This is a genomic window from Nocardioides sp. (genome assembly GCF_024509035.1).
GTDB lineage: Bacteria > Actinomycetota > Actinomycetes > Propionibacteriales > Nocardioidaceae > Nocardioides.
In genome coordinates this window covers 1-51,122 of the sequence record NZ_JANINT010000054.1, presented here as the reverse complement: position 1 = coordinate 51,122, position 51,122 = coordinate 1, and the positions used below count along the sequence as shown (strand labels likewise).

Below are 51,122 nucleotides of genomic sequence, written 5' to 3'. Positions count from 1 at the left end.
TGGCGTCCTCCGACGAGATCCCCTCCTTGAGCGCGATCGAGATCTTGCTCTGCTGACCGGACTGGCGCGGCTCGGAGGCGTCGAGGATCTTCAGGCTCTGCTGGCGCTTGATGAGCTTGTCCTTGAACACGTCGAGGACGGCGTTGGCCCGGTCGTCGGCGGACGCGGAGATCTCGATCGCGTGCTCGCCCTGCCACTCGATGGTGGCGCCGGTGCCCTTGAAGTCGAACCGCGTCGCGATCTCGCGGGCCGCCTGGCCCAGCGCGTTGTCGACCTCCTGGCGGTCGATCTTGCTGACGATGTCGAACGACGAGTCGGCCATCTTCACTCCTGACGTCTGCGGCACCCGGGGAGTGGGTGCGGGGGTTTTCGTCTGCCTCGAGGGCTGCGCTATTGTTTCGCCTTGTCGCCGCCCAGCCAAACGGGGCGACGCACGACCCCGGCAGGTTGCCCGAGCGGCCAATGGGAGCGGACTGTAAATCCGTCGGCTTTGCCTACGAAGGTTCGAATCCTTCACCTGCCACAGGGGACTGAGGCCCCGCACGGTTCACCGTGCGGGGCCTCTGCCGTCATGCTCGCCGTCCGGGCCGGGCTGCTCGACCTGCTCGGCGAGCCAGGCGGCCAGGACGGCGTTGATGCGCAGCCCGAGATCCACCTGGGCCGCGAACGGCTCGCCGGGCTCGAGCACGGACTGCAGGGCGCGCAGCTGCTCGGTCTGCTCCTCGATGTAGTCGAGGTCGCGCTCGAAGACGGCCTGCCGGTCACCGGGGTCGAGCAGCTGTCCGAGGAACAGGCGCAGCGCGCCCTCGTTGCGCTGTGACCGGTCGGGAGTCTCCTCGACCAGCCACCGGCGCAGCTCGTCGCGTCCGCTCTCGGTGAGCGCGTACGTCTTGCTCTGGCGCGCGCCCCGGGCGACCACCTCGACGAGACCGGCGGCCTCCAGCTTGGAGAGCTCGGGATAGATCTGGCTGTGGCTGGCGTGCCAGGCGGTGGCCAGGGAGAGGTCGAACCTCCGGGCCAGCTCGTAGCCCGTCGAGGGCTGCCGCTCGAGCAGGCCCAGGATCGCGTGCCGCAGCGACATGCCGTGACGGTACCACTCACCTATCTGGATTGACGTGTCGAGATCAACATGTCAATCTCGACATATGTCGACCTCTCCTCGCCCTCGACGGCCCGCGCTGCTGTGGTTCGCCGTGGTGTCCGGCCTGCTGCTCGCGATGCTCGACCAGACGATCGTCGGCACCGCGCTGCCGCGGATCGTGGGTGAGCTGGGCGACCCGCACTGGTACGTGTGGGCCTTCACCGCCTACCTCGTGCCGGCGACGGTGCTCCTCCCGGTCGCGGCCCGGCTCTCGGACCGTCACGGCCGCCAGCGTGTGCTGCTGGCCGGCATGGCGCTCTTCCTCGCCGGCTCCCTCCTGTGTGCGGCGGCCACGTCCATGGCCGTGCTCACCGCTGGTCGCGCGATCCAGGGCGCGGGCGCAGCCGCGCTCGAGGCGCTCAGCTTCCTCGTCGTGAACGAGCTGTCGCGCAGCGGCCGCAGCGGCGGGGGACAGGCGGCGATCAGCGGGGTCATGGGCTTCAGCTTCCTCGTCGGCCCCCTGCTGGGCGGCCTGATCACCGACCATGCCGGCTGGCGCTGGGCGTTCCTGGTCAACGTCCCGGTCGGGCTGCTCGCGATGGCGGCCCTGGTCGTGGCGCTGCCGGCGTCGTTCGGGCGGACCGAGGCACGGGAGACGCCGCTCGACCTCGGGGGGATCGCCACCCTCAGCGCCTCGGTCGGCATCCTGCTGGTCGGCATCAACCGGCACCAGGAGCTGGGCTCGTGGGCCGAACCGAGCACCGGCGGGGCGGTCGCGGCGGGTGTGCTCGGGCTCGGGCTGTTCCTCCGGGTCGAGCGCGCGGCCACGGCCCCGGTGATCCCGCTGCGGATCCTCAGCGGACGTCCGAGCGGGATGCTGCTCCTGGGCGGCGCCTTCGCGACCACGGGCATGTACGCCTGCGTCCTGCTGGTGCCGCGGTGGTACCAGCTCGATCAGGGGGTCAGCGCAACCGGCTCGGGCGTGCGCATCTACCCCCTGCTGATCGGGCTGTTGCTGGCGGTGAACCTCGGTGCGGTCGCCGTCGCCCGGCGCGGGGAGGTCCGCGGGCCGCTGCTGGTCAGCGGCGCGGTGGTCCTGCTCGGAGCGGTCCTGTTCGGGCTGCTCGACGCCGGCTCCCCGGGATGGCTGCCGCTGGTGGCCATGGCGGTGCTCGGCATCGGCATGGGCCCGGCGCTCTCGGGGCTGCAGGTCGCGATCGGTCGCGCCGTGCCGCCCGCCGACCTCGGCGCCGCCATGGGCACCCTGCTCCTGGGGCGCCAGGTGATCGGGGTCGTCGCGCTGGCCGTCGGACAGGCGCTGTACGACGGGCGCGTCGATGGCCACGGACCCGCGGCCGCGACCGGGTGGGCGGTGGCCTGGGTCGCCGGCGCGGGCGCTGCCGTGGCCGCGCTCGGGATCGCCGGGGTGCGCCACCGGCTCCCCGACCCGGGGGCGACCGGAGGCGACGCTGCCGCCGCGCAGCCGAGCCTTCCCGCCCGGACCGGGAGCTGACCGCAACGGGCTGTGCCAGGATCGAGTCGGTCCTCGAGCGGCGGAGGCGAGATGGCGAAGGGCCCGGTGGAACAGCACCTCGAGGTCGAGCGGAAGTACGACGTCGACGCCGTGGTCGCCGTGCCCGACCTCTCCGGCCTGCCCGGGGTGGCGCGGGTCGTTCCCACCGAGCGGCTCGACCAGCTCGCGACGTACGTCGACACCGCGGACCTCTCCCTGCTCGGCGCTCGCGTGACCCTGCGGCGGCGGGTCGGCGGCGTGGACGACGGCTGGCACCTCAAGCTGCCGGCCGGCGAGGCGCGCACCGAGCTGCACCACCCGATCGCGGATCCCGGCGACGCGGACGAGCCGGTCCCCGCGCCGCTGCGCGACCGGGTGCGCGCGATCGTCGGCGACCGGCGCCTGATGGTCTCGGCCCAGCTGCGCACGCTGCGCGCCGTGAACCGGCTGCTGGACGTCGACGGTCGGGTGCTGGCCGAGCTGTGTGACGACCGCGTGGAGGCGCGCACGGGCCCAGGCTCGGTCGAGCGGTGGCGTGAGTGGGAGCTGGAGCTGGTCGATGGACCGCCAGAGCTCCTGGACCTCGCCGAGCCGGTGCTCCGCGCCGCCGGGGCCCGCCCGTCGGCGAGCGCCTCGAAGCTGGCGCGGGCGCTCGCCGGGCGACTCGGTCCGGACGCGACCACGGCCGCCGTCCTGCGCGCCTACCTCACCGCGCACCTGCAGCGGCTGCAGGCCGAGGACGGTCGACTGCGCAGCGGTGACCAGGAGGGGGTGCACCAGATGCGGATCGCGGCACGCCGGATGCGCTCGGCCCTGGCGTCGTACGCGCCCGTCCTCGAGGACCACGCCGACCGGGAGCTGCGCGAGGAGCTGCGGTGGCTGGGGGAGGTGCTGGCGCCGGCGCGCGACGCCCAGGTGATCCGCCAGCGGCTGCTCGACCAGGTCGGGGCGCAACCCGATGTCCTGGTGCTCGGCCCGGTCTCACGACGCATCGACGACGAGCTCGGGGCTGCGCTGAGAGCAGGGCGGACGTCGGCCGTCGAGGAGCTCGACGGGGAGCGCTACCACCGGCTGCTGGGCCGGCTCGAGTCCCTCGTTGGCGACGTCCCGGCCCGCGAGACGGGCCGCCGGCGGGCGGCGGAGATGCTGCCCCGACTGCTGCGCCGCGACCTGCGCCGGGTGCGGCGCCGGCACCGTGCCTACCTCGGCACCGCGGGGGCCGAGGAGCGGGACCGCGCGCTGCACGAGGTGCGCAAGGCCGCGAAGCGGCTGCGCTACGCGGCCGAGTCCGCCACGCCGGTCCTCGGCGACCGAGCGGCGACGCTGTCGGCCGCGGCCAAGGCGGTCCAGGACGTGCTCGGCGAGCACCAGGACACCGTGGTCGCCCGCCGTGTCCTGCGCGACCTCGCCCTCCACGCCGACGCTGAGGGCGAGAACGGCTTCACGTTCGGGCGCCTGCACGCGCTCGAGGAGAGGCGCGCCGCCGAGCTCGCCGCCCGCTACCCGCAGACGTACGACGACCTGCCGACCGCCCGGGGCCTGCGCTCCTGGCTGCGCGGCTGAGGCCTGCGCCCGCCGCGTCAGTGGCGCACGAGCACGTCGCGGCCGAGCTCGGCGATCGAGGCGTAGCCGTTGAGCCCCATGGTCAGGTCGGCCTCGGCGAGCAGGCAGGAGAGCACGAACTCGACGCCCGCCGTGCCGCCCAGCACCGCGCCGTACCCGTACGGCCGGCCGATGCCCACGGCGGTGGCGCCCAGGGCCAGAGCCTTCACGATGTCGGCGCCGGACCGCACGCCGGAGTCGAAGAGCACCGGCATGCCGTCGGCGGCGTCGACGACCGCGGGCAGCAGGTCGAGAGCGGGCGCGCTGGCCGCCTGGCGACCGCCGTGGTTGGAGCAGTAGATGCCGTCGACGCCGCCGTCCTTGGCGCGGCGCACGTCGTCGGGGTGGCAGATGCCCTTGAGCAGCATCGGCAGGTCGGTGAGATCGCGCAACCACGCCAGGTCCTCCCAGCTGAGCGTCGGGTTGCCGAAGCTCATCGCCCAGTGCAGCGTCGCCGCGCCGGGGTCCTCCTCGGGCGGCGCCGCGAGGCGCGAGCGGAAGACGGGGTCGGAGAAGTAGTTGGCCAGGCACGCTCCGCGCAGCTGGGGGAACGTCGCGTGCTGGAGGTCGCGGGGGCGGTAGCCCAGCGTCCAGGTGTCGAGCGTGACCACGATCCCGCGGTAGCCCGCCGCCTCGGCCCGGCGGACCAGGCTCTCGGCCACCTCGCGGTCGTTGGGCGTGTAGAGCTGGAAGAACCCGGGTGTGTCGCCGAGGGCCGCGGCGACGTCCTCCATGGGGTCCTGCATCAACGTCGAGGCGACCATCGGCACGCCCGAGCTCGCGGCCGCGGCGGCCGCCGCGAGGTCGCCGTGCTCGTCGTCGGTCATCACCCCGAGCACACCGATCGGGGCGAGGAAGACCGGTGCCGGCCAGCGGTGGCCGAACAGCTCGACGGAGAGGTCGCGCTCGGCGGCGCCGGACAGCATCCGCGGGAGGATGCCCCACCGCTCGAACGCCTCGACGTTGTGCCGCTGGGTGTGCTCGTCACCCGCTCCGCCGGCGACGTAGTCGAAGAGCCGGTGCTCCATCTTCTCCGCCGCGGCCGCCTCGAGCCCCGCGAACGTCAACGGGTACGGCGGCAGCTGGCCGCCCAGGCCCGCGAAGTAGAGGCCGATCTGGAAGTCCGCGTAGTTCGCCACCGGCCCAACGTAGACGAGGTCGACAGGTCTCGCTCAGACGCGGCCGGGCAGGTCGATGCCGCCGGTGTAGAGCGGTGAGTCCTTGCGTGAGAGCAGTTCTCGCCGTTCCTCGGGGGTCAGTGCCTCGACCTGCGCCCGCACGTCGGACGGGAAGCCGCTCACCTCGGGAGCGTCGGCGACCGGCACGATCGTGTGCACGACGCGGTCGGCGTAGACGTGCACCATCGTGACGGCCTGGTGGCCGTCGACACCGGACACGAAGCGCTCCACCGGTGCCGGGTCGGAGGTGTAGCAGGTCGCCGATGCGACCGAGACCGGGATGCCGGCGAACGTGGAGTACGTCGAGTAGTGCAGGTGCCCCCCGAGGATGCAGCGCACGTCGGTGCCGACGAGGACGTCGGCGAGCCGCTGCTGGTCGAGCAGCTCGATCACGTCGGCGGCCGGCATCAGCGGGACCGGGATCGGGGGGTGGTGCAGCGCCAGCAGGGTGCCGTGGGGCGCGGGTGTCGCGAGGACCCCGGAGAGCCAGTCGAGCTGCGCGTCGGTCAGCTCACCGTGGTGGTAGCCCGGGACGCTCGTGTCGAGCGAGACGATCCGCAGCCCCGCGATGTCGTGGACGCGGTCCTGAGGACCGTCGTCGTCGAGGTCGAACAGCCCGCGCGCGTACGCCGCCGGCTCGTCGTGGTTGCCCATCACCCAGACGACCTCGGCGCCGATGTCCGCGGCCGCGGGCTCGACGATCTCGCGCAGCCGCGCGTACGCCGCCGGCTCGGCCTTGTCGGCGAGGTCGCCGGTGAACACCAGCGCCTGCGGCGGTGACTCGAGCCGCGAGAGCCGGGCCAGCGCGAGCCGGAGCCCGGCCTCGGTGTCGACGACGCCGTAGAGGCGCGCGCCATCGGCCAGCAGGTGGGGGTCGCTGATGTGCGCGACCACGTGGTCGGGGGAGGGGTACTGACCGAACTGCACCTGTCCCACGCTAGTGGCGCGTGAGCAGGAAGACCGGGATCACCCGGTCGGTGCGCTCCTCGTACTTCGCGAAGTTGGGCCAGGTCTGCAGCATCACCTGCCACAGGCGGGCGCGCTCCTCCCCCTCGACCTCGCGCGCGACCACCGGCACCCGCTCGCGCTTCCAGGTGATCTCGGCCTCGCCGGCAGCGCGGAGGTTGTGCACCCACACGGGCATGTCCGGGCCGCCGAAGTAGGACCCGGCGATCAGCCACCCGCCGTCGTGCGGCACGCACAGCAGCGGGGTGCTGCGAGGGATCCCGCTCTTGCGGCCCACGACGGTGAGCGTGAGGTTGGGCAGGCCGGCGACGTCGAGGATGCTGACCCGTCCGCCCGACACCCGCTGGAGACGGCGGTCGGTCCACACGACCTGCGGGAGCAGCTTCGGCATCCATGAGATCGCACCGATGCGGATCGCGAGCGGAGTGAGCAGGCCCATGCGCGCAGACCCTAACCCAGGAGCCCGCGCACCGCGCCCGTCACGCCGCCACGTCCCACGACCGCGGCGACGTGTGCGTCGGGCCGGACCACCCACACCTCGTCCGCCCGCAGGCCGAGCTCGTCGGCCGCACCGCCGGGCACGGTCACGGCCGTGCACGGCACGTCGAGGGGTGGGGCGACGACCGGGCCACGCGAGAGGAGCAGCAACCCCCGGCGCGCGAGCTCGCGCAGCCGCCTGCCCTCGACCGCGAGGTCGGGGAGGAGTGCACCGACCGCCGGGTGGGGGTCGGCGCCGTAGCGGTGCGGCGCGTACAGGCGTCCGGAGTCGATCTCGGTCCGGGCGGCAGGGTCGGTCACCGCACGCTCCAGGACGTCGCGCCGGTGGGCCCAGCCCTGGTCGGTCTGCGGCACGAGGAAGTCCATCGTGCGGGTGGTGATCTCCAGGTTCTCCCGGGCGGCGGCCCGGCGCTCGTCGTCGTACGTCGCCACCACCGACGGCGCCGCCCAGCCGTGCAGCGCGAACGCGATCCGCCAGGCGGCGTTCTCGGCGTCGGCGACGCCGGAGTTGAGGCCGCGCGCCCCGAACGGCGCCACCAGGTGCGCGGCATCGCCGGCCAGCAGCACCCGGCCCAGCGCCATCCGAGGGGCCAGCCGGGAGTGGAAGCGGTAGACGGTGCACCAGGCGACCTCGAACGGCCGGTCGCCGACGACCTGCCGGACCCGCTCCTCGAGCGCACCGGAGCGGCGCTCGGCGTCGAGGTCGACGTCGGGCGGGACCTGCCAGTCGATGCGGAAGACCGAGTCCGGGCACGGGTGGATGAGCACCTGCCGCCCGGGGTTCCAGACCGGGTCGAAGTGGAAGCGCCGCTCGAGCTGCCGGTCCGGCAGGTCGCAGCGCACGTCGCAGATCAGGAACCGGTCCTCGAAGGAGCGACCTTCGAAGCCGCCGCCGACCGCGTCGCGGACCACCCGGCCGTGCGCGCCCGCGCAGCCCACGACGTACGGCGTCTCCACCGGGCCCGCGTCGGTCTGCACGGTCACGCCGGCCCCGTGGTCGTCGATGCCGGTGACGGTGGTGCCCCACCGGACCTCGACGGCGGGCGTCCGGTCGATCTGCTCGTCGAGCAGCTGCTCCACCCGGCTCTGGGCGATGTTCACCCAGGGTGGGAACGGGCTGCTGCCGCTGTCGGCGAACTCGACGTGGAACAGCTCGTGCTCGCGGAGGAACGTGCGGGCCACGCGCCAGGTGACCCCCTCCTCGGCGATCCGGCGGCCGACGCCGACGGAGTCCCACACGTCGAGGACGTCGCGCTGCTGGCAGATCGACCGCGACCCGGCCGGCAGCCGCCGGGGCGCGGCCTCCAGCACGAGCGCAGGCACACCCCAGCGCGCCAGGAGCAGCGCGGTCGTCTGGCCGACCGGTCCGCACCCGACGACCACGACCGGCGGGCCGCCGTACATGGAGGCACCGTAGACCCGCGATCGGCTGCTCGTCCGGCGTACGCCGCGGGGTCTCTCGCCGTTCGCCTCCCCGTCGGGCCGGCTCCCTACCGTGCATCGCGTGCTGACTCGTGGCTTCGCGGGCGGGGTGCTCGTCCTGGTGGGCGGGCTCGTCGTGTCGACGCTGCCGGGGTCGACCTGGCTGATGGGCCTGGCCCCCCTCGCCGACCTGCGCGGCGCGGAGGCCGGTCGGATGGCCGGCTTGTCCGTCGTCCTGCTGGGCCTGGGCCTGGTCGCCGCCTCCTGGCTCTCGCTGTGCCGCCACGTGGCCGTGGCCCAGGGCGAGGACCGCGAGGACGCGCTGTCGCTGGTGCGGTACGCCGCGGCCGTGTGGAGCGCGCCGCTGGTGCTGGCGCCGCCGCTGTTCTCCCGCGACGGCTGGTCCTACGCCGCGCAGGGGATGCTGGCGCACCTGGGGCTCTCGCCGTACGAGTACGGCCCCGGGGCGATCGCCGGGCTGCCCGTGGCCGAGGCGGTCGACCCGCGCTGGATGCTCACGGTGACGCCGTACGGGCCGGTGCCCGTGGCGTTCGGCGAGGCCGCCGCCGGCCTCACCGGCAACCCGTGGGTGCTGGTCGTCGGTCACCGCCTGCTCGCGCTGGTCGGTCTGGTGCTGCTCGCCTGGGCGGTGCCGCGGCTCGCGGAGTGGAGCGGGGTCGACCCGGCGCTGGCCTCGGCCGTCGTGCTGGTGTCGCCGTTGATGCTCGCCAACGGCGTCGGCGGACTGCACAACGACCTGCTCATGGTCGGGCTGATGGCGGCCGCCCTGGTGGTGGCGGTGGAGCGCGGCTGGGTGGCCGGTGCCGTGCTCGGAGGACTCGCGGCCGCGGTGAAGCTCCCCGGCGGACTGGTCTGTGTCGGCGTCGCGCTGGTGACGCTGCCCGTGGCGGCCGCCTGGGGCGATCGCGTGCGCCGGCTCGGCGGCGTGGGCCTGGTGTCGGTCGGCGTGCTGCTCGGGCTCGGCGTCCTCACCGGCCTGGGCAGCGGATGGGCGCACGCGCTGGGCGTCCCCGGCACGGTCAGCACCCCGCTCTCGGCCACGACGCTGGTCGGTGGGCTGCTCGACTGGATCTCCGCAGCACTCGGCCTCGGCACGTCGCCGGCGACGTTCCTGGGGATCGTGCGCCAGGTGGGCACCGTCGCCACCGTGGGCACCGTCGTCGTCACCGCCCTGCGCTGGCGCACCGGCGACCGGGCTCGTGCGCTGGAGGCCGTGGCGCTGGTCGTCGGCGTCACGGTGCTGCTCGGCCCGGTCGTGCACCTGTGGTACCTGCTGTGGGTGGTGCCGTTCCTCGCCGCGATCCGGCTGCCCCGCGTCGCCGCCGCGGGCCTGCTCGCGGTGTCGACGGTCTTCGGCCTGGTCGCGCCGATGGACTCATCGCTCCACGACGCCTACTACGCGATCGTGCTCGGCAGCATGATCGTCGCCATGCTCGTGCCGTTGCTGCTGCTCACCCGACGGTCGCGGACCCGCATCGAGCGGATCGTCGGCGCGGAGTGGATCCCCGTGCAGCGGCCCGACCCCCCGGTGCTGATCGAGCCTCAGGTGGAGGTCGGCGTGATGACGCCGCCGACCTCGCCCAGCGTGATCCGCCCGCCCCACGTGCCCGGCGCCGTGTAACGCAGCACCACCTCGTCGCCGTCGTCGAGGAACGCGTCGTCGGCGCCCCAGCCCAGCTCGAGCAGCGAGCCGCGCTGGTCGGGCTCGGGGCCGCTGATCGTGCCGGACGCGAACAGGTCGCCGGTGCGCAGGCTCGCGCCGTTGACCGTGAGATGGGCGAGCATCTGGGCCGGCGACCAGTACATCGTGCGGTACGGCGGGCGGCTGACGACCTCGCCGTTCACCTCGATCTCGACGTCGATGTCCAACCCCCGGGTGGCGCCGGGGCCGAGGTACGGCAGCGGCTCGGGATCCTGCCCGGGCAGCTCGACCCACGCGGCGTCGAGCGCGGCGAGCGGGGTCACCCACGGGGAGATCGACGTCGCGAAGGACTTGCCGAGGAACGGGCCGAGGGGCACGTACTCCCAGGCTTGGATGTCGCGCGCGGACCAGTCGTTGAGCCCGACCACGCCGAAGACGTGCTCGGCGAAGGCGTCGTACGACACGCGTGATCCGAGCTCGGAGCCCACCCCCACGACGAAGCCGAGCTCGGCCTCGATGTCCAGGCGGGTCGAGGGGCCGTACGTCGGCGTCGGGTCGCCACGGCGCTGCCCGGAGGGCCGCACGATCGGGGTGCCCGAGGCGACGACCGTGCCGGCGCGGCCGTGGTAGCCGACCGGCAGGTGCTTCCAGTTGGGCAGCAGCGCCTCGCCGTCGGGGCGGAAGATCCGGCCGACGTTGGTCGCGTGGTGCTCGCTGGCGTAGAAGTCGACGTAGTCGGCGACCTCGATCGGCAGGTGCAGCGCCACGTCCGCGAGGGGTACGGCGTGCCGCAGCGCCTCGGCTTCCGCCGCGGCCTGCTCCCGGGTCTCGCGCCAGGTGTCGGGCCCCAGCGCCATGAACGCGTTCAGCGAGGGTGCCTCGAGCTCGGGGCGGCCGGTGGCCGCGAACAGGTCGACGACCCAGGACTCATCGCCGTCGTCGATGCGCACGCCGACCCGGCGCGGGCCGCCGGCGACGGAGAACACGCCGTACGGCAGGTGGTCGAGACCGAAGCCGTTCATCACATCAGCCCCAGTCGCACGAGGTCGTCCCGCGGCTCGTCGACCGAGCAGGACCCGAAGGAGGTGAACCAGCGCCGGGCGCCGCCGAGGTCGAGCTCACGCGCCTCGGCGGCGAGCGCCCGATCGTCGCGGCGCTCGAGCAGCTCGGTGGTCTCGGCCGTCGTCGCCCCGTCGAACGCGCGGCTGGTGGCGAGGAGGAGGTTGAGGAAGCCGTGGTGCTCGAAGCCGCCGGACTCCGGAGGGCCCGTGTGCCGCACGGCGCGGTGCAGCCCGGCGGTGCACTTGAACGGCGTCTCGCGGTCGAGCGCGGCATCGATCCACCCGGCGAGGGTCGGTGCGGACGGGAACGTGGTCGCCTCGAGCCCGCCGGTGCGGAGCTTGAGCCGGAACTCCTGCGCGGCGACCTCGTCGGCCGCCGCGAGCCAGGAGCCCGGTGTGCAGTCGGCCGGGATCTCGACGTGGACCGGCACGTGGTCGTCGAGCTGCCCCTCGGCGCGGACGGCGTCGACGGCCGCGCTCACCCGCCGAGCCGCGCCGACCGGGTCGCCGGGATCGCGGAGCGCGATCTCGACGCCCTCGACGGCGATGTGCAGCTTGCGCGCCAGCGACGCGACGCCCGCGATGGCGCCCGCGCCGCCGGTCACGACGACCGAGAGGGCCAGGGGCGTGGCCTTGAGCGCCGGCAGGTCGGTGTCCTTGACGACGAACGTGCCGACGAGGTCGGCGTACGGCTGCGAGCGGCGCGCGAGGTGGGCGGCTGCCGCGTCGGCCAGCGGGGCGTCGCCCGGCGGGAAGATCGCGGCGTCGTCGACCAGGCCGCGCCAGGCCAGGGGGAGGGGTTCCGTTGACACGGTCGCTACTCTAGCGAGCAGGCACATAGCGGACGAGTGTGTTCGATTATCGGTGTCATGGTCTCGCGGAGAGGATCGACAGGGCGATGGCTCACTACCGGTGCCTCGGCGAGGTGCCGCCGAAGCGACACACGCAGGCACGAGACCCTGAGGGCCGCCTCTACTACGAGGAGCTGATGGGCGAGGAGGGCTTCTCCTCCGACTCCTCGCTGCTCTACCACCGCGGGGTGCCGTCGGCGCTGGTCGGCTCGGAGGTCTGGGAGCTGCCCGACCAGTCGCGCACACCCAACCACCCGCTCAAGGCCCGGCACCTGAAGCTCCACGACCTCGACACCGGGCGGGACCCCGTCACCGACCGTCGCCTCGTGCTCGCCAACAACGACGTGCGGATCTCCTACGTCGTCGCCGGGACCGACCCGTCGCCGTACTACCGCAACGCGATCGGCGACGAGTGCGTGTACGTCGAGTCCGGGTCGGGCGTGGTCGAGACCGTGTTCGGCGTGATCTCCTACCGCGCCGGCGACTACGTGGTGGTCCCGCGGGCGACCACGCACCGGTGGGTGCCAGCGGAGCGCAGCTGCCTCTACGCCATCGAGGCGAACAGCCACATCGCGCCCCCGAAGCGCTACCTGTCGCGCTACGGCCAGCTGCTCGAGCACGCGCCGTACTGCGAGCGCGACCTGCACGGGCCGACCGCGCCGTTCACGGCGGAGGGCACCGACGTCGAGGTGCTGGTCAAGCACCGCACCAGCGCGGGCGTCGTCGGGACCCGGATGACGTACGCGACCCACCCGTTCGACGTGGTCGGCTGGGACGGCTGCCTGTACCCCTACACGTTCAACATCGAGGACTTCATGCCGATCACCGGCAAGGTGCACCAGCCGCCGCCGGTGCACCAGGTCTTCGAGGGCCACAACTTCGTGATCTGCAACTTCCTGCCGCGCAAGGTCGACTACCACCCGCTGGCCGTCCCGGTGCCCTACTACCACTCCAACGTCGACAGCGACGAGGTCATGTTCTACGTCGGTGGCGACTACGAGGCGCGCAAGGGCTCGGGCATCGGCCTGGGCTCGATCTCGCTGCACCCCGGCGGCTACGCCCACGGGCCGCAGCCCGCGGCGATCGAGGCCTCGCTGGGCGTGGAGTACTTCGAGGAGTCGGCGGTCATGGTCGACACGTTCGCCCCGCTCGAGCTCGGCGAGGGCGGGCTGGCGGTCGAGGACCCGGCGTACGCCTGGACGTGGGCGGGGCGTGGGCCGGACGGCGGAAACCCGGCGGTGTTCTCCAACTCCTGAGGTGCATAGTGGAGTCGTGGAGACGCGCAGGCTCGGCAGGTTGGAACATCGCAGCTCGGTCCTGATCTACGGCGCCGCCGCCCTGAGCGAGGTGACGCAGGACGTCGCGGACCGCTCGATCCAGGAGGCTCTCGACGGGGGCATCAACCACGTCGACGTGGCGGCCAGCTACGGCGATGCGGAGCTGCGGCTCGGGCCGTGGATGCCGCGGATCCGGGACCGGGTCTTCCTGGCCTCCAAGACGGGTGAGCGCGACCGCGAGTCGGCCTGGCGCGAGATCAACGCCTCGCTCGAGCGGCTGCAGACCGACCACCTCGACCTGCTCCAGCTGCACGCCGTCGGCGACCTGGCCGACCTCGACCGGGCGACCGGTCCCGGCGGCGCCCTCCAGGCCGCGCTGCAGGCCCAGGAGCAGGGCATGGTCGGCGCGGTCGGCATCACCGGCCACGGCGACCAAGCGCCCGCCACCCACCTCGAGGCACTGCGTCGGCACCCGTTCGCGACGGTGCTCACCCCGCTCAACCCGGTGCTGTGGCGCGACGAGTCCTACCGCGCCGACTACGAGGCCCTGGTCGCGGAGGTGCGACGGCAGGACGCCGGCCTGATGACGATCAAGACCGTGTCGCGCCGCAACTGGCCCGAGGGTGATGCCCAGCGGTACACCACCTGGTACGAGCCGTACGACGACCAGGCCCGCATCACCGCCGCGGTGTCCTGGGCTCTGTCGCACGACGAGATCACCGGCATCCCCACCGCCGGCGACGTCCACCTGCTCCCCATGCTGCTCGAGGCCGAGCGGCACCGGATCCCGGTCGCCGACGCCGAGGCCCAGCTCGCAGGCGACCCGGCGTACTCCTCGCCGTTCGTGTCGATGCCCTGGTGAGCTGAGGCGGCTAGGCCGGCACCAGCGCCCCGTCGGAGACGGCCGCGTGCACGTCGAGCATCCGGTCGACGGTCGTCTGCCACGGGAACCGCTCGGCTCGCAGCCGCGCGGCGCGCCGTCGTAAGTCGGGGGGCCGGGCGGCCACCCGCAGCACCGCGTCCGCGAGGGACACCGGGTCGGGCTCGCCCCAGGCTCCCGAGTGCCCGTCGACCAGCTCGCGGGCGCCCCCACGGCCGGCCGTGACGACCGGCGTCCCGCTGGCCAACGCCTCGAGAACAGCCAGCCCGAACGTCTCGCCGGGGCAGACCGAGAGCGCCACGTCTGCCTGCGCGATCCTGCGGCTGAGGTCCTCGCGTCCCTCGACGAACCCGTGGAACCTCACCGGGGCGTCGCCCGCGACCTCGACCAGCTCGTCGAGGTGCGGGCCGTCGCCGTACACGTCCATCCGCACCGGCACGCCCCGACGATGCAGCTCGACGGCCGTCGCGACCGCGAGATGGGGGGACTTCTCCCGCGACAGCCGGCCCACGTGGGCCAGGCGCAGCACGGGCGAGACCGGCGCGGGATGCGGCCGGAACGTCTCCAGGTCGACGCCCAGGGGGACGCGCGTCATGGGGCAGCCCGCCGCGTCGGCCACGGCCTGGAACTCGCGCTGGGCATAGCGCGAGGTCACGACCACGGTGTCGAAGCTGCGCACCAGCACCCGGTTGAGCAGCGCGATCGAGACCTTCGAGGTCGTCTCGAGACCGCTGCGCATCGCGAACATGTCGTCGAGACGCTCGTGGGAGAACAGCACCGAGCCGACGTCGCGCCGTCGTGCCCACCGCGCCACCGGGAGCAGCGTGAGCTTGTCGCTGAGCTCGACCGACGTGGGCGCGAAGCGCTCCAGCACGTCGATGACCCGCCACGGCTCGACGATCAGGCGGTAGCCACCACCCACCCGGGGCGCCCGCACCTGCACGACGTCGCCGTGCTCGGTGGTGCGGGCCGCGTCGACCGGCCCGGGCACGACGAGCAGCCGCTCGGCCCCGGCGGCGGCGTACCCGGCGCCCAGGGCAGCGACCGCGGTCTTCATGCCCCCGGAGGCGGGTCCGATGAAGTTGGCCAGCTGGGCGATGCGCACGTCCCGACGGTCCCGTGTCGGCGTGAACGCCCGGCGAGGTCGCGGTGGATGTCCGGTGTCGGCGTGATGGTGCAGCCTGGAGGCATGAGCGGGTGGGCGTGCGAGTTCGAGGCAGAGCTGTGGGAGTGGTCGTCCTCTCCCGCCGGCACCTCGTGGGTGTTCGCGACGGTGCCGGCCGACGAGACCGAGGAGATCCAGCTGCGCTCCGGCCCGCCGCGCGGGTTCGGGTCGGTGCGGGTGGAGGTCACGCTGGGCGGCTCGACCTGGCGCACCTCGGTGTTCCCCGACAAGGAGCGGGGCTACGTGCTGCCGGTCAAGAAGGCCGTGCGCCGCGCCGAGTCCCTCCAGGTCGGGGACCCGGCGCGGCTGCGGCTCGAGCTGGTCTGACGCCCTACGGAGCGACCGGCTCGCGGTTGAGCGTCTTGTAGGTGTAGGCCGTGCCGAGCAGCACCACTGGCACGCTGACCAGGGCGCCGACGACGCAGACGAGGAAGCCGGCCGCGGCGACCAGGCCGCCGACGATGTACCAGACGATCGTGTTCGCGAGGTTGTCCTTCACGAACATCACGCTGGCCTTGATGGCGTCGATCGGCGCCATGTCCTTGTCGATGATGAAGTACAGCGTGTACGACGTCGCGAAGCCGACCACCAGGCCGGGCAGGTAGCACAGGATCGTGCCGATGAACGTCGCGATCGCGATCAGCACGCTGGCGACCACGACCGAGCCGATCTTGTCGGCCTTGACGACGTCGGAGAACAGGAACGGCTTGCCCTCGGTGACGTTGAGCGAGGCCCGGACCAGGCCGGCGCCGATGACCCAGGCAACCACCAGCAGCACGGCGGACAGCAGCGACTGGAGGATCAGGCGCCCGAAGAACCCGGTGCCTTCGTCGCAGTTCAGCACGCCGTTGTCCACCGAGCAGGACGCGTCGCTGGTCATCGCGTTCATGACGAGCGTGCCCAGGACGGCCACGACGCCGAGACCGACCACCAGGACGACCGCGGAGACGATGATCTGGCCCGTGTTGGCCTGGAACTTCGCCCAGCCGTAGGACAGCGCGTTGCCGAGGCTGTAGCCGGTGTTGTCACCGCCGCCGTACGACGGCGCCGGAGGAGGTGGCGGCGGCGGGGTCTGGCCGTAGCCGCCCGGAGGGGGCGGGGGGACGTTGCCGGGAGGGGGTTCGTGCGTGGACATGCGTGTGCTCCTGATCGGTACCGATGGGCAGGCAGTCGCAACGTAGCGCCGTCCTCACCCGTTCGGACAGGCTCATTCGGGCTATTGGCAGGCATCCGGTCGGCTGCTCCGGGTACCGCCACCCCAGGGTTCCCGGGACTTGCCCGGCCGGACAGGATGGTCGTCATGAGACGCAGGTCACGCCAGCACGAGATCGAGGAGGCCGACGTCCACGTCGGCGCGCCGAAGAGCTCCGCCGCCGGGGTCCCGGCGGTCGCGGTCGCGATGAAGCGCGCTGTCGAGCACATGGGCGTGGTGCGCTCCTCCCGCACGCTGCGCAAGCTCAACCAGGTCGACGGCTTCGACTGTCAGGGCTGCGCCTGGCCCGACCCCGCCGCCGGGCACCGCCACCCGGCGGAGTTCTGCGAGAACGGCGTGAAGGCCGTCTCCGACGAGGCGACCCGCGAGCGGCTCGACCGCGACTTCTTCGCCCGCCACAGCGTCGCCGAGCTCGCCGAGCACACCGACTACTGGCTCAACCGCCAGGGGCGCATCACCGAGCCGATGGTGCTGCGAGCCGGCGCGACCCACTACGAGCCGATCACGTGGGACGACGCGTTCGCCACCATCGGTCGCCACCTGAACGCGATCTCGCCCGACCAGGCGGTGTTCTACACCTCGGGCAAGACCTCCAACGAGGCTGCGTTCCTCTACCAGCTCTTCGCCCGTGCCTACGGCACCAACAACCTGCCCGACTGCTCGAACATGTGCCACGAGTCCACGTCGGTGGGGCTCGCGGAGGTGATCGGCATCGGCAAGGGATCGGTGACGCTCGACGACATCCACCACGCCGAGCTGATCGTGATCATGGGTCAGAACCCGGGCACCAACCACCCGCGCATGCTGACCGCTCTCGAGGAGGCCAAGGGCAACGGCGCCAGGATCATCGCGGTCAACCCGCTCAAGGAGACCGGGCTGGTCCGGTTCAAGAACCCGCAGAAGGTGCGCGGCGTCCTCGGTCGCGGCACCGGCCTCGCCGACCTCTACCTGCAGATCCGCACCAACGGCGACCTGGCGCTGCTGCAGGCCCTCGGCCACCTGCTGCTGGCGTGGGGCGCGGTCGACAGCGACTTCATCGACCAGCACACCACCGGCTTCGACGAGTACGCCGCCGCCGCGACCCTGCTCGACTGGGACGCCGTGCTCGCCTCGACCGGCCTGTCCCGCGACGAGATCGAGCAGGCAGCCCGGATGCTGCAGTCCTCGGAGCGCACGGTCTTCTGCTGGGCGATGGGCATCACCCAGCATCGCAACGCGGTCGCGACGGTCAAGGAGATCGCCAACCTCGCGTTCCTGCAGGGCAACATCGGCAAGCCCGGGGCGGGCCTGTGCCCGGTCCGTGGCCACTCGAACGTGCAGGGTGACCGGACCATGGGCATCTGGGAGCGCGCCCCCGAGCACTTCCTCGACGCGCTGCGCGACGAGTTCGGCTTCGAACCACCCCGCGAGCACGGCTTCGACAGCGTCGCGGCGATCAAGGCGCTGCGCGACGGCGACGCCAAGGTGTTCATGGGGATGGGCGGCAACTTCGTCTCCGCGGCTCCGGACACCTCGGTCACCGAGGAGGCACTGCGCTCCGCCGAGCTGACCGTGCACGTCTCGACCAAGCTCAACCGCTCCCACGTGGTCCACGGCCGCGAGGCGCTGATCCTGCCCGTGCTCGGCCGCAGCGAGCGTGACCTCACCGGCGGCCGGCGTCAGCGGGTGACGGTCGAGGACTCGATGTCGGCCGTCCACGCCTCGCACGGTCCGCTCGAGCCGGCCTCGCCCCACCTGCGCTCCGAGGTCGACATCGTCTGCTCGATCGCCGAGGCGACGCTCCCGGACGGGCGCGGCATCCCGTGGGCGGACTTCCGCGCCGACTACACCGAGGTCCGCCGCCGGATCGCGCGCGTCGTGCCGGGCTGCGCCGCCTACGAGGAGAAGGTCGACCAGCCCGGCGGCTTCACGCTGCCGCACCCGCCGCGCGACACCCGCTCCTTCCCCACCGAGAAGGACAAGGCGATCTTCACCGTGAGCCCGATCGAGGTGCTGCACGTCCCCGACGGCCGCCTGCTGCTGCAGACGATCCGCTCGCACGACCAGTTCAACACCACGATCTACGGCCTCAGCGACCGCTACCGCGGCATCGAGGGCGGCCGCCGGGTGGTGTTCCTGCACCGCGACGACATCGCGGCGCTCGGGTTCGCCGAGGGCGACCACGTCGACATCATCAGCGAGTGGGCCGACGGGACCGAGCGGCAGGTGCCGACGTTCCGGGTGGTCGCCTACGACCAGCCGCGCGGCTGCGCGGCGGCGTACTACCCCGAGACCAACCCGCTCGTGCCGCTCGAGCACACCGCCGAGGGCAGCAACCAGCCCGCCTACAAGTCGGTCATCGTGCGTCTCGAGCCGGCGAACGGCGGCCCGACCGGGGTCACGCAGGCCAGCGACGCCAACAAGATGATCCCGGCCGGACGGGGCGACGAGACGAAGCGCGCTGTGCAGCCGCACCACCTCAGCTGACCACGATGCTGGCCGGACCCGGCACACTGGACGCGTGAGCAACCTCGAGGACCGGCCCGACGAGGTCACCTGCGCGGGCGCGGTCACGCCGGGCGTGGAGATCATGACGCCGCGGGACGTCCCGCTCGGCGGGCCACGGGCCATGCGGGTGCGCCGGACGCTCCCGCAGCGACAGCGCTCGCTGATCGGCGCCTGGTGCTTCGTCGACCACTACGGACCCGACCTGGTCGCCGACACCGGAGGCATGGTGGTCCCGCCGCACCCGCACACCGGGCTGCAGACCGTGAGCTGGCTCTTCACCGGCGAGGTCGAGCACCGCGACAGTGCGGGCCACCACGCGATGGTGCGCCCCGGCGAGGTCAACCTGATGACCGCCGGCCGCGGGATCAGCCACTCCGAGGTCTCGCCGCCCTCGACCACGACGCTGCACGGCGCCCAGTTGTGGGTGGCGCTGCCGGACGCCGACCGGTTCGTCGACCCCGGCTTCGCCCACCACGCCCCGACGCCGGTGACCGGCCCCGGGTGGGAGGCCCGGGTCTTCCTCGGCTCGCTGCTCGGTGACGCCTCGCCGGTCCCGACGTACACCCCGCTGCTCGGCGCCGAGCTGCTGCTCGACCCCGGCGCGACGCTGGCGCTCGAGGTGGACGAGACGTTCGAGCACGGCGTGCTCGCGGACACGGGGGTGCTGTCCGTCGAGGGTGTCGAGACGAAGAAGGACGATCTCGCCTACGTCCCGCCCGGCCGCTCGACCCTGACGCTGACGGCGCACGACGAGGCGGTCCGCGTGCTGCTGCTCGGTGGGCCCCCGTTCGGCGAGAGCATCGTGATGTGGTGGAACATCGTGGCGCGCACCCACGAGGAGGTCGTCGCCTGGCGCGAGGAGTGGCAGGCGCAGATCACCGACGCCGGTCTGGTCGACGGGCACTTCGGCGTCCCGGTGGGTGACGAGCGTCCGCCGATCCCCGCCCCGCCCCTCCCCAACGCCCGGTTGCGCCCACGCACCTGACGTATCTGCTCCTGTTGCGGCCGATCGGCAGCAGTTCTGCCAGGTGCGTGGGGGACCAGCGGGGATCAGCGGCGCAGGGTGCCCTGGATGGCGCCGGCCGGGTAGGTAGCGTTGTGGACGTTGACGTAGAAGCGCCCCGGGTGCCGCAGGATCGTGGTGATCGTCCGGGACGGAACGCCCGTCGCGCAGTGCGAGCCCCCGGTCACCGAGCGGCCCAGGTCGACGACGATGCTGCCGTCCGAGGCGCGGTGGATGTGAGCCGAGTCGGGGGTGGCGATGTCCTGCCAGGTGATGTTCGCGCAGACGCGGCCGCGCGCCTTGGCGAGGGTCAGGTGCGCCTCGCCCGACCCGTCCGGGTCGCCGCTGGGCCGGAGCGTCGCCTCGAGTCGTTGGACGGCGGCGCGGTGAGCGGGCGCGGCCTGGGTGGGCGTGCCCGCGAGCGTGCCGGCGGCGGCCAGGGCGAACGCGCCGAGGGCCACGATGGTGCGAGAAGTGCGGATCGACATGGTGCCTCCCGTGATGGGTCCTGCTGGAGACACGTCGGCCGGGCGAGGATGGTTCAAGGACTGTCGGTGCCGTGCGCTTGGATGTGCGCCATGGGACCGGTGATCGGAGAGGACGACGTCGCGCGCTGCCCGTGGGCCGGCGGGCCGGGCGTCATGCGCGACTACCACGACACCGAGTGGGGGGAGCGGGTCCACGGCGAGTCGGCGTACTTCGAACGGCTCACCCTCGAGGCGTTCCAGTCCGGCCTGTCCTGGGCGACGATCCTCACCAAGCGCCCGGCGTTCCGAGAGGTCTTCCACGACTTCGATGCCGACGCGATCGCGGCGTTCGACGAGGGCGACGTCGAGCGGCTGATGCAGGAGCCGCGCATCGTGCGCAACCGGCTGAAGATCGAGGCCACGCTCACCAATGCCCGGGCGACGGTCGCGCTGCGCGACGCGGAGGGGCTCGAGGACTTCGTGCTCTCCTTCGCCCCCGACGAGCCGACCCAGTGGCACGACACCTCCGAGATGGTCTCGATCTCGCCGGAGTCGGTCGCGCTCTCCAAGGCCCTCAAGAAGCGCGGCTTCGCCTTCGTGGGCCCGACCACGATGTACGCCCTGATGCAGGCGCTCGGCCTCTTCGACCCCCACCTGGTCGGCTGCTTCCGCCACGGGGCGCACGCCTGACCACGACGTCGGTTGGTCGAGCTCGTCACCCCGCCGTGGTCGGGCTCGGCGCAGATGCGGGTGTCCTGCTGCCGCAGAAAGGCCCTGGCTTCCTCGACGCGGCTCCACCTCTTCCTGAAGCGCTGGCCCGCGCCACGGGAGAGGCCCTGCCTGACTACATACATGTGTATTAAGTCGGCGAGGCGGCGCCCGCGCACGTGGCTCGACCCGGGCATCTGTCGCGCCGACCGTGACCGCCTCAGCGCAGGGCGGCGGCCTCAGCGGCGAGGCGGGTGACCCGGTCCCAGTCGCCGGCGGCGAGCGCGTCGGCGGGGGTGATCCACGAGCCGCCGACGCACCCGACGTTCGTCAGGGCGAGGTACGTCGGAGCGGACGCGATCGTGATGCCACCCGTCGGGCAGAAGCGGGCGGCCGGGACCGGTGAGGCGACGGACTGGAGGAACGTCGCCCCACCGGACGCTTCGGCGGGGAAGAACTTGAGCTCGGTGCACCCGGCCTCGAGGGCGGCGAGCACCTCAGACACGGTCGCCGTGCCCGGCAGGAAGGGCAGGCCCGTGTCGCGCATCGCGGTCAGCAGCGACGGCGTCGCGCCGGGTGAGACCAGGAACGACGCACCGGCGTCGGCGGCCTGCTGGGCCTGGGCGGGCGTCACGATCGTGCCGGCGCCGACCAGGATCTCCGGGACCTCGGCGGCGATCGCCTTGATCGCGTCGAGGGCGACGGGCGTGCGGAGCGTCAGCTCGATCGCGGGCAGTCCGCCGGCGACCAAGGCACGGGCGACGGGCACCGCGTGGTCGAGCGAGTCGATCACGACGACCGGCAGCACCGGTACGACGTCGAGGATCGAGCCGGGGAGGGACTCAGGCAGGCTGGGCAACGGGGGTCTCCTGGGATCGCGGAGCGGGCGGGGCGGTGACGCCGGGGAACACGCTGGCGCCGGTGTCGGCGGATCCGACAGTGGAGCGGAACGCCGCGAACAGCTCGCGGCCGGTGCCCGCCCAGTCGGCGCCCTGCGGGGCGCCACCGGTGATCGGCCGGGCCGCGAGCTCCTCGCGGTCGACGTGCAGGTCGAGCACGCCGGCGTCCGGGTCGACCGTGACCAGGTCGCCGTCACGCACCCGCGCGAGCGGTCCGCCGAGTGCCGCCTCGGGGGTGACGTGGATGGCTGCCGGGACCTTGCCGGACGCGCCGGACATGCGGCCGTCGGTGACGATCGCGACCCGCTGCCCTCGGTCCTGGAGGACACCGAGGGCAGGGGTCAGCTTGTGGAGCTCCGGCATGCCGTTGGCGGCCGGGCCCTGGTAGCGGATCACCGCGACGAAGTCGCGGCCGTCGAGCTCCCCGGCGCCGAACGCCGTGAGCAGGTCGGCCTGGTCGTCGAAGACGACGGCGGGAGCCGTGACCAGCCGCTGCTCGGGCGTCACGGCCGAGGTCTTCACCACGGCGCGGCCCAGCGGGCCGGTGAGCACGCGCAAGCCGCCGTCGGGCGCGAACGGCGCGTCGGCAGGCCGCAGCACCGCCAGGTCGAGCGACTCCTTCGGCCCCTCCTCCCACGTCAGGTCACGGCCACGGAGCACCGGCTCGCGGGTGTAGAGCGAGAGGCCGCGGCCGGCGACGGTGCGGACGTCCTCGTGCAGCAGCCCGGCGCGCAGCAGCGTGTGCACCAGGAACGCGATGCCGCCGGCGGCGTGGAAGTGGTTCACGTCCGCGGCGCCGTTGGGGTAGATCCGGCACAGCAGCGGCACCACGGCCGAGAGGTCGGAGAGGTCGTCCCACGTCAGCGTGATGCCGGCGGCGCGGGCGATCGCCACCAGGTGGATCGTGTGGTTCGTCGACCCGCCGCTGGCCAGCAGCGCCACGCAGGCGTTGACGATCGCCCGCTCGTCGACGATCTCGCCGATCGGCGTCGGTTCGCCACCCTGGCGGGTGATCTCGGTCGCCCGCCGTCCGGCGGCGCGGGTGAGCGCCTCCCGCATGGGGGTGCCGGGGTTGACGAACGACGAGCCCGGCAGGTGCAGCCCGAGCAGCTCCATGAGCAGCTGGTTGGAGTTCGCGGTGCCGTAGAACGTGCACGTGCCGGCCGAGTGGTACGACGCCGCCTCGGCCTCGAGCAGCTCGGCGCGGCCGACCTTGCCCTCGGCGTACAGCTGGCGGACCGTGGCCTTGTCGCCGTTCGGGAGCCCCGAGGCCATCGGACCGGCGGGCACGAACACCGTCGGCAGGTGGCCGAAGGACAGCGCGCCGATCAGCAGGCCGGGCACGATCTTGTCGCACACGCCGAGCATCAGCGCGCCGTCGAACATGTCGTGGGAGAGCGCGATCGCGGTCGACATCGCGATGACGTCGCGGCTGTAGAGCGAGAGCTGCATGCCGTCGCGGCCCTGGGTGATGCCGTCGCACATGGCAGGCACGCCGCCGGCGAACTGGGCGATGCCGCCCGCGCGGACCACGGCCTTCTTCAGCTGCTCGGGGTAGTCGCGGAACGGCTGGTGCGCCGAGAGCATGTCGTTGTAGGCCGACACGATCGCGAGGTTCGGCTTCACGTGGCCGCGCAGCGCGCGCTTGTCGTCGGGCTCGGCGGCGGCGAAGCCGTGGGCGAGGTTGGCGCACGCGAGCCGGCCGCGGGCCGGACCCGCCTCGCCGGCCTCCCGGATGCGGCGGAGGTACTCCGCTCGGCTCTCGGCGCTGCGGGCCACGATCCGGTCGGTGACGGCCTGGACCGTCGCGTTGATCTGGGTGGTCACTGGTCGAGCTCCTGCCAGGTTCGGCCGTCCCGCTCGAGGAGCATCGCGGCGGCGGTGGGTCCGGGCGTGCCGGCGGGGTAGCGCTTGGGGCGCTCGGCGTTGGCCGCCCAGCGCTTGAGGATCGGCTCGGTCCACGTCCACGCGGCCTCGACCTCGTCGCGACGCATGAACAACGTCGGGTTGCCCTTCATGACGTCCATGAGCAGCCGCTCGTAGGCGTCGGGCAGCCGGACCTGGAACGCGGTGGCGTAGCTGAGGTCCAACGAGACCGGGCGCAGCCGGTAGCCGCCGGGCCCGGGCTCCTTGGCGGTCAGGTGCAGCTTCATGCCCTCGTCGGGCTGGACCTGGATGTGCAGCCGGTTGGGGGTGGTGACGCCCTCGGCCCCGGGGAACATCGAGTGCGGCGGCTCCTTGAAGACAACGACGATCTCGGAGGCCCGACGGTCCAGCCGCTTGCCGGTGCGCAGGTAGAACGGCACCCCGGCCCACCGCCAGTTCTGCACCTCGGTCTTGAGCGCGACGAACGTCTCGGTGAGCGAGCCGCCCTGGCCACCGGTGGCCTTGAGGTCGTCGGAGTACGACGGCACGGCGGCGCCGTCGACCAGCCCGGCGACGTAGCGGCCCCGGACGGTGTCGCGGTCGACGTCCTCCTCGGACATCGGCTTGAGCGCCTGGAGCACCTTGAGCTTCTCGTCGCGGACCGTCTCGCGCCCGACGTACGTCGGCGGCTCCATCGCCACCAGACACAGCAGCTGCAGGAGGTGGTTCTGCACCATGTCGCGCATGGCGCCCGCGTTGTCGTAGTAGGGACCGCGACCGCCGACGCCGACGGTCTCGGAGACCGTGATCTGGACGTGGTCGACCCACCGGGAGTTCCACAGCGGCTCGAGGAAGGTGTTGGCGAACCGGGTGACCAGGAGGTTCTGGACGCTCTCCTTGCCGAGGTAGTGATCGATCCGGAAGATCTGCGACTCGGCGAAGACCCGTCCGACGGCCTCGTTGACCTCGCGGGCCGAGGCAAGGTCGTGGCCGATCGGCTTCTCCAGCACGACGCGGGCCCGGTCGTCGACCACGCCGATCTCGTCGAGGCGCTGGCAGATCGACCCGAACAGCCGTGGGGCGACCGCGAGGTAGAAGACGCGCACGGCGTCCTCGACGCGCGGCCGGTCCTTGAGCAGCTCGTGCAGACGGTGCCAGTCGTCGGGGTCCTGGGCGTCGAGGGGGAGGTGGTGCAGCCGGGCGGTGAACCGCTCGACGACCTCCTCGCGCAGGTCGCCACGCGGGACGTGCGTCGTGAGGGCGAGGCGCACCTGCTCGCGCCACCCGTCGTCGTCGATGGGCGAGACCGAGACGCCGAGGATGCGGGTGTCGGCGGGGAGCTGGCCCTCGAGGTCGCGGTGGTAGAGCGAGGGGAGCAGCTTGCGGAGCGCGAGGTCTCCGGTCCCTCCGAACACGGTGAAGTCGCACACCTCGGGCAGGGCGTGCGGGGCCGGAGTCGGGTCCATGGCGTCAACGCTAGAGAGAAGTTTGGATCGATACAACCCTATCTAAGGTCTTTTCAAGAACAAAGAAGACCGGTTTATGCTCAGCTCGTGACTCAGCTGGTCGAGAACCGCGAGACCGCCGCTCCCGCCACCGCCGGCGAGCTGCTCGAGCTCGTCCGCACCGGACGCGCCATCACCCGATCCCAGCTGCGCGCCCTCACCGGGCTCTCGCGCACGGCCGTCACGGCGCGCGTCAGCTCGCTGACCTCGGCCGGCCTGCTGCTGCTCGGCGAGGAGCTCGCCTCCACCGGCGGCCGGCCGCCCGGGGCGCTGGTCTTCAACAAGGACGCCGGCGTGGTCCTCGCGGTCGCGATCGGCCGGTCCCGCACCCAGCTGGCCGTGCTCGACCTCGATGGTCAGGAGCTCACCGCCGACTCCCGCGACCACGAGGTCGGCGTCGGCCCCGACGAGCTGATGGCAGAGATCGTCGACCGGTTCCGGGTGCTGCTGGAGAGCATCGAACCGCCCGTGCTCGGCATCGGGCTGAGCCTGCCCGGCACCCTCGACCCGGCGCGGGGCCTGAGCATCGGGTCGCCGGTCATGTCGGGCTGGGACGGCGTCCCGCTCGCGCCCTACTTCGCCGACCTCGCGCCCGCGCCGCTGTTCGTGGGCAACGACGCCGACGTCCTCGCGCGCTCCGAGCTGCTCGGGGGAGCGGGCGAACTCGGCGACGTGCTGGTCGTCAAGGCCTCGACCGGCCTGGGCCTCGGGATCATCGCCGGCGGCCGGGTGCTCAGCGGCCACCTCGGCGCGGCCGGCGAGATCGGCCACACGATCGTCGATGCCGCCGGCGACCTGCCGTGCCGCTGCGGCGCCGTGGGCTGCCTGGAGACCATCGCCGGCGGCTGGTCGCTGGTGGCCCGGATGGCCGAGTCGGGCCACCCGGTCGGCCACGTGCGCGAGCTGGTGGCGCTCGCGCTCCAGGGCGACTCCGTCGCGCGCGGGCTGCTGCGCGACAGCGGCCGCGAGCTCGGCCAGGTGCTGGCCGTCGCGATCAACCTGTTCAACCCCGCGGCCGTCGTCATCGGTGGCGACATGGGCGCGGCCTTCGACTTCTACGTCGCCGGCGTCCGCGAGAGCGTCTACCGCCGGGCCGCGCCGCTCGCGACCCGTGACCTGAAGTTCCTGCCCTCCACGCACGGCGCCCGCGCCGGTGTCGTCGGGTGCGCGGCCCTCGCGCTCGACCACGTGCTCAGCCCGGTGGCGGTCGACAGCCGATTGGCCGGGCAGGGCTGACCCCGGGGCACTACCTTGTGCGCGTGACCCGAGTACACGCCTTCGGCGACGACGCGCTGGGCTCCCTCGACGCGGTCGGGCTCGTCGAGGCGATCCAGGAGGGGTCGGTCGCGATCCCCGAGGCGGTCGAGGCCGCCATCGCCCGCACCGAGCGGCTGCAGCCGGAGCTGCGTGCGCTCTCCTCCGTGGCCTTCGACCGCGCCCGCGCCGAGGCCCGCGACCCGCGCGGCGGCTACTTCGCGGGCGTACCGACGCTGGTCAAGGACAACGTCGACGTCGCCCGGATGCCCACCCAGCAGGGCTGCGACGCCTACCAGGGCCGGCCGGCCGCCCGCGACGGCGACTTCGCCCGGATGTTCCTGGCCACGGGCCTGGTGCCGCTCGGCAAGACCCAGCTCTCGGAGTTCGGGTTCAGCCCGTCGGCCGAGCACCCGCGGCTCGGGCCGGTCCGGTCCCCCTGGGACACCGCGCGCACCGCCGGCGCCTCCTCGGCCGGTACGGCGGCGCTGGTCGCCGCCGGCGCCGTGCCGATCGCCCACGGCAACGACGGCGGTGGTTCGATCCGGATCCCCGCCTCCGTCAACGGCCTGGTCGGCCTCAAGCCCACCCGCGACCGGCTCGCCCAGGACCGGATGACCCGGCAGATGCCGGTGCGGATCGTTAGCGACGGCGTGCTGACCCGGTCGGTGCGCGACACCGCCGCGTTCCTCCGTGAGGCCGAGCGGGTCTACCGCGCTCTGTCGCTGCCGCCGATCGGTGACGTCACCCGGCCCGGCCGGGCCCGCCTGCGCGTGGCCGTCCACACCGGCGGCCTCGGTCGGACCGTGTCGCCGGAGGTCTCCGAGCTCACGCTCAAGACCGCGCGCCTGCTGGAGGAGCTCGGCCACGAGGTCGAGCAGGTCGAGCACCCCGCTCCGGCGACCGTCCCGGAGGACTTCTTGCTGTACTGGTCGATGCTCGCGATGACGATCGTGCGCTCGGGACGCCGCGTCGCGGGGCCGTCGTGGGACCGCGGGCGCCTCGACAACCTCACGCTCGGCCTGGACCGGCACTGCCGGCGCCGGATCCACCGACTGCCGGGCGCGATCTCCCGCCTGCGCCGGCTCACACGGGTCTCGGCGCTGTTCCACCAGCGCTACGACGTCGTGCTGACCCCGACCCTCGCGCACGAGACGCCGCTGGTCGGCCACCTCGACCCCACCAACGACTTCGACACGGTGATGGAGCGCATCCTCGAGTGGGTCACGTTCACGCCGTGGCACAACGCGACCGGCGACCCGGCGATCTCGCTGCCGCTCGCGACCACGTCGAGCGGGATGCCGCTGGGCATGATGTTCGCCGCCGGGGCCGGCCGCGAGGCCACCCTCCTGGAGCTCGCCTACGAGCTCGAGGAGGCCGCGCCCTGGCGGCGGATCACCGACTGACCCGGGGGACGACGAGCAGCGCCTGCGACGAGCGCGCGACCTGACCCCGGAGGCGGAGTCGATGCACGCCAGCAGCCGCTGGACCGGGCTGGTCGGCTCGCCCTCGACCAGGGCAGGGGGGCGCCACGGGACCGACCGGGACCGGTCCGAGCAGCTCCATCGTGAACCGTCCGATGCGGGTGCCGGTGGCCGCGGGCAGGCGCTCCACGGCCCGCGCGAGCAGCGCCGCAGGCGGCCCTCCGCGCCGGGCCTCGGGGGTCCACGGACCGGCCGTCGAGGGCAGCGACTCGAGGGTCTCGCGGTGGTCGTCGGTGGGGTCCGAGGGGCTGTCGAGACGGCGGTAGAAGGCGGTCGGTCGAGCCGATTTTTCGTTCACCCGCACCCCTGTGTATTGTGCTCCGTCGTTGCCCCTTTAGCTCAGTCGGCAGAGCGTCTCCATGGTAAGGAGAAGGTCTACGGTTCGATTCCGTAAAGGGGCTCTGGGCAAGATCTTGTGTGCTCCGGCTAGTCTGGAGCACGCAGCCGTGCCCTCGTGGCGGGGTAGCTCAGGTGGTTAGAGCACACGGCTCATAATCGTGGTGTCGCGGGTTCGAGTCCCGCCCCCGCTACTGCGACTTGACCTCGTTCCATCAGCGACACCCAGCATCGACCTCGAAGGACTTCCCGTGGCCAGCAAGAGCTCCGACGTTCGCCCCAAGATCACGCTCGCGTGCGTGGAATGCAAGGAGCGCAACTACATCACGAAGAAGAACCGCCGCAACGACCCTGACCGGTTGGAGCTGGCGAAGTTCTGCCCGCGCTGCCGCACGCACACCGCGCACCGCGAGACCCGCTGATCGCCGTCTTCTCTCGTTGACCCGCCCGAAACTTTCGGGCGGGTCAACTGCATTTAGACCTCGCAGTCCGGTCGGCGCCAGGACCCGAAGTCGGACAGGTCGAGTCGGACCAGCATCGGCACGACCGGGCGGCCGCCGAGGTCCTGGTAGTGCCTCGTGCCCGACTCGCTGACGACCCACAGCGAGTCGTCTCCGACCAGGTCCATCCCCTCCGCGCCCGGGACGAACGCCCGGCGCCGGGTCCCCTCGGGGCCGACCAGCACGCCGCACCGGGTCACCGAATGGGTGAACCACGCGGCCGGCCTGCCGCCGCCGGGTGCCGCCCAGACGGCCCCCTGGGTGGCCCGGGGAGCCGGCGTCGCGCCGTCGGCCATCTCGAGGGTGAGGTCCAGCGCGGACGACGCGACCAGCTGGTCGGTGCTGAACCAGTCGACCTGCCCGGCCCGGTGCGGGTACCACCGTCCGATGCCGAGGCGGCCCTGGCCGTCGACGAGCGCGAACGAGCCGCGCAACGGGTCGGCGAGCGCCCAGACCCGCTGGACGTCGAGGGTGTCGGGATCGATCAGCCACAGACGGCTCGTCTCCACCAGCCAGAGACCGTGCTCGTCGTCGACGAGGCCGCCGCCGTGCCGGCAGTAGACGGGGTCGCGGTCGCCGACCTGGCCGGCGACCGGGTCGAGCCGGTCGAGCACCTTCCCGGTGCGCAGGTCGACGCGGTCGATGATGCAGTAGCGAAAGTGCAGGGGCGCGCCCCCGTCGAAGCCGCTGACCCAGGCGCTGCCGTCGTCGACGGCCACGCCCTGGGGCACGAAGCCCCGGCCGGTGCGCAGCCACACGCCCGCGCACACCGCGTGGTCGTTGCGGAAGCGGTCGAGAGCCTGCCGGTCGAGGTAGCCCGGCGGGCGCCCGCGCACCTCGCCGTACTCCAGCGGGCCGCAGCCGGCCTTCTGGTCCACGCGGCCGGGCAGCGGGAGCTTCTCCGTGGTGCACCCGGTGGCGAGCGCCACCGCAGCCAGCGCCAGCGCGAGCCACGACCACCATTGGCTAGGTTGGCGCCATGCCAGTCGACCAGTCGCTCGTCGGTCGGGTCTTCCCACCCACCCGACCCTATGCGGTGACCGAGGAGGCGGTGCGGACCTTCGTCGCCGCGACCGGGGACGAGTACGCCGGGGGGCCGGCGCCTGCGACGTTCCCGATCGTGCTCGCGTTCGACGCGATGAACGCGTTCTTGGCGGCCGAGGCGATCGAGCTGCACCGCATCGTCCACGGCGAGCAGCGGTTCGCCTACGAGCGCCCGATCGTGCCCGGCGACGTGCTGACCGCGACGCTGACGGTCAGCAGCCTGCGCCAGATCGCGGGCAACGACATCATCGGCACCACGAGCGAGATCACCGACGACTCCGGAGCCCTGGTCTGCTCGACCAGCGCCACGCTCGTCCACCGGGGGGCCGCGTCATGACCCAGGCGAGCTCGCTGCCGACCCGGACGTTCACGATCACCCGCGCCGACCTCGTCCGCTACGCAGCGGCGAGCGGCGACCACAACCCGATCCACCAGGACGAGGACGTCGCGCGCAGCGTCGGGCTGCCGGGCGTGATCGCCCACGGCATGTACACGATGGCGCTGGCCGCCCGGGCGGTCTCGGAGTGGTTCCCCGGCACCGAGACCGTCAGCTTCGGCTGCAAGTTCACCAACCCCGTCGTCGTGCCGGCCGAGGGCGGCGTCGACATCGAGGTCGCCGGTGAGGTGAAGGACTCCGCGGAGGGGCTGACGACGGTGGCTCTCACGGTCACCTGCGAAGGACAGAAGGTGCTGGGCATGCCGAAGGCGGTCGTCCGTGGCTGAGCGGCTCGCCGACCACACCACGCTCCGCCTCGGCGGTCCGGCCGCGCGCTGGGTGCGCGCGACGACCGAGGCCGAGCTGGTCGCCGCCGTCGAGGCGGCCGACACGGCCGGTGAGCCCGTGCTCGTGCTCGGCGGAGGCAGCAACCTCGTCGTCGCCGACGAGGGCTTCGCGGGCACGGTCGTCGAGGTCGCGACCCGCGGCGTGGAGACCGACGACGCCGGCGACGCCTCCTGCGGTGGGGCGATGGTCACGGTCGCGGCCGGGGAGCCGTGGGACGACCTGGTCGCCCTCGCCGTCGCGCGGGAGTGGTCGGGCGTCGAGGCCCTGTCGGGCATCCCCGGGTCGGTCGGAGCCACGCCGATCCAGAACGTCGGCGCCTACGGGCAGGAAGTGAGCCAGACCATCGCGTCGGTCCGGGTGTGGGACCGCACGCTGCGCGGGATCCGCACGTTCGCCAACGCCGACTGCCGCTTCGGCTACCGCACCTCCCGCTTCAAGGCCGACCGACGCGATGCGTGGGGCGGACGCCACGTCGTGCTCTCGGTGACCTTCCAGCTGCGCCAGGGCAGCCTCGGCCAGCCCGTGGCCTACGCCGAGCTGGCGCGCACCCTCGGTGTGGAGGTGGGGCAGCGGGCGCCGCTGACCGACGTCCGCGAGGCCGTGCTCGGGCTGCGCCGCGGCAAGGGCATGGTGCTCGACGACGTCGACCACGACACGTGGAGCGCCGGGTCGTTCTTCACCAACCCGGTCGTCGAGCCCACCGCCGTACCCGACGGCGCTCCGGCATGGTCGCAGCCCGACGGCACCGTCAAGACCAGCGCTGCCTGGCTGATCGAGCACGCGGGGTTCGGCAAGGGCCACGGCGGTCCGACTGCGGCGCTGTCCGGCAAGCACACCCTGGCGCTCACCAACCGGGGTGGGGCGAGCACCGGCGACCTCCTGGCCCTGGCGCGCGAGGTGCGCGACGGCGTGGAGGCGCGGTTCGGCATCCGGCTCGTCAACGAGCCGGTGCTGGTCGGCTGCGAGCTCTGACGCCCGAGGAGTCTGCTGAACAAGACGGGCGAACGCGAGCGGCGTCCGGTGTGTGCGGTGGCCAGGCGGCCGAGGGAAGGCGTGACGGGTCACGTCGACCGAGGTGAACGCCGCCAACGCTCCACCGGTCGTCGCGCAGCCGCGCGGATTGTTCAGCTGACTCCTACGGACTCGTGGTCGCGACGCCCACGACGAGCGCGAAGAACACGATCACCGCGAGCACGCCCAGTGCCAGGAGCCCGGTGCCGACGATGCCCATGACCCGGCCGGCGGAGGCCATCTCGCGGCCGCTGTAGGCCGAGGGATTCTCGTCGATCTCTCGCAGGGCCCGTCCGCCGATCGCCCAGGCGAACGGCGAGACGACCAGCGTCAGGCCGCCGCACACGAGGATGCCGACCAGGCCGATCAGCCCGAGCACCATCGCGGTCGTCGCCGAGGGGTGCTCGGGCGGCTTGGGGGCCCAGCTGTAGCCCGGCTGGCCGTAGCCCGGCTGTCCGTAGGGCTGGCCGTAGCCCGGCTGGCCGTAGGGCTGGCCGTAGCCCGGCTGGCCGTAGGGCTGCTGGCCGTAGGGCTGGCCGTACGGCGGCTGCTGGCCCGAGGGGTCCTGCGGCGGGTAGGGCTGACCTGGCTGGTTCGGGTCGCTCATGAGCTCATCGTCGCAGGGTCGCTGGCCAGCCACCCGTCGATGTCGGCGAGGACACGCGCGCGCACGTCGTCGGGGGCGCGCGAGGCGCGCACCGACATCCGGGCCAGCTCGGCGAGCTGGGCGTCGCCGAGCTCGTGGGCGGCGCGCATCGTGGCGTACTGACCCGCCAGCCGGGAGCCGAAGAGCAGTGGGTCGTCGGCGCCGAGAGCGACGGTGGCACCCGCGGCGAGCAGCGTGGGCAGCGGCACCGAGGTCAGGTCGGAGTAGACGCCGAGCGCCACGTTGGAGACCGGGCAGACCTCCAGCGCGACCCCGGCCTCGACGATCCGGTCCAGCAGCCGCGGGTCCTCGGCGGAGCGGATCCCATGGCCCAGGCGCTGCGCGTGCAGCGCGTCGAGGCACACACGCACGTGCTCGGGCCCGCGCAGCTCGCCACCGTGCGGTGCGAGCAGCAGGCCCGCCCGCTCGGCGATCGCGAAGGCGGGGGCGAAGTCGGCGGTGCTGCCGCGCCGCTCGTCGTTGGAGAGACCGAACCCGACGACGCCGCGGCCGGCGTACTGGGCAGCGAGGCGGGCGAGCGTGCGAGCGTCCAAGGGATGACGGGTGCGGTTGGCGGCGATGACGACCGCGATGCCGAGCCCCGTCGCCTGCTCCGCCTCGCGGACCGCGTCGAGCACCAGGTCGGTGAACGCCGTGATCCCGCCGAAGCGGGCTGCGTAGCCGCTGGGGTCGACCTGGATCTCCAGCCACCTGCCGCCGTCGCGGACGTCGTCCTCGGCGGCCTCGCGGACCAGGCGGCGTACGTCGGCCGGCGTCCGCAGCACCGAGCGGGCCACGTCGTAGAGCCGCTGGAAGCGGAACCAGCCCTTCTCGTCGGCGGCCGACAACGTCGGCGGCCACTCCTCGACCAGCTGGTCGGGCAGGGCGATGCCATCGCGCGCAGCGAGCTCGAGCAGCGTGGAGTGGCGCATCGACCCCGTGAAGTGCAGGTGCAGGTGCGCCTTCGGCAGCCGGTGCAGGTCGCGCACCGAGCCGGGCTCCGTGGATCCAGGCTGGGCCTGGCTCACGCGAGCAGCTTCTCCGCGGCAGCCAGGCGGACGCAGGTGGCGACGGCCTCCATGGCGCCGGTGACCTCGGCGAGGACGGGGAAGGAGGGCGCGAGCCGGATGTTCTCGTCGCGCGGGTCGCGCTTGTAGGGGAAGGCGGATCCGGCCGGGGTCAGCGCCACGCCCGCGGCCTTCGCGAGCTCGATGACCCGGCTGGCCGTGCCGGGGAGGACGTCGAGGCTCACGAAGTAGCCCCCTCGAGGATGGGTCCACGTCGCGATGTCGAGACCATCGAGCCGCTCGGTCAGGATCCGCTCGACCTCGTCGAAGCGCGGCGCGAGCAGCTCGCGGTGGCGCACCATGTGGTCGCGGACGCCCTGGGCGGTGCCGAAGAACTCCAGGTGCCGCAGCTGGTTGACCTTGTCGGGACCGATCGAGCCCAGACCGAGGTGGCGGTGGTACCACGCCATCGTCTCCGTCGAGCCGCCGATGAACGCGACGCCGGCGCCGGCGTAGGTGATCTTCGAGGTGGAGGCGAACACGACCGGCCGGTTCGGGTTGCCCGCGACCGCGGCGAGCGTGAGGACGTCCGCGCTCTTGGACTCCTCGGCGGTGAGGTGGTGGAGCGCGTAGGCGTTGTCCCAGAAGATCTTGAAGTCCGGTGCCGCGGTCGGCATCGACGCGAGCCGCTCCGCGACCTCCTGCGAGGTCACCTGACCGGTGGGGTTCGCATAGGTCGGGACCAGCCACATGCCCTTGATGGTGGGGTCGTCGGCGACGAGCGCGGCCACCGCCTCGGCGTCGGGGCCGTCGGCGGCCATCGGCACCGTCACCATCTCGATGCCGAACCACTCGGTCAGCGCGAAGTGCCGGTCGTAGCCGGGCACCGGGCAGATGAACCGGACCTTCTCCTCAGCACCCCAGGGGCGCTCGGAGTCGACGCCGCCGTGCAGCCACAGGTAGGTCAGCACGTCCTTCATCAGCGTGAGGCTGGAGTTGCCCTGCGCCGAGAGCTGCTCGACCTCGAGGCCGAGCAGCTCGGCGAACATCTCCCGGAGTGCCAGGACGCCGGACAGGCCGCCGTAGTTGCGGGCATCGACGCCGTCCGGGGAGGTGGTCGCGGTCGGGAGCTGCAGCAGCCCGTCGGCGAGGTCGAGCTGCTCGGCTGACGGCTTGCCGCGCGTGAGGTCCAGCTTCAGGCCGGACGCCACCAGGGCGTCGTACGCGGCCTGCTCGGTGGCCCGGAAGGCCTCGAGGTCGTCACGGGACCGCTCTGCCAGCGGACGGGACAGGTGCTGGTGCTCACTCACGCGGCCATGGTCTCAGAGATCGATTGGTGCTCGGACCAGTGGCCCCGTAGACTCCTGGACGGTGGTTCAGCCAGATGCTCGGTCGCGCCCTCAAGCGAGTGCGACCCGCAGGGCCATCGGAGGGCACTAGCTCAACTGGCAGAGCATCGGTCTCCAAAACCGAAGGTTGGGGGTTCAAGTCCCTCGTGCCCTGCAGATTTGATCCAGGTCGACCGGACGAGGAGAGGTGAAGGACGTGCCGGACAGCAAGGCAGTCCGCGGTTCGCGTGGAGGGGGCGGCAGCGCCCACCAGCGCACCAGCCTGCCCACGTTCTACCGCCAGGTGGTCGCCGAGCTGCGCAAGGTCGTCTACCCGACCCAGGAGCAGCTGGTCACCTACTTCATCGTCGTGATGGTGTTCGTGGTCTTCATGATGGCGCTGGTGTCCGCCCTCGACCTGGGCTTCGGCAAGCTCGTCTTCTCGATCTTCGCCGGCAACTCCGACACCTGAGTCCGGCGTCCTGCCGGATGACCAGAGCAGTACCCGAACGTGATGGAGCAGCACGTGTCTGAGCACGAGAACGAGTCGGTCGAGATCGACGAGACGGTGGCGTCGGCCGACGAGATCGACCCGACCCTCGAGGACCAGTACGGCGAGCCGAACGACGGCCCCGCGATCGAGGAGGACCCGCGCCTGGACGTGGAGGTCACCGACGAGGACACCGACGCCGAGCTGGGCCTGGACGACACCGAGGCGGTCGCCACCAGCGTCGAGCTTTCCGAGGCCGAGGGCGACGAGGGCCCGGACGCGGACTCCGACCAGGACGACGAGGACGACGCCGACCCCGACGACCCGCTCGAGGCCTTCCGCCGTGAGCTGTGGGCCAAGCCGGGTGACTGGTTCGTGGTGCACACCTACTCCGGCATGGAGAACCGGGTGAAGTCCAACCTGGAGAACCGCATCATCTCGCTCAACATGGAGGACTACATCCACGAGATCGTGGTCCCCACCGAGGAGGTCGCCGAGATCAAGAACGGCCAGCGCAAGATGGTGCGACGCACCGTCCTGCCGGGCTACGTCCTGGTGCGCATGGACCTCACCGACGAGTCCTGGGCCGCGGTGCGGCACACCCCGTCGGTGACCGGGTTCGTGGGCCACAGCCACCAGCCGGTGCCGCTCTCGATGTCCGAGGTCGAGAACATGCTCGCCCCCGCCGTCGTCGCCCGCGCCGAGGCCGAGGCTGTCGCCTCCGGAGCGCCGGCCGCCTCCGGCGGTGCCGCGAAGAAGCCGACCGTCGAGGTCGCCGACTTCGAGGTCTCCGACTCGGTCATGGTCGTCGACGGTCCGTTCGCGACGCTGCACGCCACGATCACCGAGATCAACGCCGAGGCCCAGCGCGTCAAGGCGCTCGTCGAGATCTTCGGCCGCGAGACCCCCGTGGAGCTGAGCTTCAGCCAGATCCAGCGCGTCTGAGCCGCGCGGCGCAGCCGCGATCCTCAGGACCACGATTTCGTGTTCCGCCGAGCGCGGAGCACAATTGCCAGGTTGCCCGAGTGACCCTGCGTCACGACGGCGACAGCAGGTGGCAGAGGCCTACGACGTACGCCTCGTCATGACCACGAGACAGAAAGAGAAGCAATGCCTCCGAAGAAGAAGATCGCCGCGCTCGTCAAGGTGCAGCTGCAGGCCGGTGCCGCGACTCCCGCTCCGCCCGTCGGTACCGCTCTCGGTCCCCACGGTGTGAACATCATGGAGTTCTGCAAGGCCTACAACGCGCAGACCGAGTCCATGCGCGGCAACGTCATCCCGGTCGAGATCACGATCTACGAGGACCGGTCCTTCACCTTCATCACCAAGACCCCGCCGGCCGCGGAGCTGATCAAGAAGGCCGCCGGTCTGGCCAAGGGCTCGGGTGTCCCGCACAAGGAGAAGGTCGGCAAGCTGACCAAGGACCAGGTGCGCGAGATCGCCCAGACCAAGCTGCCCGACCTCAACGCCAACGACATCGACGCAGCCATGAAGATCGTCGAGGGCACCGCCCGCTCGATGGGCGTCACCACCGACTGAAACCGTGGGAGAGCCGCGCTGGCTCGCTAACCACACCTTTTTCGAAGAGAGAAGAGAAAGCCCATGCAGCGCAGCAAGACCTACCGCGCAGCGGCGGAGTCGTTCGACAAGGACGAGATCTTCGCCCCGCTCGCCGCGATCAAGCTCGCCAAGAACGTCAGCAAGAAGAAGTTCGACGAGACCGTGGACGTCGTCATGCGTCTCGGCGTCGACCCCCGCAAGGCCGACCAGATGGTGCGCGGCACCGTCAACCTCCCGCACGGCACCGGCAAGACCGCTCGCGTCCTGGTGTTCGCCAACGGTGACAAGGCCGAGGCCGCCCGCGAGGCCGGCGCCGACATCGTCGGTGGCGACGAGCTCATCGACAAGGTCGCCGGCGGCTGGCTCGACTTCGACGCCGTCGTCGCGACCCCGGACCTGATGGGCAAGGTCGGCCGCCTGGGCCGCGTGCTCGGCCCCCGTGGCCTGATGCCGAACCCGAAGACCGGCACCGTCACCCCGGACGTGGCCAAGGCCGTCACGGACATCAAGGGCGGCAAGATCGAGTTCCGCGTCGACCGCCACGCCAACCTGCACTTCATCATCGGCAAGGCGTCCTTCGACGAGGTCAAGCTCGCCGAGAACTACGCCGCGGCGCTCGAGGAGGTGCTTCGTCTCAAGCCGGCCAGCTCCAAGGGCCGCTACATCAAGAAGGTCACCGTCTCCACGACCATGGGCCCCGGCATCCAGGTCGACCCCAACCGCACGCGCAACGTCGCGGCCGAGGACGAGAACGCCACCGCCTGATCAGAGCTCCCTACGTCGACCCGCCCGAAACTTTCGGGCGGGTCGATGGCATTTCGGGGGGCTCCGCGGTGGGTCGCCGGCCTCGGGCGGCCAGAAGGGGCAAGAATGGTCACAGACGACATCTGGGATCGCTCCCATCTTGCCGTCTGTGACCATTCGACGACCTCCCGCGGCCGCGGCGCTTTCGACCAGACCTCGGCGGCATCCCGACAGGTGCGTCTTTCCGGTCCTGGGCGCGGCGGTCAAGGGCGGCGAAGCGAACGCTTGACCGGCGGCGGCCGGGACGGACAATCCAGCACCGGGAGGCCGCCGACGCATGCCCGGGTGCTCAGCGGCCCCGATTTGGCTCCGCCACCGGAACCGCCGTACTGTTCTCCACGAAACCAAAGACCGCCGGTTGTCTCGCCAGGTGCATTCGCCAATGCGCCCGGAGTGACCGAAGGTTCCGCGAGAGCGGACGGCCTGCGCAGGTGAAGAGCAGCTCCTCCTCCGAGGTCCACGCCCTGAGCCCGCGCTCGGGGCGTTCGTCTTTCCTCGGGGCTCTTCCGGTGGTCGACCATCGGAAGGAGACCCATGGCGCGGGCAGACAAGCAGGCAGCCGTCGCGGAGATCGTTGAGTCGTTCAACGATTCCGCCGGTGCCGTGCTGACCGAGTACCGCGGTCTCACCGTGAAGCAGCTGCAGGAGTTGCGGCGCTCTCTCGGTGCGAACGCCAACTACGCCGTGGTCAAGAACACGCTGGCCAAGATCGCCGCCACCGAGGTGGGCATCGAAGGCTTCGACGACCTGCTGACCGGCCCGACCGCCATCGCCTTCATCAACGGCGACGTGGTCGAGGCGGCCAAGGGTCTGCGTGACTTTGCCAAGGCGAACCCCACCCTTGTCATCAAGGGCGGCGTCCTGGACGGCAAGCCCCTCGACGCGAGCGAGATCGCCAAGCTGGCGGACCTCGAGTCCCGCGAGGTGCTCCTGGGCAAGCTGGCCGGCGCGATGCTCGCGTCGCTCAGCCAGGCCGTCTACCTGCTCAACGCCCCCCTCGCCCAGGCCGCCCGTCTCGCGGGCGCCCTCCAGGCGAAGGCCGAGCAGGACCCCTCGATCCTCGCAGGTGGTGCGCCCCAGTCAGACAGCACTGGGCCCGTCGCCGCCGAGGAGGCCCCGGCCGAGGCCGAGGCCCCCGCTGACGAGGCGCCGGCCGCAGAGGAGGCTCCCGCCGAGGAGACCGCCGCTGAGGCCACCGCCTCCGACGAGGGCGACACCGCCGAGGCCTGATCCCCCGGGATCGGATCGGCACACCACCACCTGAAACCCCGGCCACGGCGCGACCCGCCCGCGGCCACCGAATGGAAGGAACCGCCACCATGGCGAAGCTCAGCACCGACGAGCTCCTCGACGCGTTCAAGGACATGACCCTCATCGAGCTCAGCGAGTTCGTGAAGCAGTTCGAGGAGACCTTCGGCGTCACCGCCGCCGCTCCCGTCGCCGTTGCCGCCGCGCCCGCCGCGGGCGGCGCTGCTGCCGGCGGCGCCGACGCCGGCGCCGACCAGGACGAGTTCGACGTGATCCTCGAGTCCGCTGGCGAGAAGAAGATCAACGTCATCAAGGAGGTCCGCGCGCTGACCTCCCTCGGTCTCAAGGAGGCCAAGGAGCTGGTCGAGGCCGCTCCCAAGCCCATCCTCGAGAAGGTCGCCAAGGACGCTGCCGAGAAGGCCAAGGAGGCCCTCGAGGGCGCCGGCGCCACCGTCACCCTCAAGTGACCCCCGGGCCGCTCGCGGCCCAGCACGACCTTCACGTGGGGCGATCCACCCAGGCGGTGGATCGCCCCTCGTGGCATTTCCGATCACGGTGGCTCCCCGGGCCCGGTCCAGACGACACGCCGTCCGAATGTGTAAGTCGGGGGGTGCGGGGAAGGAAACCGACGCGTAACCTCGCCGCTACTCCGGCGTTGTTACCGGTCAGTGGGAGGCGGGGGAGTGTCAGGCGCGCCCGGCCCGGGAACCGGAGCGCGCGCAGTGGCGAGGAGGGACGAGGGCGGTCATGGGCGTTGAGATCAAGGTCGAGCACCTGAGCAAGTCGTTCGGCAAGCAGCTCATCTGGGGCGATGTCACGCTCACGGTTCCGGCCGGCGAGATCTGCGTGATGCTCGGCCCCTCCGGCACCGGCAAGTCGGTCTTCCTCAAGACCCTGATCGGCCTCCTCAAGCCCGATCAGGGCTCGGTCGTCATCGAGGGCACCGACATCGCCACGTGCTCGGAGAAGGAGCTCTACGAGATCCGCAAGCTCTTCGGCGTGCTGTTCCAGGACGGCGCGATGTTCGGCTCGATGAACCTCTACGACAACGTCGCCTTCCCGCTGCGCGAGCACACCAAGAAGTCCGAGTCCGAGGTCCGCGACATCGTCATGGAGAAGATGGACCTCGTCGGCCTCGTCGGTGCCGAGGACAAGCTCCCCGGCGAGATCTCCGGAGGCATGCGCAAGCGCGCCGGGCTCGCCCGCGCGCTCGTCCTCGAGCCCGAGATCGTGCTCTTCGACGAGCCCGACTCCGGACTCGACCCCGTCCGTACGGCGTTCCTCAACCAGCTCATCGTCGACCTCAACGCCCAGATCGACGCGACGTTCCTCATCGTCACCCACGACATCAACACCGCGCGCACCGTGCCCGACAACATCGGGCTGCTCTACCACCGCCACCTCGCGATGTTCGGACCCCGCGAGATGCTGCTCTCCTCCGAGGAGCCGGTGGTGCGCCAGTTCCTCAACGCCCAGCGCGTCGGCCCGATCGGCATGTCCGAGGAGAAGGACGCCGACGAGCTCGAGGCCGAGAAGGACCAGGAGCTGCCCCCGCTGCCGCCGATCCCGCTGCAGCTCGAGCCCTCCAACGGCATCCCGCGGCGCAGCCAGCGGCCGCCGGGGGAGTGGTGCCGGATGAACGGCGTCACGCCGCCCCCGGGCTCGTTCGACGGCAACATGTCGATGGCGACGGGCGGCTGAGCGGTCCATGTCGTCCTTGACCGCGAGCCGCGCGCTCGCGCCTGTGGGGACCGCGGGCAAGTTCTTCGCCTTCGGCCTCGACGTGATCCGGGCGCTCTTCCGCCGCCCGTTCCAGCTGCGGGAGTTCATCCAGCAGGCCTGGTTCATCGCCTCGGTGACGATCATCCCCACGGCCCTGGTCGCGATCCCCTTCGGCGCGGTGATCGCGCTGCAGGTGGGTGGCCTGATCAAGCAGTTCGGCGCCCAGTCGTTCACCGGATCGGCCTCCGTGCTGGCCGTCGTCCAGCAGGCCGCACCGATCGGCACGGCGCTGCTCATCGCCGGCGCCGGTGGCTCGGCGATCGCTGCCGACCTCGGCGCGCGCAAGATCCGCGAGGAGCTCGACGCGATGATGGTGCTGGGCATCGACCCGATCCAGCGCCTCGTCGTGCCGCGCGTGCTCGCCGCCATGCTCGTCGCGGTCTTCCTCAACGGCATGGTCAGCGTCGTCGGTGTGGCCGGTGGCTACTTCTTCAACGTGGTCCTCCAGGACGGCACCCCGGGCGCCTACCTCGCGAGCTTCACCGCCCTCTCCCAGCTGCCGGACCTGTGGCAGGGCATGGCCAAGGCGCTGGTCTTCGGCCTGATCGCTGCCATCGTGGCCTGCTACAAGGGCATGAACGCCGCGGGCGGACCGAAGGGCGTCGGCGACGCCGTCAACGAGTCGGTCGTCGTGACGTTCATCTTGCTGTTCATCGTCAACTTCGTGATGAGCGCGATCTACATCCAGCTCGTCCCACCGAAGACGGGCTGAGGGCGACGACGATGGCCAACATCCGTGCGGTCTACGACAAGCCGCTGAAGACCCTCGACAACCTCGGTGAAGAGCTCGCGTTCTTCATCAAGGCCCTCGCGTGGACCCCGCGCGCCGTCAGCCGCTACCAGAAGGAGATCCTCCGCATCCTCGCCGAGGTGACCCTCGGCAGCGGCGCGCTGGCCGTCATCGGCGGCACCGTCGGCGTCATCATGGCGATGACGTTCTTCACCGGCGCCCAGGTCGGCCTCTCGGGCTACGCCGCCCTCGACCAGCTCGGCACGGCGGCGTTCGCCGGCTTCGTCTCGGCGTACTTCAACACCCGCGAGATCGCCCCGCTCGTCTCCGGCATCGCGCTGGCCGCCACCGTCGGCTGTGGCTTCACCGCGCAGCTGGGCGCCATGCGGATCTCCGAGGAGGTCGACGCACTCGAGGTGATGGCGATCCCCTCGCTGCCGTTCCTGGTCACGACCCGCATCGTCGGCGGGTTGATCGCGATCGTCCCGCTGTACGTCGTGGGCCTCCTCTCCTCCTACTTCGCCACCCGCCTCACGGTGACGCAGTTCTTCGGCCAGTCCGCGGGGACCTACGACCACTACTTCAACGCGTTCCTGCCACCGGGCGACGTGCTGTGGTCCTTCGGCAAGGTGCTGGTCTTCGCCGTCACCGTGATCCTGATCCACTGCTACCACGGCTACACCGCCTCGGGCGGTCCCGCCGGCGTGGGCATCGCGGTCGGTCGCGCCGTGCGCACGAGCATCGTGGCGATCAACGTGATCGACCTGTTCCTCTCGATGGCGATCTGGGGCGCCTCGACCACCGTCAGGCTGGCGGGGTGATCGCGTGCGTGTGATCGCAGGGCACAAGGTGCTGGGCGTGGTCTTCCTCTGCCTGCTGCTGCTGGGCGTCTACCTCACCTACGCCGTCTTCACGAAGAAGTTCGCCGACTACGACAAGGTCACGCTCCAGGCCTCCAAGATCGGCATGCAGCTGCCGCAGCGTGCCGACGTGAAGATCCGCGGCGTGATCGTGGGCGAGGTCCTCGACTTCCAGCCCGACGACGAGGGCGCCGAGATCACGCTGGGCATCTACCCCGGCGAGATCGACACGATCCCGGCCAACGTCAGCGGGTCGATCGTCCCCAAGACCCTGTTCGGTGAGAAGTACGTCGCCCTCGACATCCCCGCCGATCCGTCCGCCGACCACATCGAGCCGGGCGCCACGATCGAGCGCACCCAGGTCTCGATCGAGGTCGAGAAGGTCCTCTCCGACCTCTACCCGCTGCTGCGCACCGTCCAGCCCGCCGACATCAACATGACGCTGAACGCGCTCGCCACCGCCCTCGAGGGCCGCGGCGACCAGCTCGGCGAGAACCTCGAGACCGTCGACGCCTACCTCAAGCGGATCAACCCGCAGATCCCGCAGCTCATCGACGACCTCCGCCTCACCGCCCAGGTGTCCGACACCTACGCCCAGGTGATGCCGCAGATCGCCGACATCCTCGACGACACCGTCACGACCACCGGCACCCTCGAGGACCGCGAGGTCCGGTTGCAGGCCCTGTTCGACGACGTCACGTCGTTCTCCGACACCGCGCGCGGCTTCCTCGAGGACAACGGCGACAACCTCATCCGCTTCAGCAAGATCAGCCAGCAGCAGCTGCGGGTGTTCGCCAAGTACGCCCCCGAGTACAACTGCCTGACCCGCGGCATCGTCAACGCCGGCAAGCTCCAGGCCGAGGCGTTCCGCGGCTTCATGCTGCACATCGTGCTCGAGACGCTGCCCAACCAGCCGCGGCCCTACAACGTCAACGACAAGCCGCGCTTCGGTGAGAACCGCGGACCGGTCTCCTGCCTGCACCTGCCCAACCCGCCCTGGTCGCAGGAGAACCCGGTGCGCCACCAGCCGAACTTCAACGACGGCGTCGACGAGCCGACCGGCAAGGGCACCTCGCGGGTCGGCCCCAACCAGTACTTCCGGACGACCGTGGGCACCGCAGCCGAGAGCGACGTGCTGCGCTCCCTGCTGGGCCCGGCTCTCGGCGTACCCGCCGCGGACGTCCCCGACCTGGGCCTGCTGCTGGTCGGCCCGATGGCCCGCGGGGCGGAGGTGTCGCTGCGATGAAGATCCTCGACAAGCGCACCACGAGCGACCTCGTCAAGCTCACGATCTTCATCGTCGTGACCACCTTGGCCACCTCGGTGCTGGTGGCGACCATCGGCAACATCACCTTCGCCGGGCACCGCAGCTACAGCGCCGAGTTCGTCGACGCCACCGGGGTCGTCAAGGGTGACGACGTCCGCATCGCCGGGGTCAAGGTCGGCACCGTCGACAACGTCGAGGTCGTCGACCGCACCCGCGCGCGGGTGTCCTTCAGCGTCGAGGACTCCACGACGATCAGCAAGGCCACCCACGTCGCCATCCGCTACCGCAACCTCGTCGGCCAGCGCTACCTCTCGCTCACCGACGAGATCGGGGACGGGGAGGCACTGCCCGACGGCGGCACGATCCCCGTCGACCAGACCTCGCCGGCTCTCGACCTGACCGTGCTGTTCAACGGCTTCAAGCCGCTGTTCCAGGCGCTCTCGCCGGCCGACATCAACCAGCTCTCCTACGAGATCGTCCAGGTCTTCCAGGGGGAGGGCGGCACGCTCGAAGGCCTGCTCGCGCACACCGCGTCCGTGACCCAGACCCTCGCCGGTCGCGACCAGCTCATCGGCGACCTGATCGACAACCTCAACGAGGTGCTCGACCACATCGGCGACCGCGACGTGCAGCTGAGCCGACTGATCACGACGTTCCGCACGTTCGTGGGCGGGCTCAAGGACGACCGCGAGGCGATCCTCGGCTCGCTCGACCAGATCTCCGCGCTCTCGGTGCAGACCGCCGACCTGGTCGACGGCATCCGCGAGCCGTTCGTCAGCGACATCGAGCAGCTGCGCGAGGTCGCTCGCAACCTCGACAACGGCAAGGCCGAGCTCGACCGTGCGCTGCAGGTGCTGCCGATCAAGCTCAACAAGATCGGACGCACCGCGACGTACGGCTCGTGGTTCAACTTCTACCTCTGCCACTTCCAGGGCCGGGTCCGGCTCCCCGGCGGTCAGTCGATCCCGGTCGACTACCCGACGGGTGGCCTGAAGGTCGCAGACAGGTGTGATCTCGGATGACCCCCTTCCGCGAACGCAACCCCGTCGTCGTCGGGGCCGTCAGCCTGGTCGTGCTGGCGATCGTCATGCTGGCCGCCTTCCGGGCCCAGGACCTGCCGCTGATCGGCGGCGGTGACACCTACTACGCCGCGTTCTCCGAGTCCGGTGGCCTCGAGCCCAACGACGAGGTCCGCATCGCCGGCGTGCGGGTGGGCAAGGTCGAGAAGGTCGAGCTCGAGGGCGACCACGTCCGCGTCACGTTCCGCGTCGACACCCCCTCGGAGTTCGGCGAGGACACCCACGCCGCGATCAAGGTCAAGACCCTGCTCGGCGCGATGTACCTCTCGCTCGAGCCGGCGGGCTCGGGCCAGCTCGACGAGGGCTCGGAGATCCCGGTCGAGCGCACCAGCTCGCCGTACGACGTCGTGGACGCGTTCTCCGGACTCGCCGAGACCTCCGAGCGGATCGACACCGACCGCCTCGCCCAGTCGCTGACCACGCTGGCCGACCTGACCCGCAACACCCCCGAGGAGTTCCGTCAGGCCCTCGACGGCGTGTCCCGGCTCTCGTCGAACATCGCCGCCCGCGACCAGCAGATCAACAGCCTGCTCACCAACCTCAAGCGCGTCTCGAGCGTCCTCGACGAGCGCGACGGCGACATCATCGGGCTGATGAAGGACTCCGACGTCCTCTTCCGGGCGCTGGTCGCGCGCCGGGACGCGGTGCACAACCTGCTGACCTCCACCACCCGGCTGTCGAAGGAGCTGACCGCGCTGATCGAGCAGAGCCGCGCCGACCTCAAGCCGGCGCTGGACCACCTCGACAACGTCTTGCAGGTGCTGAACAAGAACGAGGACAACCTCGACAACAGCCTGCGGCTGATGGAGCCGTTCTACCGGGTGTTCGCGAGCACGCTCGGCAACGGCCCGTGGTTCGACACCTACATCCAGAACATGCCGCCGGTGCCGCAGGTGGGTGGTTGAGATGGCGAGCAGCTTGACGATCCTCAAGCGGGCGGCCGTGCCCGTGGTCCTCGTGATCGTGCTGGTGGCAGCGGCGCTCACGATGTTCCGCGGTGGCGAGACCAAGACACTCACCGCGCACTTCCCGCGGACGATCTCGATCTACGAGGGCAGCGACGTGCGGATCCTCGGGGTGCCGGTCGGGCACGTCGACTCCGTGACGCCGGCCGGCACCGACGTCGCCGTCACGATGTCCTACGACGCGGACGTCGAGGTCCCCGCCGACGCCAAGGCGGTCATCGTCGCCCCCTCGATCGTCGGCGACCGCTTCGTGCAGCTCACCCCCGTCTACTCCGGTGGGGACAAGCTCGCCGATGGCGCTGTCCTCGACGTCGACCGCACCGCGGTCCCGCTGGAGCTCGACCAGATCTACAGCAGCCTCGACGACCTGACCGTGGCGCTCGGGCCGACCGGTGCCAATCGCAACGGCGCGTTCTCCGACCTGCTCGAGACCACGGCCGAGAACTTCGGCGGCCAGGGCGCGACGTTCCACCAGACGATCAAGGACTTCGGCAAGCTCAGCCAGACCCTCGACGACAACAAGGACGAGCTGTTCGGCTCCGCGCGCGAGCTCGAGGGCTTCATCGGGTCACTGGCACGCAACGACAAGACCGTTCGCACGTTCAACGACTCCTTGTCCCAGGTGTCCTCGATGCTGGCCGGGGAGCGCCAGGAGCTGTCCGCCTCGCTCAGCAACCTGGCCAAGGCGCTCGGTCAGGTGTCGTCGTTCGTGAAGGAGAACCGTGAGGTGCTCGGCCGCAACATCTCCGGGCTCAACCGGGTCTCGAAGGTGCTGGTGAAGCGGCGTTCCGAGCTCGACCACATCCTCGACTCGGCCCCCCTGGCCCTCAACAACCTGGCGCTGACCTACAACCCGCAGACCGGCACGCTCGACACCAACGCCAACCTCGGTGAGGTCATCAACCAGGTGCAGTCCGATCCTTCGACGTTCCTGTGCGGCTTCCTGAGCCAGGCCGACACCTCCGGCGCCCTGTGCGACCTCGTCCAGCAGGCGCTGCCGCGACCCGGCACCGGCGCCCAGGGCACGCCGCGTTCGTCGGTCGACCTGTTCGACCGCAGCCTGGCCGGTCTCGTGGAGGTGGACCGATGAGGAGCACGAGGATGCGGCGGGTCGCCCAGGCCGTCGTCGCGACGGTGGCGGGCAGTCTCCTGCTGACCGGCTGCGACTTCGACGTCTACAGCCTGCCGCTGCCCGGGGGCACCGACGTCGGTGACGACCCCATCACCGTGACCGCCGAGTTCCGTGACGTCCTCGACCTGGTGCCCAAGTCGACGGTCAAGGTCGACGACATCAGCGTCGGCCAGGTCACCGGGGTCGACCTGGTCGACGGCCACGCCGAGCTGACGATGGAGCTCCGCAACGACGTGGACCTCCCGGCCAACGCCGTCGCCGAGATCCGTCAGACCAGCCTGCTCGGTGAGAAGTTCGTGTCGCTCAGCGCACCGACGGACGAGGCGGCCACCGGCGAGCTCGCCGACGGCGACACCATCGGGCTCGACGACACCGGTCGCAACCCGGAGGTCGAGGAGGTGCTGGGTGCCCTCAGCCTGCTGCTCAACGGTGGTGGCGTCGCCCAGCTGAAGACGATCGCGACCGAGGTCAACAAGGCGCTCGACGGGCGTGAGGACGCGGCGCGGTCGGTGCTCACCCAGATCGCCGACTTCATGGGTCAGCTCGACGAGAACAAGCAGGACATCGTCGATGCCATCGACAAGCTCAACAAGCTGGCGGTCTCGGTCCGCAGCCAGCAGGGCTCGATCGACGCCGCGCTCGACGAGCTCCCCAGCGCCCTGACCTCGCTGGACAAGCAGCGCAAGGACCTGGTCAGGATGCTCGGCGCCCTCGACCGGCTCGGTGGGGTCGGTGTCGAGGTCATCAAGGCGTCCAAGGACGCCACGATCGAGTCCCTGCGCCAGCTCAACCCGGTGCTCACCGAGCTCGCCGCCTCGGGCGACGCGTTCGTGAAGTCGTTCAACGTGTTCTTGACCTACCCGTTCGTCGACGAGGTCGTCGGTCGCGACCCGCAGGTCGCGCGCAACCTGCACATGGGCGACTACACCAACCTGTCGGTCGAGCTCGACATCGACCTATCCGGTGGCGTGACCGGCATCCCGACGAGCCTGCCCACGCTCCTCCCGAGCGAGCTGGACCCGACGGTGCTCCTCGACCGGGTGACCCGGTGCATCGCGAGCGGGGACATCACCAGCAAGCCCTGCCAGAAGCTGCTGAGCAGCCTCCAGGGGCTGGCCAAGCTGCGCGACGCGTGCTTGAAGAAGAAGAACGAGAAGACGCTCGTCTGCCGGATCGTCAACCAGATCCCGGGCCTGCCGGACGCCGGCCTGCCCACCGCGCTGCCGACGAGCCTGCCGACCAGCCTCCCGGGCCTGCCCGACCTCACCGGTCTCCTCGGCCTGGGGCGCGCCGGCGTCGGTCCGTCCGCGACACCGCACGGACCCACGATGGGGCAGCTCAGCCAGGTGTTCGACCCCGCCCTCGTCCGGCTGCTCGTTCCCGGGATGGTGACGCGATGATCACCCGACGCACCCGCATCCAGCTGCTCGTGTTCGTCGCGATCACGCTGCTCGGCGTGAGCTTCGTCGGTGCGCGCTACGCCCGCCTCGACCGGGTCTTCCTCGACGACCACTACACGGTCGTCGCGCACTTCAAGGACTCCGGTGGCATCTTCGCCGGCGGTGAGGTGTCCTACCGGGGCGTCCAGGTCGGGCGGGTCGGCAAGCTGGACCTCACCGACGACGGGGTCGACGTCTACCTCGACATCGACAACTCCTGGGACGACATCCCGGCGAAGTCGCTCGCGGTCGTCGGCAACCGCTCCGCCGTCGGCGAGCAGTACGTCGAGCTGCAGCCCCAGGTCGACTCCGGGCCCTACCTCGACGACGAGTCCGAGATCGCCCAGGACGACACGCGCACGCCGATCGCCACGCAGAAGCTGCTCACCGACATCTCCAACACCGTCGAGTCGGTCGACAAGCAGGCGCTGAGCACCACCGTCGCCGAGCTGGGCGCCGCCTTCGCCGGGACGGGCGCCGACCTGCAGCGCATCATCGACACCGGCAACGCCTTCATCAACGAGGCCAACGACAACTTCGACGTCACGACGGCGCTGATCCGCGACAGCAACACCGTGCTGCGGACCCAGGTCGACAAGGCGAGCGCGATCCGCACCTTCGCACGCGACCTCAGCCTGTTCAGCGGATCGCTCGCCGGCTCCGACCCCGCCCTGCGCCAGGTCATCGACAACGGCTCGAGCGCGGCGACCCAGCTGCGCACGTTCTTGCAGGACAACGAGGTCGACCTCGGCGAGCTGTTCAACAACCTGCGCATCACCGGCGACGTGATCGTCAAGCACCTGCCCGGGGTCGAGCAGATCCTCGTGATCTACCCCTACGTCGTCGAGGGCGGCTTCACCGTCGTCTCGAAGTCGCCCGACACCGGGCTCTACGACGCCCACTTCGGGCTCATCATCACGGACAACCCCGTCTGCCACCGCGGCTACGAGAGCACCGACACCCGGCCGCCGCAGGACGGCAGCAACCGGCCGATGAACACCAAGGCCGGCTGCACCGAGCCCGCCGCGATGAGCAACCCCCGCGGCGTCCAGAACCTGCAGCGCGCCGGCGCCGCCTACCGCGCGCCGGTCGCGTCGTACGACCCCGACACCGGCAAGATCCACTGGGGGTCCAAGATCGACCCGGTGCTGGCGCCGACCGGTACCGTGGCACCGCTCGCCTTCGGAGAGGAGTCGTGGAAGTGGCTGTTGCTCCAGCCCCTGGTGCCGTGAGTGCCAGGACTGAGGAGACGCCGCGTTCCGCCACCTTCCGCCTCGTCCTCCTGGTCGTGCTCGTCGTCGTGCTGATCGCCTCCGCCGGCGCAGTCACGTGGCTGCTGACCCAGCGCCGCGGCGAGGCCGACGACACGCAGGCGACGCGGGACGCGATCATGTCCCAGACCCGGCAGTTCGTCCTGCGGCTCAACACCTACGGCCCCGACCAGCTCGACGCCCAGGGCCACCTCACCGACTACCGCGACCAGGTGCTCGAGGTGATCACGCCCAAGTTCGCCGCCGACTTCGAGAAGTCCGGGCTGCCGATCGCCGAGCAGACCGTCGCGCAGGCGGGCTACGGACGCTCGGTCAAGGTGTTCGGTGTCGGCGTCGAGTCGATGGACGCCGACTCGGCGACGGCCATCGTCGCCGGGGGCCTCACCGGGTCCTACCCCGACCCCAAGCACCCGGACGACGAGGCCAAGCGGGTCGACGCCGACCAGGACGTGCTGCGCTGGGAGGTCGACCTCGTGAAGTCCGACGGCACCTGGCTGGTCGACGACTACGCGCCCGTCACGGGGGAGGGGTCCCAGTGAGCGACTCAGTGACCGGGTCGACGCCTGCCGCCACGCCCACGCCGAGCTGGTACGACCTCCTGGGGGTCGCACCCGACGCCTCCGCGGACGAGATCCGCGCCGCCTGGCGCGCGCAGATCGCCGACCTCGACCCGACCGACCGTCGCTTCTCGGTCCTCAACCAGGCGGCCGAGGTACTGCTCGACCCGAGCCGCCGCGCGGCGTACGACGCGGAGCTGGCCGCCGCGAGCGCCCTGGCCGAGCAGGACGCGGAGCCGGAGCCGGAGGTGGCCCCGGAGGTCGAGGGCCCCGCGGCCGAGCCCGGCGAGACCACGCGCAGCGGCGCTCGGGTCGCGCTCGTGCCGGGATGGCTGCTGGCCGCGGTCGCCGTGCTGACGCTCGCCCTGGTGGCCACCGCGGTGGTGCTCTGGGTGCGTGAGCCGTCGGCCGGGGACGTCGAGGCCGACGCCCGCTCCGCCCAGGCTGCGGCCGAGCGCGCGGTCGTGCCGATCCTCTCCTACGACGCCACCCACCTCGACGAGTCCAAGGCGGCCGCCCAGCAGTACCTCACCGGCAAGCTGCGCGAGGACTACGACCGGATCTTCACCGGCCTGATCGAGAAGAACGCGCCGTCGACCCGGACGGTCGTCACCGCGACGCTGGTGCGCTCCAGCATCGTGCGCGCCGACGAGGGGCACGCGCAGATCTTCTTGCTGGTCAACCAGACCCGCACGAACAAGAAGTACACCGAGCCCGAGGTCTACAAGAACTGGGTGACGCTGACCATGGACGAGGTCGACGGGTCCTGGCTGGTCGCCGACATGACGACCTGACGCGCCGCACGCGTGCTTGACCTCAGCGGCGCGGGAGTTCATGATCGTCGGCAGCGAATGCCGCGCTGTTTGTCGCGCGCCCGCACATCCGGTAGGGTGAGAACTTGCGTCTGCCCTCAAATGCGTTTCAGCCTGCCCGGTGGCTGATCTGTGGTGGGCCTGATGCAGATCGAAGAGCGAATCGTCGAAGGACACCTCTTGGCCGCGCGCACCACCTCCGGTAACTCCCGCCGCATCTCTTTCGCAAAGATCACCGAACCTCTCGAGGTCCCGCAGCTCCTCTCCCTTCAGACCGACAGCTTCGACTGGCTGGTCGGCAACGAGAAGTGGAACGCCGCCGTCGAGCGCCGTCGTTCCGAGGGTGAGGACGTCTCCAGCAAGTCCGGTCTCCAGGAGATCTTCGAGGAGATCTCCCCGATCGAGGACTTCTCCGAGACGATGTCGC

General features: G+C 71.5%; 52 protein-coding genes and 4 tRNA genes. 37 read left to right on the top strand and 19 right to left on the bottom strand.

The window, feature by feature from the left end:
* Positions 1–322: DUF520 family protein (locus tag Q0L15_RS05045; protein WP_296602691.1), on the bottom strand; the 322-nt coding region annotated here is incomplete at its 3' end.
* Positions 323–441: 119 nt separating this feature from the next.
* On the opposite strand from Q0L15_RS05045, the gene Q0L15_RS05040 reads away from it, so the two are divergent.
* A tRNA-Tyr gene (locus Q0L15_RS05040) sits at positions 442–523 on the top strand.
* Positions 524–547: 24 nt separating this feature from the next.
* On the opposite strand, the gene Q0L15_RS05035 is transcribed toward Q0L15_RS05040, so the two are convergent.
* Complete coding sequence (locus tag Q0L15_RS05035) at positions 548–1,081, bottom strand: PadR family transcriptional regulator (RefSeq protein ID WP_296602689.1); 534 nt, start codon at positions 1,079–1,081, stop codon at positions 548–550.
* Positions 1,082–1,145: 64 nt separating this feature from the next.
* Here Q0L15_RS05035 and Q0L15_RS05030 point away from each other — a divergent pair, with 64 nt between their 5' ends.
* Both Q0L15_RS05030 and Q0L15_RS05025 read left to right on the top strand, forming a co-directional pair.
* Positions 1,146–2,594, top strand: coding sequence for an MFS transporter (locus tag Q0L15_RS05030; protein ID WP_296602687.1), 1,449 nt, complete (start codon positions 1,146–1,148; stop codon positions 2,592–2,594).
* 66 nt (positions 2,595–2,660) lie between these two features.
* The gene (locus Q0L15_RS05025) at positions 2,661–4,157 is read left to right on the top strand and encodes a CYTH and CHAD domain-containing protein (RefSeq protein ID WP_296602685.1); all 1,497 of its coding nucleotides are present in this window, start codon (positions 2,661–2,663) and stop codon (positions 4,155–4,157) included.
* A gap of 17 nt (positions 4,158–4,174) precedes the next feature.
* On the opposite strand, the gene Q0L15_RS05020 is transcribed toward Q0L15_RS05025, so the two are convergent.
* The 4 genes from Q0L15_RS05020 to Q0L15_RS05005 are packed head-to-tail and all read right to left on the bottom strand — an operon-like array spanning position 4,175 to position 8,242.
* Positions 4,175–5,335 (bottom strand): alpha-hydroxy-acid oxidizing protein, encoded by a 1,161-nt coding sequence (locus tag Q0L15_RS05020; protein ID WP_296602683.1) that lies wholly within the window; start codon positions 5,333–5,335, stop codon positions 4,175–4,177.
* Between the two features lie 33 nt (positions 5,336–5,368).
* The gene (locus tag Q0L15_RS05015; RefSeq protein WP_296602681.1) at positions 5,369–6,301 is read right to left on the bottom strand and encodes a phosphodiesterase; all 933 of its coding nucleotides are present in this window, start codon (positions 6,299–6,301) and stop codon (positions 5,369–5,371) included.
* Positions 6,302–6,311: 10 nt separating this feature from the next.
* Positions 6,312–6,779, bottom strand: a complete 468-nt coding sequence (locus Q0L15_RS05010) for a nitroreductase family deazaflavin-dependent oxidoreductase (protein ID WP_296602680.1) — start codon at positions 6,777–6,779, stop codon at positions 6,312–6,314.
* Positions 6,780–6,790: 11 nt separating this feature from the next.
* Entirely contained in the window at positions 6,791–8,242 is a 1,452-nt protein-coding gene (locus tag Q0L15_RS05005; RefSeq protein WP_296602678.1) for an FAD-dependent monooxygenase, read from the bottom strand.
* A 100-nt stretch (positions 8,243–8,342) separates the two neighbouring features.
* Between Q0L15_RS05005 and mptB the strand changes: the two genes are divergently transcribed.
* Entirely contained in the window at positions 8,343–9,902 is a 1,560-nt protein-coding gene (gene mptB / locus Q0L15_RS05000) for a polyprenol phosphomannose-dependent alpha 1,6 mannosyltransferase MptB (protein ID WP_296602676.1), read from the top strand.
* Here the strand turns inward: mptB and Q0L15_RS04995 are convergent.
* Positions 9,824–10,945, bottom strand: coding sequence for a fumarylacetoacetate hydrolase family protein (locus Q0L15_RS04995; protein WP_296602674.1), 1,122 nt, complete (start codon positions 10,943–10,945; stop codon positions 9,824–9,826). The two genes, mptB and Q0L15_RS04995, sit on opposite strands and share 79 nt — an antisense overlap.
* Positions 10,945–11,796 (bottom strand): hypothetical protein, encoded by an 852-nt coding sequence (locus Q0L15_RS04990; RefSeq protein WP_296602672.1) that lies wholly within the window; start codon positions 11,794–11,796, stop codon positions 10,945–10,947. Before Q0L15_RS04990 ends, Q0L15_RS04995 begins: the two co-directional genes overlap by 1 nt.
* An 86-nt stretch (positions 11,797–11,882) precedes the next feature.
* Here Q0L15_RS04990 and Q0L15_RS04985 point away from each other — a divergent pair, with 86 nt between their 5' ends.
* Together Q0L15_RS04985 and Q0L15_RS04980 are read left to right on the top strand one after the other, a co-directional pair.
* The gene (locus tag Q0L15_RS04985; protein ID WP_296602671.1) at positions 11,883–13,091 is read left to right on the top strand and encodes a homogentisate 1,2-dioxygenase domain-containing protein; all 1,209 of its coding nucleotides are present in this window, start codon (positions 11,883–11,885) and stop codon (positions 13,089–13,091) included.
* 16 nt (positions 13,092–13,107) lie between these two features.
* Positions 13,108–13,974, top strand: coding sequence for an aldo/keto reductase (locus tag Q0L15_RS04980; protein WP_296602669.1), 867 nt, complete (start codon positions 13,108–13,110; stop codon positions 13,972–13,974).
* A gap of 10 nt (positions 13,975–13,984) precedes the next feature.
* Here Q0L15_RS04980 and Q0L15_RS04975 read toward each other — a convergent pair whose 3' ends face one another.
* Positions 13,985–15,097, bottom strand: a complete 1,113-nt coding sequence (locus Q0L15_RS04975) for a glycosyltransferase (RefSeq protein ID WP_296602667.1) — start codon at positions 15,095–15,097, stop codon at positions 13,985–13,987.
* Positions 15,098–15,181: 84 nt separating this feature from the next.
* Here Q0L15_RS04975 and Q0L15_RS04970 point away from each other — a divergent pair, with 84 nt between their 5' ends.
* Complete coding sequence (locus tag Q0L15_RS04970) at positions 15,182–15,484, top strand: DUF1905 domain-containing protein (protein WP_296602666.1); 303 nt, start codon at positions 15,182–15,184, stop codon at positions 15,482–15,484.
* 4 nt (positions 15,485–15,488) lie between these two features.
* Here the strand turns inward: Q0L15_RS04970 and Q0L15_RS04965 are convergent, their stop codons facing one another.
* Positions 15,489–16,292: a hypothetical protein gene (locus Q0L15_RS04965; protein WP_296602665.1), complete on the bottom strand. Its 804-nt coding sequence runs from the start codon at positions 16,290–16,292 to the stop codon at positions 15,489–15,491.
* Between the two features lie 165 nt (positions 16,293–16,457).
* On the opposite strand from Q0L15_RS04965, the gene Q0L15_RS04960 reads away from it, so the two are divergent.
* Both Q0L15_RS04960 and Q0L15_RS04955 read left to right on the top strand, forming a co-directional pair.
* Positions 16,458–18,836, top strand: coding sequence for an FdhF/YdeP family oxidoreductase (locus Q0L15_RS04960; protein ID WP_296602664.1), 2,379 nt, complete (start codon positions 16,458–16,460; stop codon positions 18,834–18,836).
* A 34-nt stretch (positions 18,837–18,870) separates the two neighbouring features.
* The gene (locus Q0L15_RS04955) at positions 18,871–19,842 is read left to right on the top strand and encodes a pirin family protein (protein ID WP_296602662.1); all 972 of its coding nucleotides are present in this window, start codon (positions 18,871–18,873) and stop codon (positions 19,840–19,842) included.
* A gap of 65 nt (positions 19,843–19,907) precedes the next feature.
* Here Q0L15_RS04955 and Q0L15_RS04950 read toward each other — a convergent pair whose 3' ends face one another.
* Positions 19,908–20,348 carry a CHRD domain-containing protein gene (locus tag Q0L15_RS04950; RefSeq protein ID WP_296602660.1) on the bottom strand — a complete coding sequence of 147 codons (441 nt, stop codon included), beginning with the start codon at positions 20,346–20,348 and terminating at the stop codon, positions 19,908–19,910.
* A gap of 90 nt (positions 20,349–20,438) precedes the next feature.
* On the opposite strand from Q0L15_RS04950, the gene Q0L15_RS04945 reads away from it, so the two are divergent.
* On the top strand, positions 20,439–21,017 hold the full coding sequence (locus Q0L15_RS04945; protein WP_296602658.1) for a DNA-3-methyladenine glycosylase I: 579 nt from the start codon (positions 20,439–20,441) through the stop codon (positions 21,015–21,017).
* A 238-nt stretch (positions 21,018–21,255) separates the two neighbouring features.
* Here Q0L15_RS04945 and eda read toward each other — a convergent pair whose 3' ends face one another.
* From eda to zwf, 3 genes are read right to left on the bottom strand one after another with little or no spacing between them, the layout of a single operon-like run.
* The gene (gene eda / locus Q0L15_RS04940) at positions 21,256–21,894 is read right to left on the bottom strand and encodes a bifunctional 4-hydroxy-2-oxoglutarate aldolase/2-dehydro-3-deoxy-phosphogluconate aldolase (RefSeq protein WP_296602657.1); all 639 of its coding nucleotides are present in this window, start codon (positions 21,892–21,894) and stop codon (positions 21,256–21,258) included.
* Complete coding sequence (gene edd, locus Q0L15_RS04935; RefSeq protein ID WP_296602656.1) at positions 21,878–23,761, bottom strand: phosphogluconate dehydratase; 1,884 nt, start codon at positions 23,759–23,761, stop codon at positions 21,878–21,880. Before edd ends, eda begins: the two co-directional genes overlap by 17 nt.
* Positions 23,758–25,266, bottom strand: coding sequence for a glucose-6-phosphate dehydrogenase (gene zwf, locus Q0L15_RS04930; RefSeq protein ID WP_296602654.1), 1,509 nt, complete (start codon positions 25,264–25,266; stop codon positions 23,758–23,760). The genes edd and zwf overlap by 4 nt, the downstream gene beginning before the upstream one ends.
* Before the next feature lie 87 nt (positions 25,267–25,353).
* On the opposite strand from zwf, the gene Q0L15_RS04925 reads away from it, so the two are divergent.
* Entirely contained in the window at positions 25,354–26,541 is a 1,188-nt protein-coding gene (locus Q0L15_RS04925; RefSeq protein WP_296602652.1) for an ROK family protein, read from the top strand.
* 23 nt (positions 26,542–26,564) lie between these two features.
* Complete coding sequence (locus Q0L15_RS04920; protein WP_296602650.1) at positions 26,565–27,965, top strand: amidase; 1,401 nt, start codon at positions 26,565–26,567, stop codon at positions 27,963–27,965.
* On the opposite strand, the gene Q0L15_RS24950 is transcribed toward Q0L15_RS04920, so the two are convergent.
* A complete protein-coding gene (locus Q0L15_RS24950) occupies positions 27,955–28,341 on the bottom strand; it encodes an acyl-CoA thioesterase domain-containing protein (RefSeq protein ID WP_366939540.1) in 387 nt (128 codons plus the stop codon). The genes Q0L15_RS04920 and Q0L15_RS24950 overlap by 11 nt on opposite strands.
* Positions 28,342–28,371: 30 nt before the next feature.
* On the opposite strand from Q0L15_RS24950, the gene Q0L15_RS04915 reads away from it, so the two are divergent.
* From Q0L15_RS04915 to rpmG, 3 genes are all read left to right on the top strand, one after another.
* A tRNA-Thr gene (locus Q0L15_RS04915) sits at positions 28,372–28,444 on the top strand.
* Between the two features lie 55 nt (positions 28,445–28,499).
* A tRNA-Met gene (locus tag Q0L15_RS04910) sits at positions 28,500–28,573 on the top strand.
* A gap of 57 nt (positions 28,574–28,630) precedes the next feature.
* A complete protein-coding gene (rpmG, locus tag Q0L15_RS04905; RefSeq protein WP_296602648.1) occupies positions 28,631–28,801 on the top strand; it encodes a 50S ribosomal protein L33 in 171 nt (56 codons plus the stop codon).
* Between the two features lie 53 nt (positions 28,802–28,854).
* Here the strand turns inward: rpmG and Q0L15_RS04900 are convergent, their stop codons facing one another.
* Positions 28,855–29,808, bottom strand: coding sequence for a hypothetical protein (locus Q0L15_RS04900; protein WP_296602646.1), 954 nt, complete (start codon positions 29,806–29,808; stop codon positions 28,855–28,857).
* Positions 29,809–29,858: 50 nt separating this feature from the next.
* Between Q0L15_RS04900 and Q0L15_RS04895 the strand changes: the two genes are divergently transcribed.
* Genes Q0L15_RS04895 through Q0L15_RS04885 form a run of 3 tightly spaced genes read left to right on the top strand, consistent with a single transcriptional unit; the run spans position 29,859 to position 31,679 of the window.
* Positions 29,859–30,260 (top strand): MaoC family dehydratase N-terminal domain-containing protein, encoded by a 402-nt coding sequence (locus tag Q0L15_RS04895; RefSeq protein WP_296602644.1) that lies wholly within the window; start codon positions 29,859–29,861, stop codon positions 30,258–30,260.
* Entirely contained in the window at positions 30,257–30,646 is a 390-nt protein-coding gene (locus Q0L15_RS04890) for a MaoC/PaaZ C-terminal domain-containing protein (RefSeq protein ID WP_296602642.1), read from the top strand. The genes Q0L15_RS04895 and Q0L15_RS04890 overlap by 4 nt, the downstream gene beginning before the upstream one ends.
* On the top strand, positions 30,639–31,679 hold the full coding sequence (locus tag Q0L15_RS04885) for a UDP-N-acetylmuramate dehydrogenase (RefSeq protein ID WP_296602641.1): 1,041 nt from the start codon (positions 30,639–30,641) through the stop codon (positions 31,677–31,679). Before Q0L15_RS04890 ends, Q0L15_RS04885 begins: the two co-directional genes overlap by 8 nt.
* Positions 31,680–31,842: 163 nt before the next feature.
* On the opposite strand, the gene Q0L15_RS04880 is transcribed toward Q0L15_RS04885, so the two are convergent.
* Genes Q0L15_RS04880 through Q0L15_RS04870 form a run of 3 tightly spaced genes read right to left on the bottom strand, consistent with a single transcriptional unit; the run spans position 31,843 to position 34,663 of the window.
* On the bottom strand, positions 31,843–32,325 hold the full coding sequence (locus tag Q0L15_RS04880) for a DUF4190 domain-containing protein (RefSeq protein WP_296602639.1): 483 nt from the start codon (positions 32,323–32,325) through the stop codon (positions 31,843–31,845).
* Complete coding sequence (locus Q0L15_RS04875; RefSeq protein ID WP_296602638.1) at positions 32,322–33,392, bottom strand: adenosine deaminase; 1,071 nt, start codon at positions 33,390–33,392, stop codon at positions 32,322–32,324. Before Q0L15_RS04875 ends, Q0L15_RS04880 begins: the two co-directional genes overlap by 4 nt.
* Positions 33,389–34,663, bottom strand: coding sequence for an aminotransferase class I/II-fold pyridoxal phosphate-dependent enzyme (locus Q0L15_RS04870; protein ID WP_296602692.1), 1,275 nt, complete (start codon positions 34,661–34,663; stop codon positions 33,389–33,391). Before Q0L15_RS04870 ends, Q0L15_RS04875 begins: the two co-directional genes overlap by 4 nt.
* A gap of 138 nt (positions 34,664–34,801) precedes the next feature.
* Between Q0L15_RS04870 and Q0L15_RS04865 the strand changes: the two genes are divergently transcribed.
* The 19 genes from Q0L15_RS04865 to Q0L15_RS04775 all read left to right on the top strand — a co-directional run.
* Positions 34,802–34,874: transfer RNA gene (locus Q0L15_RS04865), tRNA-Trp, on the top strand.
* A gap of 42 nt (positions 34,875–34,916) precedes the next feature.
* Positions 34,917–35,171, top strand: coding sequence for a preprotein translocase subunit SecE (gene secE, locus Q0L15_RS04860; RefSeq protein WP_296602637.1), 255 nt, complete (start codon positions 34,917–34,919; stop codon positions 35,169–35,171).
* A gap of 42 nt (positions 35,172–35,213) precedes the next feature.
* A complete protein-coding gene (gene nusG / locus Q0L15_RS04855) occupies positions 35,214–36,134 on the top strand; it encodes a transcription termination/antitermination protein NusG (RefSeq protein ID WP_296602635.1) in 921 nt (306 codons plus the stop codon).
* Positions 36,135–36,299: 165 nt separating this feature from the next.
* Positions 36,300–36,728, top strand: a complete 429-nt coding sequence (gene rplK, locus Q0L15_RS04850) for a 50S ribosomal protein L11 (RefSeq protein ID WP_296602634.1) — start codon at positions 36,300–36,302, stop codon at positions 36,726–36,728.
* A gap of 63 nt (positions 36,729–36,791) precedes the next feature.
* Positions 36,792–37,514, top strand: coding sequence for a 50S ribosomal protein L1 (gene rplA, locus Q0L15_RS04845; protein WP_296602632.1), 723 nt, complete (start codon positions 36,792–36,794; stop codon positions 37,512–37,514).
* A 573-nt stretch (positions 37,515–38,087) separates the two neighbouring features.
* The gene (rplJ, locus tag Q0L15_RS04840) at positions 38,088–38,783 is read left to right on the top strand and encodes a 50S ribosomal protein L10 (RefSeq protein WP_296602631.1); all 696 of its coding nucleotides are present in this window, start codon (positions 38,088–38,090) and stop codon (positions 38,781–38,783) included.
* Positions 38,784–38,872: 89 nt separating this feature from the next.
* A complete protein-coding gene (rplL, locus tag Q0L15_RS04835; protein WP_296602629.1) occupies positions 38,873–39,268 on the top strand; it encodes a 50S ribosomal protein L7/L12 in 396 nt (131 codons plus the stop codon).
* Positions 39,269–39,548: 280 nt separating this feature from the next.
* Positions 39,549–40,502, top strand: coding sequence for an ABC transporter ATP-binding protein (locus Q0L15_RS04830; RefSeq protein ID WP_296602628.1), 954 nt, complete (start codon positions 39,549–39,551; stop codon positions 40,500–40,502).
* Between the two features lie 7 nt (positions 40,503–40,509).
* On the top strand, positions 40,510–41,295 hold the full coding sequence (locus Q0L15_RS04825) for an ABC transporter permease (RefSeq protein WP_296602627.1): 786 nt from the start codon (positions 40,510–40,512) through the stop codon (positions 41,293–41,295).
* An 11-nt stretch (positions 41,296–41,306) separates the two neighbouring features.
* Entirely contained in the window at positions 41,307–42,134 is an 828-nt protein-coding gene (locus Q0L15_RS04820; RefSeq protein ID WP_296602626.1) for an ABC transporter permease, read from the top strand.
* Between the two features lie 4 nt (positions 42,135–42,138).
* Positions 42,139–43,419 (top strand): MCE family protein, encoded by a 1,281-nt coding sequence (locus Q0L15_RS04815; protein WP_296602624.1) that lies wholly within the window; start codon positions 42,139–42,141, stop codon positions 43,417–43,419.
* Positions 43,416–44,462 (top strand): MCE family protein, encoded by a 1,047-nt coding sequence (locus Q0L15_RS04810; RefSeq protein ID WP_296602623.1) that lies wholly within the window; start codon positions 43,416–43,418, stop codon positions 44,460–44,462. Before Q0L15_RS04815 ends, Q0L15_RS04810 begins: the two co-directional genes overlap by 4 nt.
* Entirely contained in the window at positions 44,459–45,424 is a 966-nt protein-coding gene (locus Q0L15_RS04805) for an MCE family protein (protein WP_296602621.1), read from the top strand. Before Q0L15_RS04810 ends, Q0L15_RS04805 begins: the two co-directional genes overlap by 4 nt.
* Before the next feature lies 1 nt (position 45,425).
* Positions 45,426–46,574, top strand: a complete 1,149-nt coding sequence (locus tag Q0L15_RS04800; protein ID WP_296602620.1) for an MCE family protein — start codon at positions 45,426–45,428, stop codon at positions 46,572–46,574.
* Entirely contained in the window at positions 46,571–48,016 is a 1,446-nt protein-coding gene (locus tag Q0L15_RS04795) for an MCE family protein (protein WP_296602618.1), read from the top strand. Before Q0L15_RS04800 ends, Q0L15_RS04795 begins: the two co-directional genes overlap by 4 nt.
* Positions 48,013–49,287: an MlaD family protein gene (locus Q0L15_RS04790; protein ID WP_296602616.1), complete on the top strand. Its 1,275-nt coding sequence runs from the start codon at positions 48,013–48,015 to the stop codon at positions 49,285–49,287. Before Q0L15_RS04795 ends, Q0L15_RS04790 begins: the two co-directional genes overlap by 4 nt.
* Entirely contained in the window at positions 49,284–49,865 is a 582-nt protein-coding gene (locus tag Q0L15_RS04785) for a hypothetical protein (protein WP_296602614.1), read from the top strand. The genes Q0L15_RS04790 and Q0L15_RS04785 overlap by 4 nt, the downstream gene beginning before the upstream one ends.
* Positions 49,862–50,677, top strand: coding sequence for a DnaJ domain-containing protein (locus Q0L15_RS04780; RefSeq protein ID WP_296602613.1), 816 nt, complete (start codon positions 49,862–49,864; stop codon positions 50,675–50,677). Before Q0L15_RS04785 ends, Q0L15_RS04780 begins: the two co-directional genes overlap by 4 nt.
* Before the next feature lie 162 nt (positions 50,678–50,839).
* The coding region (locus Q0L15_RS04775; RefSeq protein WP_296602611.1) for a hypothetical protein at positions 50,840–51,122 on the top strand (283 nt) is incomplete at its 3' end.

Excerpts from the sequence above, each read along its gene's own strand:
- Q0L15_RS04790 (WP_296602616.1), top strand. The coding sequence starts at position 48,013 with ATGATCACCCGACGCACCCGCATCCAGCTGCTCGTGTTCGTCGCGATC.
- Q0L15_RS04810 (WP_296602623.1), top strand. The coding sequence starts at position 43,416 with ATGAAGATCCTCGACAAGCGCACCACGAGCGACCTCGTCAAGCTCACG.
- Q0L15_RS04895 (WP_296602644.1), top strand. The coding sequence starts at position 29,859 with ATGCCAGTCGACCAGTCGCTCGTCGGTCGGGTCTTCCCACCCACCCGA.
- Q0L15_RS04820 (WP_296602626.1), top strand. The coding sequence starts at position 41,307 with ATGGCCAACATCCGTGCGGTCTACGACAAGCCGCTGAAGACCCTCGAC.
- Q0L15_RS04985 (WP_296602671.1), top strand. The coding sequence starts at position 11,883 with ATGGCTCACTACCGGTGCCTCGGCGAGGTGCCGCCGAAGCGACACACG.
- rplA (WP_296602632.1), top strand. The coding sequence starts at position 36,792 with ATGCAGCGCAGCAAGACCTACCGCGCAGCGGCGGAGTCGTTCGACAAG.
- Q0L15_RS04995 (WP_296602674.1), bottom strand. The coding sequence starts at position 10,945 with ATGAACGGCTTCGGTCTCGACCACCTGCCGTACGGCGTGTTCTCCGTC.
- Q0L15_RS04825 (WP_296602627.1), top strand. The coding sequence starts at position 40,510 with ATGTCGTCCTTGACCGCGAGCCGCGCGCTCGCGCCTGTGGGGACCGCG.
- Q0L15_RS04960 (WP_296602664.1), top strand. The coding sequence starts at position 16,458 with ATGAGACGCAGGTCACGCCAGCACGAGATCGAGGAGGCCGACGTCCAC.
- Q0L15_RS05030 (WP_296602687.1), top strand. The coding sequence starts at position 1,146 with ATGTCGACCTCTCCTCGCCCTCGACGGCCCGCGCTGCTGTGGTTCGCC.
- Q0L15_RS04970 (WP_296602666.1), top strand. The coding sequence starts at position 15,182 with ATGAGCGGGTGGGCGTGCGAGTTCGAGGCAGAGCTGTGGGAGTGGTCG.
- Q0L15_RS04830 (WP_296602628.1), top strand. The coding sequence starts at position 39,549 with ATGGGCGTTGAGATCAAGGTCGAGCACCTGAGCAAGTCGTTCGGCAAG.
- Q0L15_RS05010 (WP_296602680.1), bottom strand. The coding sequence starts at position 6,779 with ATGGGCCTGCTCACTCCGCTCGCGATCCGCATCGGTGCGATCTCATGG.
- zwf (WP_296602654.1), bottom strand. The coding sequence starts at position 25,266 with ATGGACCCGACTCCGGCCCCGCACGCCCTGCCCGAGGTGTGCGACTTC.
- rplK (WP_296602634.1), top strand. The coding sequence starts at position 36,300 with ATGCCTCCGAAGAAGAAGATCGCCGCGCTCGTCAAGGTGCAGCTGCAG.
- Q0L15_RS04950 (WP_296602660.1), bottom strand. The coding sequence starts at position 20,348 with ATGTCGATCCGCACTTCTCGCACCATCGTGGCCCTCGGCGCGTTCGCC.
- Q0L15_RS04805 (WP_296602621.1), top strand. The coding sequence starts at position 44,459 with ATGACCCCCTTCCGCGAACGCAACCCCGTCGTCGTCGGGGCCGTCAGC.
- nusG (WP_296602635.1), top strand. The coding sequence starts at position 35,214 with ATGGAGCAGCACGTGTCTGAGCACGAGAACGAGTCGGTCGAGATCGAC.
- rplJ (WP_296602631.1), top strand. The coding sequence starts at position 38,088 with ATGGCGCGGGCAGACAAGCAGGCAGCCGTCGCGGAGATCGTTGAGTCG.
- rplL (WP_296602629.1), top strand. The coding sequence starts at position 38,873 with ATGGCGAAGCTCAGCACCGACGAGCTCCTCGACGCGTTCAAGGACATG.
- Q0L15_RS04800 (WP_296602620.1), top strand. The coding sequence starts at position 45,426 with ATGGCGAGCAGCTTGACGATCCTCAAGCGGGCGGCCGTGCCCGTGGTC.
- Q0L15_RS04945 (WP_296602658.1), top strand. The coding sequence starts at position 20,439 with ATGGGACCGGTGATCGGAGAGGACGACGTCGCGCGCTGCCCGTGGGCC.
- Q0L15_RS04965 (WP_296602665.1), bottom strand. The coding sequence starts at position 16,292 with ATGTCCACGCACGAACCCCCTCCCGGCAACGTCCCCCCGCCCCCTCCG.
- Q0L15_RS04795 (WP_296602618.1), top strand. The coding sequence starts at position 46,571 with ATGAGGAGCACGAGGATGCGGCGGGTCGCCCAGGCCGTCGTCGCGACG.
- Q0L15_RS05035 (WP_296602689.1), bottom strand. The coding sequence starts at position 1,081 with ATGTCGCTGCGGCACGCGATCCTGGGCCTGCTCGAGCGGCAGCCCTCG.
- Q0L15_RS04890 (WP_296602642.1), top strand. The coding sequence starts at position 30,257 with ATGACCCAGGCGAGCTCGCTGCCGACCCGGACGTTCACGATCACCCGC.
- Q0L15_RS05005 (WP_296602678.1), bottom strand. The coding sequence starts at position 8,242 with ATGTACGGCGGCCCGCCGGTCGTGGTCGTCGGGTGCGGACCGGTCGGC.
- Q0L15_RS04880 (WP_296602639.1), bottom strand. The coding sequence starts at position 32,325 with ATGAGCGACCCGAACCAGCCAGGTCAGCCCTACCCGCCGCAGGACCCC.